Annotated in this window: 48 protein-coding genes (1 of these 48 cut by a window edge); 32 read left to right on the top strand and 16 right to left on the bottom strand. The window is 70.7% G+C overall.

What is annotated here, in order from left to right; translation table 11 throughout:
• The 7 genes from ACWD3H_RS25700 to ACWD3H_RS25670 form a co-directional block, all read left to right on the top strand.
• Nucleotides 1-771, top strand: partial view of an ABC transporter permease gene (locus ACWD3H_RS25700; RefSeq protein WP_355556506.1) — the 3' portion only. Its footprint begins 408 nt before the window's first position; the window shows 771 of its 1,179 coding nt (coding positions 409-1,179); its start codon lies beyond the left edge, outside the window; it ends in the stop codon at nucleotides 769-771.
• Complete coding sequence (locus tag ACWD3H_RS25695) at nucleotides 768-1,919, top strand: ABC transporter permease (RefSeq protein ID WP_451956795.1); 1,152 nt, start codon at nucleotides 768-770, stop codon at nucleotides 1,917-1,919. Before ACWD3H_RS25700 ends, ACWD3H_RS25695 begins: the two co-directional genes overlap by 4 nt.
• Before the next feature lie 32 nt (nucleotides 1,920-1,951).
• Nucleotides 1,952-2,119: a hypothetical protein gene (locus tag ACWD3H_RS25690; protein WP_451956794.1), complete on the top strand. Its 168-nt coding sequence runs from the start codon at nucleotides 1,952-1,954 to the stop codon at nucleotides 2,117-2,119.
• Nucleotides 2,116-2,991, top strand: a complete 876-nt coding sequence (rfbA, locus tag ACWD3H_RS25685; RefSeq protein WP_355556497.1) for a glucose-1-phosphate thymidylyltransferase RfbA — start codon at nucleotides 2,116-2,118, stop codon at nucleotides 2,989-2,991. The genes ACWD3H_RS25690 and rfbA overlap by 4 nt, the downstream gene beginning before the upstream one ends.
• 248 nt (nucleotides 2,992-3,239) lie before the next feature.
• Entirely contained in the window at nucleotides 3,240-3,572 is a 333-nt protein-coding gene (locus tag ACWD3H_RS25680) for an ArsR/SmtB family transcription factor (RefSeq protein WP_451956793.1), read from the top strand.
• Nucleotides 3,573-3,642: 70 nt separating this feature from the next.
• Entirely contained in the window at nucleotides 3,643-4,755 is a 1,113-nt protein-coding gene (locus tag ACWD3H_RS25675) for a CapA family protein (RefSeq protein WP_451956792.1), read from the top strand.
• A gap of 12 nt (nucleotides 4,756-4,767) precedes the next feature.
• Nucleotides 4,768-5,409 carry a protein-L-isoaspartate O-methyltransferase family protein gene (locus tag ACWD3H_RS25670; protein WP_451956791.1) on the top strand — a complete coding sequence of 214 codons (642 nt, stop codon included), beginning with the start codon at nucleotides 4,768-4,770 and terminating at the stop codon, nucleotides 5,407-5,409.
• Nucleotides 5,410-5,499: 90 nt separating this feature from the next.
• Here ACWD3H_RS25670 and ACWD3H_RS25665 read toward each other — a convergent pair whose 3' ends face one another.
• Nucleotides 5,500-5,835: a hypothetical protein gene (locus tag ACWD3H_RS25665; protein ID WP_451956790.1), complete on the bottom strand. Its 336-nt coding sequence runs from the start codon at nucleotides 5,833-5,835 to the stop codon at nucleotides 5,500-5,502.
• Nucleotides 5,836-6,400: 565 nt separating this feature from the next.
• On the opposite strand from ACWD3H_RS25665, the gene ACWD3H_RS25660 reads away from it, so the two are divergent.
• Nucleotides 6,401-8,212: an APC family permease gene (locus ACWD3H_RS25660; protein ID WP_451956789.1), complete on the top strand. Its 1,812-nt coding sequence runs from the start codon at nucleotides 6,401-6,403 to the stop codon at nucleotides 8,210-8,212.
• Nucleotides 8,213-8,318: 106 nt separating this feature from the next.
• On the opposite strand, the gene ACWD3H_RS25655 is transcribed toward ACWD3H_RS25660, so the two are convergent.
• The 3 genes from ACWD3H_RS25655 to ACWD3H_RS25645 are packed head-to-tail and all read right to left on the bottom strand — an operon-like array spanning nucleotide 8,319 to nucleotide 10,482.
• Entirely contained in the window at nucleotides 8,319-9,158 is an 840-nt protein-coding gene (locus ACWD3H_RS25655; RefSeq protein WP_451956788.1) for an ABC transporter ATP-binding protein, read from the bottom strand.
• Complete coding sequence (locus ACWD3H_RS25650) at nucleotides 9,155-9,958, bottom strand: zf-HC2 domain-containing protein (RefSeq protein ID WP_451956787.1); 804 nt, start codon at nucleotides 9,956-9,958, stop codon at nucleotides 9,155-9,157. The genes ACWD3H_RS25655 and ACWD3H_RS25650 overlap by 4 nt, the downstream gene beginning before the upstream one ends.
• Nucleotides 9,955-10,482 (bottom strand): RNA polymerase sigma factor, encoded by a 528-nt coding sequence (locus tag ACWD3H_RS25645; RefSeq protein WP_451956786.1) that lies wholly within the window; start codon nucleotides 10,480-10,482, stop codon nucleotides 9,955-9,957. The genes ACWD3H_RS25650 and ACWD3H_RS25645 overlap by 4 nt, the downstream gene beginning before the upstream one ends.
• Nucleotides 10,483-10,620: 138 nt before the next feature.
• Between ACWD3H_RS25645 and ACWD3H_RS25640 the strand changes: the two genes are divergently transcribed.
• The gene (locus ACWD3H_RS25640; protein ID WP_451956785.1) at nucleotides 10,621-11,574 is read left to right on the top strand and encodes a nucleoside hydrolase; all 954 of its coding nucleotides are present in this window, start codon (nucleotides 10,621-10,623) and stop codon (nucleotides 11,572-11,574) included.
• 75 nt (nucleotides 11,575-11,649) lie between these two features.
• Nucleotides 11,650-14,802: a BTAD domain-containing putative transcriptional regulator gene (locus ACWD3H_RS25635; RefSeq protein WP_451956784.1), complete on the top strand. Its 3,153-nt coding sequence runs from the start codon at nucleotides 11,650-11,652 to the stop codon at nucleotides 14,800-14,802.
• On the opposite strand, the gene ACWD3H_RS25630 is transcribed toward ACWD3H_RS25635, so the two are convergent.
• Entirely contained in the window at nucleotides 14,784-15,593 is an 810-nt protein-coding gene (locus ACWD3H_RS25630) for an ABC transporter permease (protein WP_451956783.1), read from the bottom strand. The two genes, ACWD3H_RS25635 and ACWD3H_RS25630, sit on opposite strands and share 19 nt — an antisense overlap.
• Entirely contained in the window at nucleotides 15,590-16,540 is a 951-nt protein-coding gene (locus ACWD3H_RS25625) for an ATP-binding cassette domain-containing protein (protein WP_451956782.1), read from the bottom strand. Before ACWD3H_RS25625 ends, ACWD3H_RS25630 begins: the two co-directional genes overlap by 4 nt.
• 221 nt (nucleotides 16,541-16,761) lie before the next feature.
• Here ACWD3H_RS25625 and ACWD3H_RS25620 point away from each other — a divergent pair, with 221 nt between their 5' ends.
• Nucleotides 16,762-17,979, top strand: coding sequence for an acyltransferase family protein (locus ACWD3H_RS25620; RefSeq protein WP_451956781.1), 1,218 nt, complete (start codon nucleotides 16,762-16,764; stop codon nucleotides 17,977-17,979).
• A gap of 249 nt (nucleotides 17,980-18,228) precedes the next feature.
• Nucleotides 18,229-19,086: a sterol desaturase family protein gene (locus ACWD3H_RS25615; RefSeq protein WP_451956780.1), complete on the top strand. Its 858-nt coding sequence runs from the start codon at nucleotides 18,229-18,231 to the stop codon at nucleotides 19,084-19,086.
• Between the two features lie 80 nt (nucleotides 19,087-19,166).
• On the opposite strand, the gene ACWD3H_RS25610 is transcribed toward ACWD3H_RS25615, so the two are convergent.
• A complete protein-coding gene (locus tag ACWD3H_RS25610; protein WP_451956779.1) occupies nucleotides 19,167-19,766 on the bottom strand; it encodes a DUF1349 domain-containing protein in 600 nt (199 codons plus the stop codon).
• A 271-nt stretch (nucleotides 19,767-20,037) separates the two neighbouring features.
• Here ACWD3H_RS25610 and ACWD3H_RS25605 point away from each other — a divergent pair, with 271 nt between their 5' ends.
• The 4 genes from ACWD3H_RS25605 (at nucleotide 20,038) to ACWD3H_RS25590 (ending at nucleotide 24,836) form a co-directional block, all read left to right on the top strand.
• A complete protein-coding gene (locus tag ACWD3H_RS25605) occupies nucleotides 20,038-20,553 on the top strand; it encodes a cupin domain-containing protein (protein WP_451956778.1) in 516 nt (171 codons plus the stop codon).
• 5 nt (nucleotides 20,554-20,558) lie between these two features.
• Nucleotides 20,559-21,233 carry an ArsR/SmtB family transcription factor gene (locus ACWD3H_RS25600; RefSeq protein ID WP_451956777.1) on the top strand — a complete coding sequence of 225 codons (675 nt, stop codon included), beginning with the start codon at nucleotides 20,559-20,561 and terminating at the stop codon, nucleotides 21,231-21,233.
• Nucleotides 21,234-21,380: 147 nt separating this feature from the next.
• The gene (locus ACWD3H_RS25595) at nucleotides 21,381-23,954 is read left to right on the top strand and encodes a DUF7824 domain-containing protein (protein WP_451956776.1); all 2,574 of its coding nucleotides are present in this window, start codon (nucleotides 21,381-21,383) and stop codon (nucleotides 23,952-23,954) included.
• A gap of 3 nt (nucleotides 23,955-23,957) precedes the next feature.
• Complete coding sequence (locus ACWD3H_RS25590; protein WP_451956775.1) at nucleotides 23,958-24,836, top strand: hypothetical protein; 879 nt, start codon at nucleotides 23,958-23,960, stop codon at nucleotides 24,834-24,836.
• Here ACWD3H_RS25590 and ACWD3H_RS25585 read toward each other — a convergent pair.
• From ACWD3H_RS25585 to ACWD3H_RS25575, 3 genes are all read right to left on the bottom strand, one after another.
• Nucleotides 24,823-25,014 carry a hypothetical protein gene (locus ACWD3H_RS25585; protein WP_451956774.1) on the bottom strand — a complete coding sequence of 64 codons (192 nt, stop codon included), beginning with the start codon at nucleotides 25,012-25,014 and terminating at the stop codon, nucleotides 24,823-24,825. The genes ACWD3H_RS25590 and ACWD3H_RS25585 overlap by 14 nt on opposite strands.
• 91 nt (nucleotides 25,015-25,105) lie before the next feature.
• Nucleotides 25,106-27,292 carry an SDR family NAD(P)-dependent oxidoreductase gene (locus ACWD3H_RS25580; protein ID WP_451956773.1) on the bottom strand — a complete coding sequence of 729 codons (2,187 nt, stop codon included), beginning with the start codon at nucleotides 27,290-27,292 and terminating at the stop codon, nucleotides 25,106-25,108.
• Between the two features lie 35 nt (nucleotides 27,293-27,327).
• A complete protein-coding gene (locus ACWD3H_RS25575; RefSeq protein WP_451956772.1) occupies nucleotides 27,328-28,041 on the bottom strand; it encodes a TetR/AcrR family transcriptional regulator in 714 nt (237 codons plus the stop codon).
• Between the two features lie 170 nt (nucleotides 28,042-28,211).
• Here ACWD3H_RS25575 and ACWD3H_RS25570 point away from each other — a divergent pair, with 170 nt between their 5' ends.
• On the top strand, nucleotides 28,212-29,753 hold the full coding sequence (locus tag ACWD3H_RS25570) for a protein kinase domain-containing protein (RefSeq protein WP_451956771.1): 1,542 nt from the start codon (nucleotides 28,212-28,214) through the stop codon (nucleotides 29,751-29,753).
• Nucleotides 29,754-29,795: 42 nt separating this feature from the next.
• Nucleotides 29,796-30,524 carry a maleylpyruvate isomerase family mycothiol-dependent enzyme gene (locus tag ACWD3H_RS25565; protein WP_451956770.1) on the top strand — a complete coding sequence of 243 codons (729 nt, stop codon included), beginning with the start codon at nucleotides 29,796-29,798 and terminating at the stop codon, nucleotides 30,522-30,524.
• A 49-nt stretch (nucleotides 30,525-30,573) separates the two neighbouring features.
• Here ACWD3H_RS25565 and ACWD3H_RS25560 read toward each other — a convergent pair whose 3' ends face one another.
• The 4 genes from ACWD3H_RS25560 to chvE all read right to left on the bottom strand — a co-directional run bounded on the left by ACWD3H_RS25560 (nucleotide 30,574) and on the right by chvE (nucleotide 35,728).
• The gene (locus ACWD3H_RS25560; RefSeq protein WP_451956769.1) at nucleotides 30,574-31,611 is read right to left on the bottom strand and encodes a TerC/Alx family metal homeostasis membrane protein; all 1,038 of its coding nucleotides are present in this window, start codon (nucleotides 31,609-31,611) and stop codon (nucleotides 30,574-30,576) included.
• A 121-nt stretch (nucleotides 31,612-31,732) separates the two neighbouring features.
• The gene (gene mmsB / locus ACWD3H_RS25555; protein ID WP_350956768.1) at nucleotides 31,733-32,980 is read right to left on the bottom strand and encodes a multiple monosaccharide ABC transporter permease; all 1,248 of its coding nucleotides are present in this window, start codon (nucleotides 32,978-32,980) and stop codon (nucleotides 31,733-31,735) included.
• 7 nt (nucleotides 32,981-32,987) lie between these two features.
• Nucleotides 32,988-34,517 (bottom strand): multiple monosaccharide ABC transporter ATP-binding protein, encoded by a 1,530-nt coding sequence (gene mmsA, locus ACWD3H_RS25550; RefSeq protein WP_451956768.1) that lies wholly within the window; start codon nucleotides 34,515-34,517, stop codon nucleotides 32,988-32,990.
• Nucleotides 34,518-34,591: 74 nt separating this feature from the next.
• Entirely contained in the window at nucleotides 34,592-35,728 is a 1,137-nt protein-coding gene (gene chvE / locus ACWD3H_RS25545; RefSeq protein ID WP_350915129.1) for a multiple monosaccharide ABC transporter substrate-binding protein, read from the bottom strand.
• A 538-nt stretch (nucleotides 35,729-36,266) separates the two neighbouring features.
• On the opposite strand from chvE, the gene ACWD3H_RS25540 reads away from it, so the two are divergent.
• The 8 genes from ACWD3H_RS25540 to ACWD3H_RS25505 all read left to right on the top strand — a co-directional run bounded on the left by ACWD3H_RS25540 (nucleotide 36,267) and on the right by ACWD3H_RS25505 (nucleotide 46,268).
• The gene (locus tag ACWD3H_RS25540) at nucleotides 36,267-37,256 is read left to right on the top strand and encodes a LacI family DNA-binding transcriptional regulator (RefSeq protein ID WP_451956865.1); all 990 of its coding nucleotides are present in this window, start codon (nucleotides 36,267-36,269) and stop codon (nucleotides 37,254-37,256) included.
• 242 nt (nucleotides 37,257-37,498) lie between these two features.
• Nucleotides 37,499-39,016: a sugar ABC transporter ATP-binding protein gene (locus tag ACWD3H_RS25535; RefSeq protein ID WP_451956767.1), complete on the top strand. Its 1,518-nt coding sequence runs from the start codon at nucleotides 37,499-37,501 to the stop codon at nucleotides 39,014-39,016.
• Entirely contained in the window at nucleotides 39,013-40,062 is a 1,050-nt protein-coding gene (locus tag ACWD3H_RS25530; protein WP_451956766.1) for an ABC transporter permease, read from the top strand. Before ACWD3H_RS25535 ends, ACWD3H_RS25530 begins: the two co-directional genes overlap by 4 nt.
• Nucleotides 40,059-41,045, top strand: coding sequence for a galactofuranose ABC transporter, permease protein YjfF (yjfF, locus tag ACWD3H_RS25525; protein WP_355553143.1), 987 nt, complete (start codon nucleotides 40,059-40,061; stop codon nucleotides 41,043-41,045). The genes ACWD3H_RS25530 and yjfF overlap by 4 nt, the downstream gene beginning before the upstream one ends.
• Nucleotides 41,046-41,097: 52 nt before the next feature.
• Complete coding sequence (araB, locus tag ACWD3H_RS25520) at nucleotides 41,098-42,774, top strand: ribulokinase (RefSeq protein WP_451956765.1); 1,677 nt, start codon at nucleotides 41,098-41,100, stop codon at nucleotides 42,772-42,774.
• Nucleotides 42,775-42,808: 34 nt separating this feature from the next.
• Complete coding sequence (locus ACWD3H_RS25515; protein ID WP_451956764.1) at nucleotides 42,809-43,477, top strand: L-ribulose-5-phosphate 4-epimerase; 669 nt, start codon at nucleotides 42,809-42,811, stop codon at nucleotides 43,475-43,477.
• Nucleotides 43,474-44,970, top strand: coding sequence for an L-arabinose isomerase (araA, locus tag ACWD3H_RS25510; RefSeq protein ID WP_355553152.1), 1,497 nt, complete (start codon nucleotides 43,474-43,476; stop codon nucleotides 44,968-44,970). Before ACWD3H_RS25515 ends, araA begins: the two co-directional genes overlap by 4 nt.
• Before the next feature lie 602 nt (nucleotides 44,971-45,572).
• Nucleotides 45,573-46,268: a hypothetical protein gene (locus tag ACWD3H_RS25505; protein ID WP_451956763.1), complete on the top strand. Its 696-nt coding sequence runs from the start codon at nucleotides 45,573-45,575 to the stop codon at nucleotides 46,266-46,268.
• Here the strand turns inward: ACWD3H_RS25505 and ACWD3H_RS25500 are convergent.
• Nucleotides 46,265-47,386, bottom strand: a complete 1,122-nt coding sequence (locus ACWD3H_RS25500) for a transposase domain-containing protein (protein ID WP_451956762.1) — start codon at nucleotides 47,384-47,386, stop codon at nucleotides 46,265-46,267. The two genes, ACWD3H_RS25505 and ACWD3H_RS25500, sit on opposite strands and share 4 nt — an antisense overlap.
• Before the next feature lie 200 nt (nucleotides 47,387-47,586).
• Nucleotides 47,587-47,820, bottom strand: coding sequence for a type II toxin-antitoxin system CcdA family antitoxin (locus ACWD3H_RS25495; protein ID WP_451956761.1), 234 nt, complete (start codon nucleotides 47,818-47,820; stop codon nucleotides 47,587-47,589).
• A gap of 350 nt (nucleotides 47,821-48,170) precedes the next feature.
• Between ACWD3H_RS25495 and ACWD3H_RS25490 the strand changes: the two genes are divergently transcribed.
• The 6 genes from ACWD3H_RS25490 to ACWD3H_RS25465 all read left to right on the top strand — a co-directional run.
• Entirely contained in the window at nucleotides 48,171-49,847 is a 1,677-nt protein-coding gene (locus tag ACWD3H_RS25490) for an ABC transporter substrate-binding protein (RefSeq protein ID WP_451956760.1), read from the top strand.
• 3 nt (nucleotides 49,848-49,850) lie between these two features.
• A complete protein-coding gene (locus tag ACWD3H_RS25485; protein WP_355622785.1) occupies nucleotides 49,851-50,861 on the top strand; it encodes an ABC transporter permease in 1,011 nt (336 codons plus the stop codon).
• Nucleotides 50,861-51,712, top strand: coding sequence for an ABC transporter permease (locus tag ACWD3H_RS25480; RefSeq protein ID WP_350956746.1), 852 nt, complete (start codon nucleotides 50,861-50,863; stop codon nucleotides 51,710-51,712). Before ACWD3H_RS25485 ends, ACWD3H_RS25480 begins: the two co-directional genes overlap by 1 nt.
• Nucleotides 51,713-51,718: 6 nt before the next feature.
• A complete protein-coding gene (locus tag ACWD3H_RS25475) occupies nucleotides 51,719-53,731 on the top strand; it encodes a dipeptide ABC transporter ATP-binding protein (protein WP_355553174.1) in 2,013 nt (670 codons plus the stop codon).
• A gap of 8 nt (nucleotides 53,732-53,739) precedes the next feature.
• Nucleotides 53,740-55,797 carry a hydantoinase/oxoprolinase family protein gene (locus tag ACWD3H_RS25470; protein WP_355622792.1) on the top strand — a complete coding sequence of 686 codons (2,058 nt, stop codon included), beginning with the start codon at nucleotides 53,740-53,742 and terminating at the stop codon, nucleotides 55,795-55,797.
• A partial coding sequence (locus tag ACWD3H_RS25465; RefSeq protein WP_451956759.1) for a hydantoinase B/oxoprolinase family protein occupies nucleotides 55,794-56,116 on the top strand: 323 nt, incomplete at its 3' end. The genes ACWD3H_RS25470 and ACWD3H_RS25465, both read left to right, overlap by 4 nt.

The following is a 56,116-nucleotide window of genomic DNA, read 5'->3' as shown; positions in this document are numbered from 1 at the left end:
GCGAGCAGCATCGTCGACCGGATCTCCGCCCTGGTGGACGCCCGCACCCTCGCGGTCAAGGCGTCCCTGGACGCCGGCGTCTCCGCGGACAAGGTCAAGGAGTTCGTCGAGCGCAACGGCGCGAGCGGCCCGGCGCTGACCCTGGAGAGCGACCCCATGGCGGGCGGAAAGGTCGACCTGTCGGTCTACTACGGCTCCGGCATGGCCGCGCTCTTCGCCTTCTTCGTGGTGGGCACCTCGGTCAGGAGCCTGCTCACCGAGCGCAACCTCGGCACGCTCAACCGGATGCGTGCCGCGCCCATCCGGCCGTGGATCCCGATCGTGGGCAAGGGGGTGGTCGGCTTCCTGCTGGCACTGGTCAGCGTCTGCGCCGTCTGGGCCTCCTCGGTGCTGCTGTTCGGGTCCACCTGGGGTGATCCGCTCGCGGTGTTCGCGCTCTGGACCGCGCACGTGCTGGCCGCCGCCGCGATCACCATGCTGGTGGCCAGCAGGGCGAAGACCGACTCCCAGGCCGACGGGCTGATCATGGGCGTCTCCTTCGTCTTCGCGTTCCTGGGCGGCAGCCTGGTGCCGATGTACAACCTGCCGGACTTCCTGCAGAAGGTGGCGTTGTTCACCCCGAACGGCTGGACGTCGACGGGACTGACCGAGCTCGCCGGTGGCGGCGGGGGCCTGGCGACGGTCGCCGGCCCGATCGCCGCACTCTGCGGGATGGCACTCGTGGCCGGCGGCGTCGCCGCCTTCGGCTTCCGGAGAGGACTACTCGGATGAGCCCGAGCCCGGTCAGAGCCCTGGTGGCGGCCAACCTGCGCCGGCACTCCCGCGACAAGGTGGGGCTGTTCTTCATGGTGGTCATGCCGTTCGTGACCATCCTCTTCGTCGGGATGGCCCTGGGCGGAAGCGCGTCCGGACAGGATCGGATACCGGTCGGGGTGGTCGCGCAGGACTCCGACCCGGTCGCGACGGCCGTACTGCGCCGGCTGGAGACCAACCCCGACCTCGCGATCGAGCGGATGGACGCCGAGGAGCAGGTGCGGTCCGGCGTGCGGACCGGCGCCCTCGCCGCCGGCCTGCTGATCCCGCCCGGGTCCACCGACCTGGAACTGGTCATGACCCAGACCAACGGCAGCGGCATGGCGGCACGAGGCATGATCGACGTCGCGGTCGGCAAGGTGGCCGCGGTGCTCGAAGCCGTGCGGGCGGCCGAGGCGGCGGGCGCGTCCCCGGCCGAGGCCGAGGCTCTGGTACGCAAGGCCCAGACCGAGTCGGCCCAGGTGGCGGTGAGCACCAGTGGCGCCGCGGAGAGCTCCACGCCCCGCGGATTCGCCTACACCGCACCCGCCAACGTGCTGCTGTTCACCTTCGTCAACTCCATGGCGGTCGCCGCGGCCCTGGCCGAGAGCCGCAGGCTGGGCATGATCCGCCGTTCCCTCGCCGGGCCGGTGCGGGAGCGCTCGGTGCTGCTCGGAGAGGTGCTGAGCAGGCTCATCATCGCCATCGTGCAGGCCTGCCTGATCATGGTGGTGAGCACGCTGATGTTCGACGTGTCGTGGGGAGACCCGCTGGGCGTCGCCGCGGTCGTCGGCTCGTTCTGCCTGGTGTCCACCGGCGCCGCGGTGCTGGTCGGCAGCCTGGTGCGGTCGCCCTCCCAGGCCCCCGCGATCGGGCCTCCGCTGGGCATCGTGCTCGGCATGCTGGGCGGCTGCCTGTGGCCGCGCGAGGTCGCGGGCGAGACCCTGAACATGATCGGCTACCTGGTCCCGCACGGCTGGGGGATGGACGCGCTGATCACGCTGACCAAACCGGGCAAGGGGCTGGGCTCGGTCCTGGTCGAGGTGGCCGTACTGCTCGGGATGGCGGTGCTCCTGCTGGGCATCTCGCTCGTGGTGTTCCGCAAGCGCATGCGCACATCCAACTGACCGAACGCGGCACTGGGGAAAAGGGGCGGCGAATGCGCATCCTGGTGACCGGCGGGGCCGGTCTCACCGGCTCCCGTCAGGTGTGCGCGCTCGCGCGCGGTGCCTCGGTGGCCGCGCCGGAGACCATGCCGGAGACCGTTACCGCGCGCCGGTGCCGGGGCGGCCGAGCCCGCGCCACGGACCCGGTGGTCCGCACATGAAGGGCATCGTGCTGGCCGGGGGCTCGGGCACCCGGCTCCGGCCGCTGACCACGATCACCTCCAAGCACCTGCTGCCGGTCTACAACAAGCCGATGGTCTACTACCCGCTCTCGGTGCTGATGCTGGCCGGAATCCGGGAGATCCTGCTGATCAGCACCCCCGAGCACCTGCCGGGCTTTCGGACGCTGCTCGGCGACGGCTCCCGGCTGGGCCTGCGCCTGAGCTATGCCGTCCAGACCGCGCCCCGCGGGCTGGCCGACGCCCTGGTGGTCGGCGGGGAGTTCGTGGGCGACGACCGGCTGGCCCTCATCCTCGGCGACAACATCTTCTACGGCCACGAGCTCCCCTCGGTGCTCCGCGACGAGGTCGGCAAGCTCGACGGCTGCACGGTCTTCGGCTACCCGGTCGCCGATCCCGAACGGTACGGGGTGGCGGTCATCGGCGAGGAGGGCCGGCTGATCGACATCGAGGAGAAACCGGCCCGGCCCCGGAGCAACCTCGCCGTCACCGGTCTCTACCTCTACGACAACGTCGCGCTGCGCTATGCCGCGGAGCTGACCCCTTCGGCGAGGGGCGAGTTGGAGATCACCGACCTCAACCGGCGCTTCCTCGCCGAAGGCCGCGCCAGGCTGGTCAACCTGGGCCGGGGTACGGCCTGGCTGGACACCGGCACGCCGGACAGCCTGCTGGAGGCCGGGGTCTTCGTGCAGGTGCTGGAGAAACGGCAGGGCGTGCAGATCGCCTGCCTGGAGGAGGTGGCCTACCGGATGGGTTACATCGACGACCACGGGCTCCGCGAGCTGATCGGCCGCGCCGGATCCGTGACGGAGGAGGGGCGCTACCTGGTCCGGGTGCTGGAGGCCTCCATCTGAGCGGCGGTGTCGCGCCACCCGCTTCGTTCCGGCCGGAGGGCAGGGGACACCACCGGATCGACGAGGCCCGCGTGAGCCGCTTCCCGGCCGGCTGAAGGAGAACCACGATGGCGGACGGCGGGCGCTACTCCAAGGCTCTGCCGCCCCTGCTCGTGGACCCGTGTGACGAGCACTAATAGATATACATCAATATAGACCAAAGTTGACATAGGCAACTGTCTATGTCGGGAGGGGGAGCGATGGAGCCGATGGAGCTTCTGGAGTGCGGCCCGCCGCTGGCCCGAGAGTCGCTGAACGCCGAGCAGGCCGCGGGGGTGGCGCGGGTCTTCAAGGCACTCGGCGATCCGGTGAGGCTGCGCGTCCTGTCGATCGTGGCCAGCCGCGCCGGTGGCGAGGCCTGCGTCTGCGACATCACCGCGGCCTTCGAGGTCTCCCAGCCGACGATCAGCCACCACCTCAAGGTTCTCAAGGAGGTCGGCCTGCTCACCTCCGAACGCCGCGCCTCCTGGGTCTACTACCGCGTCGTCCCCGAGCCCCTGACGGACCTGTCGGCCCTGCTGAACATCCCGGCCGAGGCCTGACCGGCGTCGCCGCCCGCATCTCGTCAGCGGGCCCCGTGCCGGGCGACCGGGGCACGCCTAGCATGGAGGTATGCGCACCGATCCGGTGACGTTGTTCCTCTGCGGGGACGTCATGCTCGGCCGCGGCGTCGATCAGATCCTTCCGTACCCCGGTGACCCGACGCTGCAGGAGAGCCATGTCCGTGACGCTCGGACATATGTCGATCTCGCGGAGGCGGTGAACGGCCGAATTCCCCGGCCGGTCGGCTTCTCCTGGCCGTGGGGGGATGCCCTGGGGGTGCTGGCGGAGGTCGCGCCCGATGTCCGGGTGGTGAACCTGGAGACGAGCGTCACCCGGAGCGATGATTTCGAGGCGGGGAAGGCCGTGAACTACCGGATGAGTCCAGCCAACCTTCCCTGTCTGCTGGTCGCCCGGCCCGACGTCTGCGTGCTGGCGAACAACCACGTCATGGACTTCGGCCGACGAGGTCTGGAGGAAACGCTCGACGCCCTGGCCGACGCGGGACTGCGAGCGGTGGGGGCGGGCCGGGAGGCGGACGAGGCGCGGCGACCCGCGATCGTCACCGTCGAGGGTGGCGGGCGGGTCCTGATCCTCTCCTGCGGGACGGAGTCCAGCGGCATTCCGCCGGAATGGGCGGCGGCCCCGGATCGCGGGGGTGTCGATTTCGTCCCGGAGCTGTCGGAGACCGCCGCGGCCGAGGTGGCCGGCCGGGTGCGGCGGGTGAAGCGCCCCGGTGACGTCGCGGTCGTCTCCATCCATTGGGGCTCCAACTGGGGTTACCACGTTTCCCGAGATCAGCGGCGCTTCGCGCACCGCCTGGTCGATGGCGGTGTCGACGTGGTGCACGGGCACTCCTCGCACCATCCCCGGCCCGTCGAGGTCTACCGAGGCAAGCTCATTCTGTACGGCTGCGGTGACCTCGTCGACGACTACGAGGGCATCACCGGCTATGAGGAGTACCGGGACGATCTTCGGCTGCTGTACTTCGTGTCGGTGGAGCCGGAGTCGGGCAGGACGGCCGGTTTGCGGATGGTGCCCATGCGGGCCTGTCAGATGCGCCTCCAGCACGCCTCAGTCGAGGACTCCGAATGGCTGCGGGCGGTTCTCGACCGGGTCGGCCGTGACCTCGGATCACGAGTCGACCTGGAGCCGGACGGCGCCCTCGCGCTCCGGCGGACGTAGGCGGGGCCGGACATGACCGCAGGCGCCTCTCCCGAAGATCTCATCCGGGCCGTCCGGGCGATGGGCGTCCGCGACGAGCGTCTGCTGGAGGCCGTACGCGCGACGCCGCGAGCGGGATTCGTTCCCGCGGACCGTATCGCGATCGCCTACTACGACGAGCCCATCCTGATCGGGCACGGGCTGGTGACCACGCAGCCCTCGCTGTCGGCAAGGATGATCGAAGGTCTCGGTCTCGGCGGGACGGAACACGTGCTTGAGATCGGCACCGGCCTCGGTTTCCAGACCGCGCTGCTCGCTCGCCTGGCCGCCGATGTCGTGACCGTCGACCTGTGGGCGGACCTGGTCCGGCAGGCGCGCCGGAACCTCGCCCGGCAGGGGATCGGCAATGTCGAGCTGCTCGTCGGAGACGGCGGCGGCGGCGTGCCGGACCGCGCTCCGTACGACGGCATCGTCGTGTCGGCCGCGTTCCCGGAGGTGCCCCCGCCGCTGGTCGAACAGCTCCGGCTCGGCGGCCGTCTGGTACAGCCCATCGGACCGGGCGGGCGGGAGGAGGTCGTCCTGTTCCAGCGCACCGTGACCGGACTTGAGCGTCGGCAGGTCCTCACGCTGGCCAGCTTTGTCCGCCTTCACGGAAAGTACGGCTTCCCGTCCTGAGGGTGTGACCACTCTGGGCTCGATCCTGCTCGCACTTCCGTCGGCAGAGCGTATTTCCGCAGGGCGTAGCAGGCGGCGGGCCACGACTTCTCAGGCACCGGATCGCCGTAGTCGCGCGCGTCCGGTCACGGCGGCGGCCACCAGCAGCGCGCCGCACAGTCCCATGCCCAGCATCGTCACCGCGGCCAGCACCGAGCCTTCCTCGATCGACAGTGACGCCAGCCCGGCCAGTCCTGCCGCGACCCCTGCCGCCGCGATCCACGGCTCGATCTCGTCGTGCGTGATCTCCCATGATCGCGCGTCCCCCAGGCCGATCCTGGCCGCCAGCCCGCCCCAGCCGCGCACCGGCCCGAGCCTGACGCGCCGCGCGAGTACGAACAGGGCGAGGCCGACGCCCAGCAAACACAATCCCGCGACCTCGTTCACGACACCCTCCAACAGGCGGTGGACCCTGGCCCGGCGACGCCGTATGACGCCGCTCTTTCCGATCCCATGGTGAGCCGGTACCCGGGCCCGGCACCATGGCTTTGACGCGATCCATACGCCTTTGCGGGATTTTCTGACGCCGTCACCGCGCCGCATTTCCGGATGTCGGCACTCCCTACGTCTTCGGGCGCCGGCAGAGGTGGCGGAGTCGGGGTTCACCGTCCTGTTTCCCACGGGATCTCCTCGTGGTGAGTTGTTGCCGGGCACGGCGGCTCCCCGGCCGGGAGCCGCCGAGGGGGACCGTGGAGAGGCACGTCAAGGAGCTCCGCGACCTGCGCCGCAAGCGGAGAAGAGCCCCGTGCGTCCGGTCTCTCTGGTCACGGCGTGGAATGGCCACCGGTTCGAGTACTGATCCCTTCCGGTCGCGCGGTCGCCGTTGTCGTCGCGTCGCCGTGGGATGCGCATAGTTATTCACCGTAAAGGCGTCAAAAACGTATATGGGCGGACAATTGTTCTCTGGGCTGGGGGTGACGATGAGGTGTAGCCCTCGTACAGGAGTGACGTGATGTCCGCGCTGTTGACCCCCGCTCGCCCCCAGGAGCCAAATACCGATGATCGGCACCGGCTGACGGTCACCGGCGGCTTGGCGGCCCTCTCGCTGGACGCGATGGCCTCGGTGGCCTACGGTCCCGAGGCCATCGTCTTGGTACTGGCCCTGGCCGGCGGTGCGGGGCTCGGTTTCACCCTTCCGGTCACGCTGGCCATCGCGGCCCTGCTGGGCGTGCTGACCTTGTCCTACCGGCAGGTCGTCGCAGCCTTCCCCGAGGGCGGAGGCGCCTACGGTGTGGCCAAGACGTACCTGGGCCGCCAGGCCGGCCTGGTCGCGGGCGCCTCGCTCATCGTGGACTACGTCCTGAACGTGGCGGTCTCGGTCGCCGCCGGGGTCGCCGCGCTGACCTCGGCCTTTCCCGAGCTCCTGCCGTACACCGTGTGGCTGTGCCTGGCCGTGCTCGCCTTGATCACCATGATCAACCTCCGGGGCATCACGCACAGCGCCCACGCCTTCATCGCACCGGCCGCCCTCTACGTCGGCGCCATCACGCTGGTGATCGTGGTCGGCCTGATCCGCAACGAGCCCGCCGTCTACGCCGAGCACACGCCCCACGTCCTGCAGACGGTCGGGGTGCTGCTGCTGCTCAAGGCGTTCGCCAACGGCTGCGCCTCGCTCACCGGCGTCGAGGCGATCGCCAACGCGGTGCCCTCCTTCAAAAGGCCGCGGGTCAAGCGGGCCCAGCGCGCGGAGATGGCGCTCGGCGTCCTGCTGGCCGTGATGCTGATCGGCATCGCCGTCCTGATCGAGAAGTTCAAGATCGCCCCTGCTGAGGGGGTGACCGTGCTCTCGCAGGTCACCCAGGCGTCGCTGGGTGACGGCCCGCTGTTCTACCTGGTGCAGTTCTCCACGGTCGCGCTGCTCGCGCTGGCCGCCAACACCTCCTTCGGTGGCCTGCCGGTCCTGACCCAGCTGCTGGCCCGGGACAACAACCTGCCGCACCTGTTCGCGCTGCGCGCCGATCGACATGTGCACCGCTACGGCATCGCCTTCTTGACCATCACCTCGGCCCTGCTGCTGATCCTGGCCCGGGGTGAGATGAACCTGCTGGTGCCGCTGTTCGCGATCGGCGTGTTCGTCGGCTTCACCATCTCCCAAGCCGGTATGGTCAGGCACTGGCTTGGGGACCGACCCGCGGGCTGGCGGTGGCGGGCGGCCCTCAACGGCTTCGGCGCGCTGCTGACCTTCGTTGCCGCCATCGTGGTCACGATCTCCAAGTTCACCGAGGGCGGCTGGCTGATCGTGGTCACGATGCCGCTGGTGGTAGCGGCCATGCAATGGGTCAACCGCTCCTACGCCCGCATCGGTGAGCGCCTGGAACTGGGCAGGACGCCCGTCCCGCCGCGGCCGCGCCGCTCGCTCGTGGTGGTGCCGGTGCATACGATCACCCGCCTGACCTGCGAGGCGCTCGCCGCCGCGCTCTCCTTGGGAGACCGGGTGGTCGCGGTCAACATCACCCACCCAGAAGACGAGTCAGAGGCGCGAAGGTTCGTCGAGGACTGGGAGCGCTGGCACCCCGGCGTCGAACTGGTGCAGCTCTTCGACGCCCACCGGCGGCTGGACACCCCCTTGATCGAGTACATCAAGAGTGTGCCCGAGAGGCAGGTGTTCGCCCTCATCGCCGAGATCGAGCCCGAACACGCCTGGCAGCGCGTTCTGCAGAACCAGCGCGGCGCGGTCCTCGCCCGAGCGCTGCGTCGGCGCAGCGACGCCGTCGTCTGCCGGATGCGTTTCCGGGTAACGGCCACCGCTCACCATCACGGCTGAGGTGGTGACGGTGTACCGGCGTCGTCGCCGGCCGGGCCACTGTTGCCGTCGTCCTGGACGCGGACCGTGCGGAAGGAGTCCCCGCGCCGGGCCGAGTCGCGCAGCGTCATGCCGCCGCCTCCGCGGCCGTGTCGCCGAGCAGCAGCAGGTAACCGTCCTCCACGGTCGGCTCGGCCAGGCGGGCACCCTCCGGAGCGGGCCCGATGTTGCGGAACAGCCCGTCGCCGGTGCGCCAGGAGAGCACTCCCGACCTCTCCGAGGAGAACCAGACCCGGCCCTCGGCCAGCGCCCGGATCTCCTCGGGCGTGCCCTCGAACTCGCACCGTCCCGCCTTGAGCACGACCACCCGGTTGCAGAGGGCGGCGACGTCCTCGGTCTGGTGGGTGGAGAGCACGACGGCCCGGTCCTGCCCGATGTGCGAGATCAGCTCGCGGAACCGGAGCCGCTGCTCGGGGTCCAGGCCGGCGGTCGGCTCGTCCAGCAGGATCAGCTCGGGGTCGCCGAGCAGCGTCTGCGCGATGCCCAGCCGCCGCCGCATGCCGCCGGACAGCGTCCGGATCCGCTTCCCGCTCACGGAGGTCAGCCCGACCTCCTCGATCACCCGGCGCACCTCGTCGTGCCGGGCCCGCCGCTCCACCATCTCCTTCAGGATCGCCACGTAGTCGACGAACTCGAAGACCGTGAATCCCCGCTGGTAGCCCGGCTCCTGCGGCAGGTATCCCAGCCGCCGCCGGATCTCCAGCCGATCCCCGGCCGGATCCCGGCCGAGCAGTCTCAGCTCGCCCTCGTCCGGGGCGAGCACGGTCGCCAGCATCCTGATCAGCGTGGTCTTACCCGCGCCGTTCGGCCCCAGCAGACCGGTCACCCCCTTCCCCGCAGTGAAGGTGAGCCCGTCCAGGGCCCGGCTGCGGCCGTAGGCCTTCACCAGACCCGCTGCCTCGATCATGAGAACTCCCTGCGGTGCACGATGAGAAGGACGACGGATATGAAGGTGATGGCCAGGTAGCCCACCTGGCCGGCGCCGCCGAACATCGCCAGGCTCGGCTCGCGGAGGTTCGTGGCGACGACCACGACCAGCCAGGTCACCGCCACGGCGGCCCCGCAGTGGCGCGGGTCGAACCGGCTGGAAAGGACGAGGGTCAGCGAGGTCAGCGCGAGCGAGGGCAGCAGCCACGCGGCCACGGTCCAGTCGTCGCCCAGCAGGGCGAGGCCCATCACCAGCGCCAGCGCAGACGAGGACGTCAGCACCGCGGCGGCGCGCATCAGCATCAGCCGGAACATCGAGTACGGCGCGGCCAGGCCGATCTCGTGGGTCGGATCTCCGTCCCGGCCGAAGGCCACGGCGACTCCGGCGACCGGCAGGATCGGGGCCAGCGTGAGATAGACGAGCAGCCCCCACCGGGTCGTCTCCCCCGAGGCCAGCGCGGCGAACAGGAGCGCCACGGTGCCGGCCGCGATCCACGGCAGGCGCAGCGAGTAGGTGGCGCCCAGCAGCCGGGCCGTGTGGTCGTGGACGCCGATCGCCCGCAGCAGCCGTTCGAACGGTCCCGGCACGGGTGTGTCCACCGCGTCGGCCACCTCCGCCCAGACCCGGTCCAGCCGGGAGCTCGGTACCCGGGGCGCGAGCAGGCCCCGGCATTGATCACAGGCCAGCAGGTGGGCCTCGACCGACGCGGCCAGTGTCGGGTTCAGCTCCCCGTCGGCGTACTTGACGGCCAGGCCGTCGTCCATGTGCCAGGTGCTCATGCCAGCTCCTCCCTCAACAGTGCCTTCGCGCGCATCATCCGGGTTTTGACGGTCCCCGCCGGGATGCCGAGCAGCCGCCCGGCCTCCCGGCTGGTCAGCCCGTCCAGCACCGTCGCCTGGACCACCGCGCGCAGTTCCGGGGAGAGCCGGCCCATCGCCTGGCCGAGCTCGCCGTACTCGATGCCGAGCAGCACCTGTTCCTCGGCCGAGACCATGACCTGCTCGTAGGCGGGCAGTGGCACCACCGGGCGGCGGCGGAGCCGGTCCAGCAGGCGGCGGACGCCGATGCCCCAGATCCAGGCCGCGACCTCTCCCTTGCCCTTCCAGGTGCGCGCCGTACGCCAGACGGCCACGAAGGTGTCCTGGACCGCCTCGTCCACCAGCGCCGGGTCGGCGCACCGGCGGGTGAGCCGGATGACGAGCCAGGGTGCGTGCCGGGCGTAAAGGACCTCAAGGGCACGGCGGTCCTCGCCGGCGACGGCGTCGAGCAGCCGAGCGTCCGTCCAGCTCTCGTGCTCGCTCATGGGAGCCCTTTCAACGGTGTCATGCCTCTCTGTCGCATCCGGTCCCCCCGGCGGTTCACGGTTCCGTCGTGTCCGGCGGTCCCGGCGGTTCATGGCCTGGAACGAACCGAATGCGGTATCGCGCCCGACAGGTGAGGCATGAGAAGGAAAATACTGGTCTCGCTGGTGGCGCTGTCCATGGTGTGCGCCGCGGCGTCGTGCTCGCCGGGAGTGCCGCTCGACGGACCCCCGGGCACCGGGAAAGTCATCATCGACGCGGACATGGGCGAGCTGAACGACGACGCGCAGGCCATGTTCCTGCTGGCCGCCGCCGAAGGGGTGGAGGTGCTCGGGGTGACGACCGTGGGCGGCAACACCTGGCCGGAGGAGGGCACCGCGTACGCGCTGCGTCAGCTGGAGCTCATCGGCAGGGCCGGCATCCCCGTGGTGACCGGCGAGACCAACGTGCCGGCGCCGAGGGACGACTACGACGGGGCCCTGGACCGGCCGCGACCGGCGTCCCACCGCGCGCTGGCCACCGAGCCGCACGGAGGCTACGCGACGACCCGGCCCGCGGCGGGCAGCGCCTCGGACTTCATCGCCGACCAGGTGAGACGCCACCCCGGCGAGGTGACCGTCTTCGCGCTCGGCCCGGCCACCAACCTGGCACGCGCCGTACGGGAGCATCCGGAGATGGTCCCCCTGGTCAAGGAGGTCGTCTATCTGGGAGCCGACACGGAGGGCGAGGAGTTCAACCGCTGGTTCGACCCCGAGGCGTCCCGGGTCGCCTTCGCCGCTCCGTTCAGGCGCCGGCTGGTCGTCACGCTGGAGGCGGCGCAGCGGCTCACCTTGGACAGGCGGACCTACGAGCGGGTGGTCGCGGGCCCGGAGACCCCGGTCAGGAGGCTCTTCAAGGAACTCCAGGGGCCGCTCTTCGCCGGTGATCCCGGACATCGGGCGTTCGTCTGGGACGCCGTGGCCGCGGCGGCCTTCCTCCGTCCCGAGATCGTCTCGGACACGGACGGCCGCACCGTGCTGGAGGTGGACCCGGACCGGTTCTGGGACCTCTACGTCACGCGGATCGGCTCGACCGGGCCGCCGAGCGCCGGGTAGTCGAGGTCCCCCTGGCCGGTGCGGCGGGAAAAGTCTCCCGCGGCCGGACTCCCGCGGCGTGGGACAGTTGGCTTCATGCGTGTGGGCATCCTGGGCCCGCTGGAGGTGACGGCGGGCGGTGAGAGCGTCGAGATCGGGGGCGTCCGGCTCCGCGTGCTGCTGATCCGGCTGGCCGTGGGAGCGGGGAGGGTCGTCACGGCCGACGAGCTGTCGGACGCGCTCTGGCCGGAGGAGCAGCCGGCCGACCGCGCCAACGCGGTGCGGTCGCTGATCGCCAGGCTGCGCCGTGCCCTGCCGGACGCGTCGGTGCTGCGGTCGGCTCCCGGCGGCTACCGGCTCGACCTGCCGCCGGACGCGGTCGACGCGCACCGGTTCGAGCGGCTGGCACGAGCGGGGAGGCGCGCGCTGAACGGCGGGGATCCGGCCGCCGCCGCCCCCCTGCTCGGTGAGGCGCTCGCGCTCTGGCGAGGTCCCGCCTTGGCGGACGCCGCCGGAGCCTCCTTCGCCACGGCGTACGCGGCCGGGCTGTACGAGGCGCGCCTGGCCGCGCTCGAGGATCGCGCCGAGGCGGAACTGGCGTCCGGGCGCCATGCCCACCTGGTGGCCGAGCTCTCCGAGCCCGCGGCCCGTCACCCGCTGAGGGAGCGGCTGCAGGGACTGCTGCTGCGGGCGTTGCACGCCCAGGGGCGTCAGGCCGAGGCGCTGGTCGGCTACGAGAGGATCCGGCTCCATCTGGCGGACGAGCTGGGGGCCGACCCGGGACCTGAGCTGCGGGAGATTCACCTGGCGCTGCTTCAGGAGAGCCCGGCGGAGCCCGTTCGCCCGCCGAAGGGCAACCTGCGGACCGCGCTGACCAGCTTCGTCGGCCGGGCGGCCGAGGTGCGGCGGGTCGGCGCGTTGCTGGAGGAAGGACGGCTGGTCACGCTGGTCGGTCCCGGCGGGGCGGGTAAGACCCGGCTCGCGACCACCGTCGCCGGAAGGATCGCCGAGCGGCGGCCGGGTGGTGTCTGGTTGGTGGAGCTCGCGGCGGTGACCGATGCGGCCGACCTGCCCCAGGCGGTGTTCGGCGTGCTGGGTGTCAGGGAGACGGGCTCCTTCGACGCCCAGAGCACGCCCAGGGACACGATGAGCCGCCTGGTCGAGGCGCTCTCGCGCGCCGAGACGGTGATCGTGCTGGACAACTGCGAGCACCTGGTCGAGGCCGCGGCCCACCTGGTCGAGGACCTCCTGGGGAGGTGCCCGAGGCTGCGGGTGCTCGCCACCAGCAGGGAGCCCCTCGGGATACTCGGCGAGGTCCTGTCTCCGGTCGCCCCGCTCGGACTGCCCGAGCCGGACGCCTCCGTCCAGGAGGCCGGGACCAGCCCGGCGGTGCGGCTGCTCGCCGACCGGGCCGCCGCGGTACGGCCCGGCTTCGCGGTCACCGGGGAGAACGTCGCGGCGGTGGTGGAGATCTGCCGTCGGCTGGACGGGCTGCCGCTGGCGATCGAGCTGGCCGCCGCGCGGATGCGTTCGCTGACCGCGCCGCAGGTGGCCGAGCGCCTCGGGGACCGGTTCCGGCTGCTGACCGGCGGCAGCCGTACCGCGTTGCCCCGCCATCGGACGTTGCGCGCGGTCGTCGCCTGGAGCTGGGACCTGCTCGACGACGACGAGTGCCGGTTCGCGGAGCGGCTCGCGGTGTTTCCCGGCGGGATCTCGGTGGAGGCCGCCGAGCGGGTGTGCGGGGAGCCGGGCACGGCCCTGGACCTGCTCGGCGCGCTGGTGGACAGGTCGCTGCTGCAGGTGGTCGAGGCGCCGCAGCCGCGCTACCACATGCTGGAGACGATCCGCGAGTACGGGCTGGAGCGGCTGGCGGAGAGCGGGGAGGTCGCCCAGGTCAGGGCCGCGCACGCGGCGTACTTCCTGGACCTCGCCGAGACGGCCGAACCCTGTCTGCGCGAGGAACGGCAGCTGGTCTGGCTGGCCGTGCTGGATGCCGAGCGCGACAACCTGCTCGCCGCCCTGCACTTCGCCGTCGACGCGGGTGACGCCGACACGGCGGTACGGCTGGCCGTCGCGCTGAGCGTCTTCTGGATGATCCGCGACAACTACGCCGAGGCCGCGGGCTGGCTCCGTCTCGCCCTCGACGTTCCCGGCGAGGTGTCCTCGGAGCATCGGTCGGTCGCCACCGCCCTCCACATGATCAACAAGATGCTCTCCGGTGAGCATGAGGACCTGCGGGACACCGTCGAGCGGCTCCGGTCGCTGGCCACCACCGTCGGTCCCGACACCGAGAACCCGTTCCTCGCCCTGATCGAACCAGTCCTCGCGATCTTCACCGACGACGCCGTCCTGGGCGTGTCCGCCGTCGGGCGGCGGCTGTCGCACCCCAACCCGTGGACCCGGGCGATGCTCTTCAGGATCAGGGCGGCCCTCCTGGAGAACGAGGGCGACCAGGTGGGAGCGCGCCGCGACCTGCTCGCCGCCGCCGCCGGGTTCCGTGACCTGGGGGACCGCTGGGGGCTCGCCCAGGTGCTGAGCTCGCTGGCGGAGGCCCACCTGGTCTTCGGCGACTTCGACGAGGCCGTCGAGGCGCTGGGGGAGTCCATCCGGCTGCTGGGCGAGCTCAACCCCGACGACGACGCCGCGCATCAGCGGATCACGCTCGCCGGCGCGCGGGCGCAGCAGGGCGACGTGGACAGGGCACGCGCCGAGCTCCTGGCGATGACGGAACCCACCGAGAGGCTGTGGTCACAGCGGAACATCGCGTTCGCCTGGCTCGCACTGGGGGACCTCGACCGTCGCGCGGGCGACCTGGACGGGGCGGAGCGGCACTACGAGGCGGCGGCGACCGGCATAGCGGGCATCGTGCTCGTCGCCCCGCAGTTCCACGCGCTGATCCTGCAGGCGATGGTCCATCTGGCGGTGGACCGTCGTGACCTGGTGACCGCGGAACGGCGGCTCGCGGAGGCGATCGACCGGGCGGTCGAGGGGAGGGACATGCCGATCCTGGCCCGCGTCGGCGTCGCCGCGGCGGCCCTGCGCGCCCACCGGGGCGACCCGGCAGGGGCGGCGGAGACCCTCGGCGCCGCCGAGCGGCTCCGCGGCGCCCCCGACCGGTTCAACCTCGAGATCGCCGGGCTGACCCGGCGGCTCAGAGACGAGCTGGGCGACGCCGCCTACGACGCCGCCCACGCACGGGGCATGGCCCTCGACCGCGCCGCCGCGCTCGATCAGGTACGGCGGCGGTAGGCGCGGACCGCCAGCGGCGCGAACACCGCCAGGAAGAGCGCCGAGGACAGCAGCGTCCACATCACCGGACCCGTCGCCGGCCCGCCCAGCATCAGGGCGCGCGAGGCGTCCATCGCATGCGCGACCGGGTTGATCTCCACCCAGGTCTGCAGCCAGCCGGGGAGGGTCTCCTTCGGTGTGATCATGCTGGTGCCGAAGGTCAGCGGGAACAGCACGATGAAGGCCGTCCCCTGCACCCCGCCCGGGTTGCGCATGAGCATCCCGATCAGAACGAACGCCCAGCTCAGGCTGAACGCGAAGAAGATGGTGAGCAGGCACGCGGCCAGCACCGACAGCGGGTCGGTCTGGATCCGGAACCCCAGCAGGAAGCCGCAGCCGAACAGGGAGACGACGGCCACCAGATAGCGGATCAGGTCGCCGAGCACCGAGCCGATCAGCGGTGCGGAGCGGCCGATCGGCAGGCTGCGGAACCGGTCGAAGACCCCCTTGCCGATGTCGGTGTTGAGGTTCACCCCGGTGGCCATCCCGCCGAACATCAGCGTCTGCACCATGATGGCGGGAAGCAGGAACTGCAGGTACTCGTGGGTGGAACCGGCCACCGCCCCGCCGAGTAGATAGACGTACACCAGTACGAAGACGATCGGCTGCAGCGTCACGTCGAGCAGTTGCTCGGGGGTGCGCAGGGTCTTGGTCAGGCTTCTTCTGCCGAGCGCGAGGCTGTGCCGTACCAGCCCGAAGGGCCGGGTCTGGACGGGGGCCGGTGCCTGCGCGCGTTCCACGGTGAGGGTCATGCCGCGTCCTTCTCTTCGGCGTGGCGTCCGGTGAGCGTGAAGAAGACCTCGTCCAGGCTGGGCAGCCGGAGGCTGAGCTCGGTGACCGAGATCCGCTCCTGGTCGAGCCGCCGTACGATCTCGGTGAACGCGGTGTCGCTCTCGACGGGAACGGTGATCACGCCCTGGCCGGGTGATTCGGGGGCGCGGCCGACCACCGCGCCGACGAGCGCGGCGGCGTCCGCCAGCCGGGCCGGGTCCGCGGGCCGGACGAGGATCGTCTGCCCGCCCACGACGTGCTTGAGCTCGGCCGGGGTGCCGTGCGCGATGACCCGTCCATGGTCGATGACCGAGATGTCGTCGGCCAGGGCGTCGGCCTCCTCCAGGTACTGCGTGGTCAGCAGCACGGTGACCCCGTCGCCGACCAGCGAGCGGATGATGCTCCACACGTCGTCCCGTTTGGCCGGGTCCAGACCGGTCGTCGGCTCGTCGAGATAGATGACGGCGGGACGGCCGACGAGACCGGCGGCCAGGTCGAGGCGGCGCCGCATGCCGCCCGAATACGTCTTGGCCGCCCGCCCGCCGGCCTCGGCGAGCCCGAAACTCGCCAGCAGCTCCGTCGCCCTGGCCTTCGCCTCGCTTCGGCGCAGGTCGAGCAACTCCCCGATCAGCACGAGGTTCTCCATACCGGTGAGGTCGTCGTCGACCGACGCGTACTGCCCGGTCAGGCCGATCAGGCGGCGCACCCGGGCGGCGTGCCGTACGACGTCGAGCCCGCCGACCGTGGCGTGTCCTTCGTCGGGTCGCAGCAGCGTGGCCAGGATACGCACGGCCGTGGTTTTGCCCGCGCCGTTCGGCCCGAGCACCCCGAGAACCGTGCCCTGCCGGGCGGCCAGGTCGATCCCGGCGAGCGCGGTCGTCTTCCGGTAGCGCTTGACCAGTCCCTCCGCCTCGAAGGCAAGGGGCATGATGTCCTCCACAGTGGTGGTCCTGAGTGGTGGTCTTGACACCACGCACCCTGACCGGCACGCATGTCAGCCGTGGCACAGATCCATGTCAGCGGGCCGCCCGGCCTGACACGCCCTGGGAGGGCCGAGTGGATTTATCCGCTCTCCGGCCCGCATCCCGGTAGCGCGGGAAGGAGTGCAGGCACGAGACTGATCCGGGTACGCGGAGCGGCGGAGGTGGGATGGCGACGACACACATCGAACCATTCGAGGCCGCGCGACCGGGGCGGCGGCCGGAGCTGGACGCGATCCGCACCCTGGTGGTGGTCGGGCTGGTGTTCTTCCACTCGGCGCTGGTGTTCGACACCCGCGACGACTACTACGTGAAGAACGCCGAGACCACCGGCGTGACCACGATCGCCGCCGGTCTCGGCGTGGTGTGGGCGATGCCGATGCTCTTCCTCATCGCCGGTCTCGGCTCGTGGCACTCGCTGCGCCGGCGCGATCCCGCCGGATTCGCGGTGGAGCGGCTGCTGCGGCTCGGCGTGCCGCTGGTGTTCGCGACGCTCACCATCATCCCGGTGCCGCAGTGGCTGCGGCTGCGGGCCGACCCTGACTATCACGAGTCGTACCTGCGGTTCCTGCCGCGCTTCTTCGACGTGCGCCTGGATCTGGCGGAGTTCCCCTTCGTCATACAGGGCGAGCACTTCGAGGTCGGGCACCTGTGGTTCGTGCTGATGCTGCTCGCGTTCTCGCTGCTGCTGGCGCCGCTGGTCCGCTGGTTCCCCCACGACCTCGGCCGGCGGATCCGTGACCGGCTGGCCACGGCGGTGCGGCGGCGCGGAGCGGTGCTGCTGCCGGGTGTCCCGGTCGCGGTGGTCAGCGCGCTGGCCGGCCTGGAGGAGGGGTTCGCCGCGTGGAGCCGCTGGGCGTACCTGCTGTTCTTCCTGTACGGGTTCGTGCTCGCCGCCGACGAGCGGTTCCGGGCGGCGATGCGCCGGGACGCGGTGCCGGCCGGAGTGCTCGGCCTGACCCTGTTCCTGATCGGCATGCCGGGTTTCCTGATCGCGGGCAACACTCCCGGAGGCGACCCCTTCACGGACCTGACCGCCCTCTCGATCGGTGTCCGCACCCTGTACGGCATGGCGGGGTGGTGCTGGCTGGTCGCGATCCTGGGACTTCTCGACCGTCGTCGCGGGGCACCGGCCGCCGCGCGGGACACGCCGGACGGCCGGGGCCGGCGGCTGTACGGCTATCTGGCCGTCGCCGCGTTGCCGCTGTACGTCCTGCACCAGCCGATCGTCGTCGCGGTCGCGTACGGCGTGGTCGGCTGGCACGCGCCGATCGTGGTCAAGTACCTCGTGATCGTCGCGGCCTCGCTCGCCCTGACCGTGGCCGCCTACGACCTGCTGGTGCGCCGTACCCGGGTGACCCGGTTCCTGTTCGGGATGCGTGGGTAGCGGACCGCCCTCGGCGCCGACGCCACCGCGGTCACGTTCCTCCGCTATTCCGGAGCACTCGCCGCCGCGCAGGTCGGAGAGGCGTTTCGCCGAGTGGCGGATGTCCTCGAAACGGACGGTGCAGCCCTGGCCGTTCGGCTCCTGTGACGCTCCTCCCCAGCTGTTTCATCTGCAACTGCCCTATCATTGAGCATCGATTTACTCATTTCTTCATCGCCCACCGAGCCGGGGATGATTTCAGGAGTGTTCATGGATCCGTCGTTGATCGCGATTCCCGCCTACCTGCTGCTGATCGGCTTGGAGATCTTCGCCTTCCACCGGGAGGAAGATGCCGAGCAGAGGGGATACGGGCTGAAAGACACCCTCACCAGCATGGTGATGGGTGCGGGGTATGCCGTGATCGGCCTGATCTGGGTAGCCGTTTCCGTGATCGTTTGGGAAGCCGCCCACGCGCTGACCCCGCTGAGGATCGAGGTCACCTGGTGGTCCTGGCCGGTCATCATGCTGCTGGTGGATCTCTGCTATTACTGGGAGCACCGGGTCGCCCATGAGGTGCGGATCTTCTGGGCGAGCCATGTGGTCCACCACTCCAGCCAGTACTTCAACTTCTCGACGCCGATCCGCCAGACGTGGACCGGAGTCCACCGCATAGCCTTCCTGGCGCCCGTGGCTCTGGCGGGATTTCCCGTGTACGTGATCCCGCTGGCATTCGGGCTGAATCTCGTCTACCAGTTCTGCCTGCACACCAAGCGCATCGGCCGTCTGCACCCGATGATCGAATTCGTTTTCAACACGCCGTCCCATCACCGAGTGCACCACGCCGTGAACGACAAGTACCTCGACCGCAACTACGGCGGCATCCTCATCGTCTGGGACCGGATGTTCGGCACCTTTCAAAGTGAGGACGAAGAGGCCGTCTACGGTCTGACCAAGAACATCAACACCTACAATCCATTGAAAGTCGCCTTTCACGAGTACATCGACATCGTCCGCGACGTCAACATGGCGCGCTCGTGGAAGGAGCGCTTGGGATATGTGTTCGGCAGGCCGGGCTGGCAGCCCAGGCAGGGCTCGGAACTCGAGCTCGTCCCGGCCATGCAGTCCTGACGTCGTTCCGCGCTCCTCGGTGTCACGGGAAAGCGCGTCTTTCCACTTATGACGAAGCCGGGACCGGCGTCGGATCGGGTTCACTCACCGTTCCGCAGGTCGGAGAGACGTTTCGCTGAATGCCGGATGTCCTCGAAGCGGACCGTGCAGCCCTGGCCGGTGGGCGACTGCGCCAGGAAGCCGATCTCTGGGTCTCCGTCGAGCGCGAAGTACCTGGTGAGCTGCCAGAAGTCGGTACCGGTGGAGACGTGGAAGGCGAAGGCGGAGCCGATCCGGGAGATTCGCAGCCGCAGGTCGTCGCCCTCGACGGTGAAGGAGTTGCAGTCGTCGGACACCCCGCGGGTCACCACGGAGACGATCGTGGCTCTGCCCTGCGGGGACATCTCCAGGCAGAACTTCGCCCAGGTGCGCTCGTCGGCGTGCAGCACCAGGACCCCGGCGTCGTAGGTGGTCAGCAGGTCGACCCTGACCCGGGCGCTCAGCGTGAAGTCGCCGTCCAGCCGCCCGACCAGGGCGGGGGCGTTGGCGAAGCGGTCGGGGCCGCCGGGGTCGGTGAACAGGTCGGTGTTCGGGCCCGCCTCGATGGCCAGCGCGTCGTCCCCGTCGACGCTCCACCCGACCGGCGGGTTCAACCAGCGCAGCGGAGCGGGGAAGGCGGGCAGAACGACCGGCCGGCTCATGGGATTCTCCTTCTCGTACGGGGCGGACTCGTCACCGGAGGCTCACCGGACGTCGAGTGCGATCCGCGTCCAGCAGCTGACACCGGTCAGGCTGACTTCCGAGCAGCTTGTGGATCATCCTTGGCGTGCCTGATGGTACCGCTCCCACAAAGGCGGATAAAAGCACCTTGTCCACTTGTGGAATCCAGTCGAAGAGCAGAAGTCATGGATGTCGTGGCGGGGTGCTCCTGAACCTTCCCTTATTCTATAGTTCTTTGGAATATGGGCTGCAATGGATCAACTGGAGGACGCGATGTCGTACCCGGAGCCTCGTTACCTGGGCGAGGCGGGCGAGAGCAGTGGGTTCTTCCGGCCGGCGAGCGCGGGGCCGGACCTGGTGATAGGCGAAGGCGGGACGGAGGTGCACTATCTGGGCACCGGCGCCTCGACGAACGGGCAGTTCGGTCTGTACCGCTGGGACATGGGAGCGAAGCCGTCCGGCCCGGACCCGCACTTCCACCGGACGATCTCCGAGTCCTTCTTCGTGCTCTCCGGGACCGTGCGGCTGTTCAACGGGAAGACCTGGACCGACGCGACGGCGGGAGACTTCCTGTACGTCCCGGAGGGCGGGGTGCACAGTTTCCGCAACGAGTCCGGCGAACCGGCCTCGATGCTGCTGCTCTTCGCGCCGGGGGCACCCCGCGAGGGCTACTTCGAGGAGCTCGCCGAGATCGCGGCCAGCGGGCGCCGGCTCAGCGACGCGGAGTGGACGGACGTGTACCTCCGCCACGACCAGTACATGGTCTGACGGTCATGGCGGAGTTTCCCGAGGAACCGATCTACCGGCAGCTGGCCCGGATCGGCAGGACGCTGGCCAGTCCGGTGCGGCTGAGGCTGCTCGACGTGCTCGACCAGGGAGAGCGCACCGTCGAGCAGCTGTCCGAGGAGGCGGACATCCCGCTGAAGAACACCTCGGCCCAGCTGCAGCAACTCCGCGCGGCTCACCTGGTGACGAGCCGCAAGGCGGGTACCCGGGTCTACTACCGGCTGGCCGACGAGCGGGTCTCGCGCTTCCTGGGCGAGCTGCAGGACTTCGCCGCGGAAAGGCTCGCCGATCTGCGGGAGGCGGTGTCCGAGCATCTCGGCGAGGTCGCGGTCCTGGAGGCGGTGACCGCCGACGAGCTCGCCGGACGTCTCGACGACCCCGACATCGTGATCGTCGACGTCCGCTCGGCCGCCGACCACGCCCGCGGCCATGTGCCGGGGTCGGTGTCGATTCCCCTGGCCGAACTGCGGGACCGTCTCGACGAGCTGCCCAGGGACATGGAGATCGTGGCCTACTGCGGCGGCCCCTACTGCGTGGTCTCCCCGGAGGCCGTGCGCCTGCTCCGCGACCACGGCTTTCCGGCGCGCCCGCTGGACGGCGGGCTCACCCGCTGGCGACGCACGGGGAGACGACTGCAGACCGGTTCCGCCACGGCCCGGTAACGGGCCCGCGGCCGAATTGTCGGAGTAGATCACTACCGTTCCCGGCATGCTCAGTTCGCAACAGCAGGCTGCTCTGTCGACTGCCGGGACGAAGGTCCCCGCGCCCGGCGAACTCCCTCGGATCACCCGCCGCGAAGAGGCCGGCGCATGACCGCCTGGGAGGAGATCCGCGGACTCATCGACCGCCGGGACGCCCACGCCGTCGCGGCCCGGATCGTCGAGTTGGACGAGGCGGCGCGTAAGGAGGTCGCCGGCCTTCTTCCGGGATACCTGAAGACGCTGCGCGGCCGACGCGAATCCTGGGAAGGGCTCGACGACTACGCCGAGGTGCTCCGCGCCGCCGGGGCCGGGGTGCTCACCGGGGCGGCCGCCGTGGCGACCTGGCTGAACCGCCGGGATTTCACCTCCCGCTGGGGCTCGCCGTACGGGGACACCGAGCGGATCATGGCGATTCTCGCGACCCGGCCGGCGGAGTGGCGGGCCGACCTGGCCGGACGGCTCGTGCTGAGGCTCCGGACGGGGGAGGACCGTGGGCTGCCGCTGGCACTCGCCCTGCTGCGTGCGACCGGGATCGAGGTGCCGGCCCACGATCCGCTGGTCGTCGGATGGGTGAGCACCGTCAGGGGTCTGTCCGCTCTGCGAAAGGATCCGCTCTTTGACGCCATGCTTCCCCGCGTCTTCGAGGTTCAGGGGGTGGGGCGGGCCCTGCAGTGGGAGAACGATCCGGCCCGGTCGTTGCTGGGTGTCCTGCGCACCCTGGCCGCCAAGGACGGGGCGAGACGGCCGATGCTGCTCCAGGGGTGCGTCAGGCGGTTCCTGCTGGGGGGTTCGGCGGCAGAGCTGCGGTTCTTCGTCCGCCTGCACGAGGCCCTGGATCCGGCGCCGCACGAGATCGAGCCGCACGCCCGCGACTACCTGCGGCTGCTGCCCGCGGCGCCGGGGCCGGTCGCCGAGCTGGCGCTGCGGCATCTGCGCGGGCTGGACGGGCTCGACCCCTTCGACCTGGTGGAGGGGTGGGAGTCGGTGCTCTTCAGGCCCGAGCGCAAGCTCGTCCGCGCCGGGCTCACCTGGCTGGACCAGCGGGTACGGCTCTCGCCCGAGCTGGCGACCTCGATCGCCGGACCGCTGGCGCTGGTGTTCGCCGCGGACTCCACCGAACTGCAGGACAGGGCGGTGACGCTCGCGATCAAGCACGCGAGCCGGATGGACGACGAGGGCCGGGACGTCATCCGCGACGCGCTCGGCACGCTCCCGCCCGACCTCGGGGGGCGTGCCTTCGCGGTCTTCGGCGGCGAGGAGCCGGCCGAGCCCGACCCGCGGGACGGGTTCGCCCCGTCCCCGCTCCCGCAGCCCGACGCTCCGCGGCGGATGCCTGATCCGATCGGTTCCGTGGCGGAGATGGTGCCCCTGCTGAACGGTTCCGGTGACTGGCAGGAGTGGGAGCGGCTACTGGCCGGTTTCGTCGCCCTCGTGCACCGGGATCGCGAGGGTACGGCCGCCGAGCTCAAGCCCCACCTGGTCGGCAGGTATGAGCACCTGTACGGAGAAGGTTATCCCTGGAACCGGGTCGATCGTTGGAACCAGGTCGACCACTGGCTGATCGGCGCCATGTGCTCCCTCAGCGGCATCGCACCGATGCGGGGTGCCTGGAAGCGGAAACTCCCCGACACCCGCCCTCTCTGCCCGCCGCACCTGCTTCTGCTGCACCGGGCGGCCGAGATCCAGATGGCCGTCGAGGAGGACGTCGTCCCGCCGTTGCTGCTGTCCACCCCCACCCTCACGACCGGGCACGTGGCGGCGGCCGAGCTGGTGACGAGGCTGGAGGTCATCGAGGCCGCCGGGGTGAAGCCGCTGGCCGCGGACCTGCAACAGGCGCTCCTCCGGCTGCCCAGAGAGCGGGATCCGAACGCGGCCGAACGCGCCGGTCGGCTCTCCTCGCCGGTCGGTCGCCTGGTCGCCCGCCGGCTGTCCGGGGCCCGGCTCGCGGATCCGGTGGTGGAGGTGCGCTGGTCCCGCAGCGCGCCGGCCTACTCCACCGAGGTGAAGCTCGTCCCGTCGCTGCACGCGCCGGCCACCGGGCTGCCGCTCGTCGACCGGATGTTCGCCGCCTCTCCGCGGCACGGTGACGAAGTTCATCTGTCCTGGTGGCCGTCGATGTTCCCGTCCCACCGGGAGGTGGCCGCCGCGCACCTGTCAGGTCAGCTCCTGCGCGATCAGTGGCGCGGCCCGGCGGTAGGACCGGAACATCTCCGCCGGCTCGCCGGGCTCGACGGGCCGCCGGGGGTCGCCGTCTCGCTCGTCCTTGCCCATGTGCTGGGAAACCCGGACATGCCGGAAGCCGTTGACGTCCTGCTGACGATGGCGGGCCGCGGCGACCTGCCGGCCGCCGAACTCGGCAGGCAGGCGGCGGCGCTGGTCGGATACGACCAGGTGAAGCTCCTCCACCTGACGGCGGCCCTGGAGTCGGCGTCCCGCCAGGGTGCCCATGAGGAGGTGTGGACGGTCGTCGCCGCGGCGTTGCCGTTGCTCGTGCCCCAAGCCGGTCGCCGACCGCGCCACGGGCTCACCGAGTTCGTGGCGCTGGCCGCCACCACGGCGGCGTGGTGCCGAGCTCGCGGGGCGATTCCCGAGATCGAGGCCATGGCGGCGCGCAAGGGATCGAGCGGTCTGCTTCGTGAGGCGCGCCGCCTGCACGGGCTGTTGACGGCGAAGGAAGGATGACCCATGCGCTCGAAGTATGACGAGGAGTGCCGCCTGCGGCTGGCGATCGGCGACCTGGTCCGTGCCGCCGCGCCCCCTGGCTGGAACGGCGCCACGGTCCGCTGCGCCCAGGTCGGCGGATTCTCCCGGGTCACCGTGGAATGTGACGGGGTGGAGCTCGGCGTCCAGGGGCTGGAGGAGCCGTTCCGGCGGCTCCGCGAACTGTCCCGTCGCGACGGCGAGGGCAGCTGGTTCTGCTGCGAGCTGCGCTTCACGCCGGAGAGCAGGTCGTACCGGGGACAGGTGGACGCCGACGGTTTTCCCTTTCCCGACGGTACGGACATCCCCGATGTCGCGCTGCTGGAAGAGCTGACGCTGTTTCCCCGCGACACCGTTCCCGGCTGGCTGCTGGACGCACTCCCGACGGCGGTCCCGGTGGGGATCCGCGAGCCCGAGGAGCACCGGCGGCGTTCCCACGGATCACCGAGGCCCAGGCCGGTCATCTCCGGAGAGCTGGTCTACACGCCGGCCGGGCACCTGGCCGTCCACAGGCTCGAAGTCGACGAGAGGGCCGCGGGCCCCATCGCGGTCCTGCACGAGGAGGCCGAGGGCGGCGGCGACCACCTTCTTTTCCTCGCCACGAAGGAGGCGGGAGAGCGGTCCTACTGGGTGGCTCGCAAGGACATGCGGGGCACCGGGGGTGGCATCACCGCATGCGTGCTCGACGATCGGCGTCTCGTCCTGCACCTCACCCCCAAGGCGGCGGACGACATGGAGACCGAGACCGTCCTGACCGTCGAGCTGAACCTGGGCCCCGTCGAGACGGAGCGGCTACGGGCCGTTCTCGGCAGGGTCTTCCGTACCGGGGTGTCCGATTCGATGCCCTCGCTCACCGGGTTCTGACCCGCGGCGGGGCAGAAAGCCTCACACTTCCAGCGCGGGAAGGGAGGTGCCGCTCCTCGTAGGCGAAGTACTCCTCCAGATCGCGGGCCAGCCGCTCCAGCTTCGCCCGGAGCCGGTCCGCGTCGGCCGTACCGGTGCCGGAGGTGAGGCCGGCGAGCAGTGCCTGGAGATCCGTCAAGGCTCGCGCCACCAGGCGGTGTTCCCGGTCGAGTGCCGGTGTGAGCTCGGGAAACTCCCTTTCGAAGACGGTGAACGGCGCCGCTCTCCGGCTAGCCCCGGTGCCGGCGCACCATGCCCGCGGCGAGGGGGGCGTCTGCGAAGTCACCGGCCGCCATGCGGGCGGCGACGGTGCGCCGGACGAGACGGTCGGCCAGGGCGGGGGCGTGCCTGCCCACCATCATCTCGACACGTCCCCGGCGGGTGGTCGCCACGTCACGGGGGGCGCGGCGGGCGGTGACCGCGCGGACGATCGCGTCGACCACGCCCTCGACGGGTTCCGGCCGAGACACCGCGTCCAGGGAGAGCCCGGCCTGTTTCGTGCTGTCGTGGATCGGGCTGCGGACCATGCTGGGGTAGACGGTCGTCACGCCGACGTGCGTGCCGACCTCAAGACGGAGCGCGTCGGCGTAGGCCGCGAGCGCGCGCTTGGAGACGCCGTACGCCGCCGCCAGCGGCAGCGGCAGGACCGCCATCCGTGAGGCGATGAAGACCACCTGCCCCCTGGCGCGTACCAGGTGGGGCATGACCGTCGCCGTCACGCGCCAGGCGCCGAGCAGGTTCAGCCGCAGCTGCGCCTCCACCTCGTCGCCCGGGGCGAGTTCGGCCGGGGCGGGCCCGCCCCGGCCGGCGTTGTTGATCAGCAGGTCGATGCCGCCGAGCAGGGCCGCGGCCTCTGCCACCGCGGCGTCGACGGACTCCTGGGAGGTGATGTCGCACGCGATGATCGGTATGTCGGAGCCGTCGGGGCGGGCGGTGGGACGGACGACGTCCAGGCCGACCACCCGCGCGCCCTGGGCGGTGAACCGCGCGCTCATCGCCCTGCCGAAGGTGCCCGCCGCGCCGGTGACCAGGATCCGGCGCCCGGCCAGCGCGCGCGCCGGGGACGGGCGCAGCTCGCGGTTCACGACGCGGAGGTACTGGTCGACGTCGATCCGCATGTGGGGCCTGCGCTGTCCCCAGCGCTCCCGCGCGGCGTCGAGTTCGGCCGAGGCGATCCTCCGCGCGCTCTCCGGATCGGGCAACCGATGGGTTCCGGTCCGTACGGCGGCCACCAGGCGGCCCTGCGCCTCGACGACGGGCAACGCCGAGCCGGTCGACTGCATCAGCCCGACGTAGCTGATCGAGTCGTCGCCGATGGGGAAGACGTGGCGGTAGAGCAGCAGGCTCGCCGGGTCGGGCACCGTGTCCGCGTCGAGGAACGGGGTCACGGCCCGGTAGCCGGTGCACCACACGATGTGGTCCACCTCGTCCGCCTGTCCGTCGGCGAAGTGGACCCGGGAGCCGTCCAGGCGGGTGACGCCCTGCCGCGCGAGAATCCTTCCTCTCGCGATCAGCTCGGGAACGGAGTCGCTCAGGGTCGGGTGGTCCTGGAGCACACCCTGACGGGGGGCGGGGAGGCGCGGCCCGGCGGGTTTCCGGTCGGCGACCCTGAGCACCGCCTGGGAGACCACCTGGCGCACCCGCCAGGGGAGCAGGGCGGCGAGGGCGCCGTTGAGCTGGTCGGAGGGGCGGCCGAGCAGCCGTTTGGGCAGCACCCAGACACCGCGCCTGGCCGAGAGCAGCACGGTGGACGCGTGGCCGACGAGCTCGGCGGCGATGTCCATCGCGGAGTTGCCGGTGCCCACGACGAGCACCCGCTTCCCGGCGAGCTCGGCGGGGGTGACGTAGCCGTGCGCGTGCGACTCGGTGCCGGTGAACGTCCCCGGGTACGGCGGTTCGGGGTGGCGGGGCTCGTGGTTGTGGCCGTTGGCCACCACAAGATGCTCCACCGTCTCGAGGTACGGCCCGTCGGGGCCGGTCAGCGCCAGCTCCCAGCCGTCGCCGGCACGCCGGGCCGATTCGAGCGTGGTGGCGAACCGGAAACTCTCGCCGACTCCGAAGTGCTCGGCGTACGACCGCAGGTACTCCAGCATCTGGGCGCGGGTCGGGTAGTCGGGCCACTCGGCGGGCATGGGGAAGTCGGAGAACTCCGTGCGCGGCTTGCTCGTGTTGAGGCGGAGACCCTCGTAGGACGCGGTGTCGGCGTCCAGCCGCCACAGGCCGCCGAGGGAGGTGGCGCGCTCGACGCCGAGCACCGGCAGGCCGGCCTCGATGAGGGCCTTGGCCGCGGCTATGCCCGCGGCGCCGCCACCGACGACGGCGGTCACTCCCGGGCCCGGCGTACCGGCGGACACCTCCTCGGCCGGCGCTCCGGTGCTTCCGGCGGTCACTCCCCGGCCCGGTTCCGCTGAGCTCATCCGCTGCCTCCCATATTCCATCGAATGATGGAATATTAGCCGTCCGCGGCGCCCGCGCCAGGGGGTGCGTAGAGCCGGTCGACGAAACGGTGGGCGTAGGCGCGGAACTCGCGCCTCTCGCGATCCGCGGCCACCGGGTCGCCCCCCCGGGCGGTCAGGGCGGCCAGGGCGGTCACGTGGCCGTGGGCCGCCCAGACCAGGCCGCGCACGGTGATGTGCGGCGTCGGCTCGACGAGGAGGCCACGGGTGGCCGCCTCCAGCAGGGCCCGCTCGATCTCGCCGTAGATCGGCAGCGAGTACGCCTCGTCCAGCGACAGGTGGAGGCTGGGGTCCAGCCACCGGCGCAGCCACAGGAACGTGGTCTGGGGGTGGTCGTCGAGGAAGTCCACGAACGCGTCCACCAGGTCGTGCATGGCGCTCACCACGTCGGCCGCCGGTCCGGAGCGCACCGCGGCGAGGAGGGCGCGCACCGGCGGCGTGAGCGTCGCCCGCTCCAGCTCGAAGACGCGGGCGAAGCAGGCGTCGTACAGCGACGCCTTCGAGGGGAAGTGGTGGTGCACGCTGGAGACGTCGATCCCGACCCGGGCGGCGATGTCGCGCATGGAGACGCCGTCGGCCCCGTGCCGGGCGAAGAGGTCGGTCGCCGCCGCGAGGACGCGGTCGGAGGTGGACGGCGCGGACCTGTCCCTGGGCGGGCGTCCCCGGCGGCGGGCCGGGGGTGCGGAGACGTCTTCCTCGCTCTTCCTCATGCCGGACAGTCTGGCCGCGATGCCCCTGCCTCGCAATCCATCAATGAGTGGATTGGCAAGGAAAGCGGCGGGTCCGGAGGAACCGGAACGCGATCTTGTCCTGCGATCCCGGCGAGGCACCCCTACAGTGGTGTGCCAATTGCCGGGTTCGGAGTTGATGGCGGGAGATCATGGGGGTTTGGGAGGGGGCGGCCGTGGTGCTCGCCGGGCGGTACCGGCTGGACGAGCTGATCGGCCGCGGCGGCACGGGCGAGGTCTGGCGCGGTTACGACCTGCGCCCCGGCTGGCCGGTGGCGGTCAAGATCCTGGCACCGCAGGTGGCCGACGCCGCGGTGCGCGAGAGGTTCGCCAGGGAGGCCAGGACCGCCGCGCGCATCGTCCACCCCAACGTGGTGACCGTGCTCGACATGGGCGAGCACGAGGGCCGCCCGTACCTGGTGATGGAGTTGCTGACCGGCCGGGATCTCGCCGCCGAGCTGGCCGAGCGCGGACCGCTGAGCGTGGCCGAGACGTGCCGCCTGGCGGGGCAGATCGCGCTCGGGCTGGACGCCGCGCACCAGGCCGGGGTCGTGCACCGCGACGTCAAACCGGCGAACCTGCACCTGGGCGCGGGCGGGGCGCTCAAGGTCGTCGACTTCGGTACGGCCAGGGTCGCGACCGAGGCCGCGATGCGACTGACCTCGGTGGGCACCGTCATCGGCACGGCCTCCTACCTGTCGCCCGAGCAGATCCGCGGCGAGCCTGGAGCCGCGGCCGCCGATCTGTACGCGCTCGGCTGCGTCTGCTACGAGCTGCTCTGCGGGCGGCCCCCGTTCGTCGGCACGGCGACGGAGGTGATCTCCCAGCACGTCGGCGCCCGGCCGGACCCGCCCGGCCGCTACCGGCCCGGCATCCCGGCGGAGCTGGAGAGGCTCGTCCTGGCCCTGCTGGAGAAGGATCCCGCCGCGCGGCCCACCGGGGGAGAGGTCGTCCGCGGGCTCCTGGCCGCGGCGCCCCGCAGGACGCCGCACGCGTCCGGGCCCCCGGCGCCGACCTCCGTCCTGCCCTCGGTGCCTCCCGTCCCCGAAGGGAAGGACGGCTCGCCGGTGGAGGCGTGGGTGGGGCGTGCCACGAGGTTCCTGCGGGAGAGCCCACCCGGCATGTTCGTCGCGATCCTGCTGGGCGTGGTGGCCCTGCCGGTGCTGGTGGCCCTGTGGGCGTCGGCCTCGCCGGATCCGGTGGGACAGGGCACCGCGGCGGTGCCACCCGCGATCACGTCGGCGGCGCCCCTGGGAACACCGTCCCCGGAGCGGTCCGCGCCCGCGTCGCCCACACCGGCCGTCTCGCGGAGCGCGTCCGCGGCGCCGTCCCCCGCGCCCAGCCGGACCGCGCCGGCGGCGGGCGGATGGCAGGCGCGCCTGGCGGCCCTGGGACAGGCGGTCACCGCGCAGGAGCTTCAGGGGGGAATCGACCCCAAGACGGCCCGCAAGGTCCGCGAGAGGATCGTCAAACTCGCCGGGAAAATCCAGGAGGGCGACAACGGGAAGGCCCGTGACGAACTGCGCAAGCTCGGCCGTGAGCTGAGCGAGGCGCGGCGAAAGGGCAGGATCGCCTCGGAGGGGCCGCTCGTCGACTTCCTTCGAACCTCGGGGCTCACCTTCCAGGTGGACGGCCAGGTGGACGGTGACCAGTCCGGGCCGCTTCATCACAGCAGCGACGACGACGATGACTAGCGTGGGGCGGGGACGCCCGTCGTTTCCGGGTAGTGCTGAGGCATGACCGTAGAATCGAAGGATCCGCTGGCGGATCTCAACCCGTTCGACATATTCGACACCGAGGCCCTCCGCCTCGACCGCTTCTTCTCCGGGCTCGACGCGGAGGGCTGGCGGCGCCCTTCGCGGGCGGGGGGCTGGTCGGTCCGCGACGTGCTCGGGCACCTGGCGGGGGAGGAGCTGTACAACCACGCCTGTCTGGACGACGACATCGACGGGTTCGTCACGATGCTCAGGAGCGAGGGCGTGGAGGGCGGTTTCAACGCCTTCAACGCCTGGTGCGTGGAGCGCCGCCGTGACGTTCCGGTCGAGGAGGTGCTCCAGGAGTGGCGGCGCGAGAACGGGGAGACGCGCGAGCGGATGCGCGAGCTCGGCCGCGACGCCTTGCTGCCGACCCTCGCGGGACCGTACCCGGTGGGGTTGCAGACCTTCCACTACGACTCGGAGTACGCCACCCACGCCGACGACGTCGGCGCGCCCGTCGCGGAGGACGAGGAGGACGAGCGGGTCTGGTGGCGGGCGAGGGTGGGCGCGTTCGCGCTTGCGGAGCAGGGGTCGAAGGTCCAGGTCGAGCTGACCGCCGACGGGATCTGGGTGCACGCCTACGACATGAGCGAGCAGCTGGGGCCCCCGGCGTTCGTGGCGGCGACCGTCGGCCGCCTGCCGGACGACCACCCCGTCGACCATCCCCTCGACCGCAGGCTCAGGACCGCCCTGCGCTGTCTGGCCTGAGCTTTCGGCGCTCCCCCCGGCACGTTCGTCCGGGTGTTCCCGCCGGGCCTCAGCGGTCGTCCTGCCCCTGTCGCCCCTCGCCCTGGCCACCGTTCCTGTCCTTGCGGCGCATCCGGTGCAGGGTGCCCGCCCGCGCGCGCTCCTCGGGGTGGGCGCGCACCCTGCGCAGGCTGAAGACGACGGTGACCAGCAGCACCAGGAAGATCACTACCAACGAGAGCGGGGTCGGGATCTCGGGGAAGGACGTGGAGACGTCCTCGTGCAGGAAGGCCAGGATGAGCTTCAGGCCGATGAAGCCGAGGATGACCGCCAGGCCGATCGACAGGTAGACCAGACGCTCCAGCAGGCCCTCGATCAGGAAGTACAGGGCGCGCAGCCCCAGCAGCGCGAAGGCGTTGGCGGCGAAGACGATGAGCGGGTGCGTGGTGACGCCGAAGACCGCCGGAATGGAGTCGAGGGCGAACAGCAGGTCGGTGCTTCCGATGGCGAGGAAGACCACGAACAGCGGGGTGACCATCCGCCTTCCGTCCTCGCGGACGACGAGCTTGCCGTCATGCAGGTTCTCGGTGACCGGGAGCGCCTTCGAGACGAAGCGGATCAGGGGGTTGCTCTCGATGTCGGGCTCCTCGTTCCGGTGCCGGACCAGCTGGATCGCCGTCCAGATCAGCAGCAGGCCGAAGAGCAGGAATGTGAAGGAGAAGAGGCTGATGGCCGCCGCGCCGACCGCGATGAGGACGGCGCGCAGCACGAGGGCGGTGGCGATCCCGAAGAGCAGCACCTTCTGCTGGTTCTCCGGGGGCACGGAGAAGCGCGCCATGATGATGACGAAGACGAAGAGGTTGTCGACGGAGAGGCTCTTCTCCACCAGCCACCCGGCGAAGTACTCGGCCGCGAGCGCCGACCCGGCCAGCCACCACAGGACCAGGCCGAAGGCGATGGCCACGCCGATGTAGAAGACGCTCCAGGCGGTGGCCTCGCGCATGCCCACGGCGTGCGGCCGGCGCGCCGCCACCACGAAGTCGAGGACGAACAGCGCCATCACCAGAACGACGACCGCGATCCACACGCCTATCGAATCGATCGCCATCCGTGTCCCCTCCAGCCGGTGAGAATCCTCGCTTACCCTCAGGTAAGGGGGTCCACACCCGGGAGCCACCGGGCAACTCGCCGTCCCGCGCGACGGACGCGGGCGCGTGAGGGGAGCGGGGTCAGCGGGCCGAGCCGGCCCGGCGCTTGGTCCAGACGTCCAGGGCCACGGCGGCGAGCAGGACCAGGCCCTTGAAGAGCATGACCCGCTCGCTGGGCGCGCCGATCAGGGACATGCCGTTGTTGATCACGGCCATGATGAGGCCGCCGGTGAGGGCGCCGACCACCTTGCCCACCCCGCCCTGGACCGCGGCACCGCCGATGAAGGCGGCCGCGATGGCGTCCAGCTCGAAGCCGTTGCCCGCCGTCGGGCCGGCCTGGTTCAGCCGCCCGGCGAAGATGATCCCGGCGAGCGCGGCGAGCACCCCCATGTTGACGAAGATCCAGAACGTGACGGACTTCACCTTGATGCCGGACAGGCTCGCGGCGTTCAGGTTGCCGCCGATGGCGTAGATGTGGCGGCCGAAGACCGCGCGGTTGGTCAGCAGCGTGTAGCCCAGCACCAGGATCGCCAGCAGCACCAGCACCCAGGGCAGGTTCTTGAACCTGGCGAGCTGCACGATGACCACCATCACCACCGCGGCGGCGGCGCCGATCTTCAGCAGGAACAGGGGCAGCGCGTCGACCTTCTGCCGGTAGCCGAGCCGTGCCTGGCGGGCCCGCCACTGGGTGCCGGCGATCCCGGCCACCGCGGCCAGGCCGACGAGCAGCGTCAGCAGGTCGGCGCCGCCGAGCGGGCCGAGGCCGATGTTGCCGAAGAAGCCGGGCACGAAACCGTTGGCGAGGGTCCGCACCTCGTCGGGGAAGGGGCCGATGCCCTGGTTGCCGAGCACGGTCAGGGTCAGCGCCCTGAAGACCAGCATTCCGGCCAGGGTCACGATGAACGCCGGTATGCCGAAGTAGGCGATCCAGTAGCCCTGCCAGGCCCCGATCAGCGCACCCGCGACCAGCGTGATCAGGATCGCCAGCGGCCAGGCCACGTCCATGTCGACCATCAGCACCGCCGCGATCGCGCCGGTGAGTCCCACCACCGAGCCCACGGAGAGGTCGATGTGACCGGCGATGATGATCAGGATCATGCCGATGGCCAGGATCAGAACGTAGGAGTTCTGCACCATGATGTTGGAGATGTTCTGCGGGCTGAGCAGCTCTCCGTCGGTCAGGATGGAGAACAGCACGATGATCAGCGCGAAGGCGATGTAGATGCCGCTCTGCCGCAGGTTGACGGAGAGGCGGCCGGCGGGCGTCTTCGCGGGGACCACCGGAAGGCCGCCGCTCGGTGGCGCTGTCTCACGGGTCGGGACCTCCATCGTGCCCTTACTCCTTTTCCTTGGTCATGAGCTGCATGAGCCGTTCCGGGGTGGCCTCGGCCCGGGGGACCTCACCGGTGATGCGGCCGGCGGACATGGCGTAGATGCGGTCGCAGACGCCGAGCAGTTCGGGGAGCTCCGAGGAGATGACCAGGATGGCCTTGCCCTGGTCGGCGAGCTGGTTGATGATCGAGTAGATCTCGTACTTGGCGCCCACGTCGATGCCGCGGGTGGGCTCGTCGAGGATCAGCACGTCGGCGTCGGTGAAGATCCACTTCGACAGCACCACCTTCTGCTGGTTGCCGCCGCTGAGCTTCCCGGTGACCGACAGCACGCTGGGGGCCTTGATGTTCATGCTCTCCCGGAAGCCGTCGGCGACCTGGTACTCCTTGTTGTCGTCGACCCAGCCGCGCCTGGCCAGCTTCCCCAGCGCGGCGGCCGACACGTTCCGCTTGATGTCGTCGATCAGGTTGAGGCCGTACCGCTTGCGGTCCTCGGTGGCGTACGCGAGCCCGTGGCCGATCGCCTCGCCGACGGTGCGGAGCTGGATCTCCCCGCCGTTCTTGTAGACGCGGCCGGAGATGCCGACCCCGTAACTCCGGCCGAACACGCTCATCGCCAACTCGGTGCGGCCGGCGCCCATCAGGCCGGCCAGGCCGACGATCTCGCCGCGGCGCAGCGTCAGGTTGGCGCCGGAGACGACGACGCGGTCGTGCTGGCTGGGGCTGTGCACCGTCCAGTCCTCGATCCGCAGCGCCTCCTCACCGATCCTCGGCTCGTGCGGCGGGAAGCGGTGTTCGAGGTCGCGGCCCACCATGCCGGCGATGATGCGCTCCTCGGTGACCTGGTCGCCCCGCATGTCCAGGGTCTCGATCGTCCGGCCGTCACGCAGGATCGTGGTGGAGTCGGCGACGGCCTGGATCTCGTTCAGCTTGTGCGAGATGATCACCGAGGTGATGCCCTCCTCGCGCAGCCCGCGCAGCAGGTCGAGCAGGTGCGCCGAGTCCTCGTCGTTGAGCGAGGCGGTCGGCTCGTCGAGGATGAGCAGTCTGACCTGCTTGGACAGCGCTTTGGCGATCTCCACCAGCTGCTGCTTGCCGACCCCGATGTCCATCGAGCGCGTCACCGGGTTCTCACGCAGCCCGACCCGCTCCAGCAGCTCGGCGGCCTCGGCGTTGGTCCGGTTCCAGTCGATCAGGCCGCGGCTGGTCCGCTCGTTGCCGAGGAAGATGTTCTCGGCGATCGACAGGTACGGGCTGAGCGCCAGCTCCTGGTGAATGATCACGATGCCGTGCTTCTCGCTGTCCCTGATGTCGGAGAAGCGGCACGGCTCGCCGTCGAAGAAGATCTCGCCGTCGTACGAACCGTGCGGGTACACGCCGGACAGGACCTTCATCAGCGTCGACTTCCCGGCGCCGTTCTCCCCGCAGATCGCGTGTATCTCGCCCCTGCGTACCGCCAGGTTGACGTCCTGCAGGGCTTTGACGCCCGGGAACGTCTTGGTGATCCCGCGCATCCGGAGTATGTCGTCGGTCATGCCGCCCGCCTCCTCGGCGTCCTCGGGGAGCCCCGCCACCCCCGCGGACGCCCGCGGGGGTGGCGCCGGTGCTCCTACTTGAGCTGGTCTTCGGTGTAGTAGCCGGAGTCGACGAGGACCTTCTTGTAGTTGTCCTTGTAGACGATCACGGGCTCCAGCAGGTTGGACGGGACGACCTTGTTGCCGTTGTCGTAGTCCTCGGTGTTGTTCACCTCGGGCTTGCCGCCCTTGAGCACCGCGTCGGCCATCTCGACGGTGACGGCGGCCAGCTCGCGGGTGTCCTTGTAGATCGTCGCGTACTGCTCACCCGCGATGATCGACTTGACCGAGGCGACCTCGCCGTCCTGGCCGGTCACGATCGGGTACGGCTGGCCGGCGGTGCCGTAGCCGCTGCTCTTCAGCGCCGACAGGATGCCGATGGACAGACCGTCGTACGGGGAGAGCACGCCGTCGACCAAGGTGTCGCCGGAGTAGGACTTGGTGATCAGGTCCTCCATCCGCTTCTGCGCGGTGGCCGGGTCCCAGCGCAGGATCGCGACGGTCTTGAAGTCGGTCTGGCCGCTCTTGACGACCAGGGTGCCGGAGTCGATGTACGGCTTCAGGGTCTCCATCGCGCCGTTGTAGAAGAAGGTGGCGTTGTTGTCGTCCGGCGAGCCGGCGAAGATCTCGATGTTGAACGGGCCCTTGGCGTCGCCGTCGGAGCCGTCCTCCTTCTTCAGCTTCAGGCCGACCAGGAGCGAGGTCGCCTGCTGCACGCCCACCTTGAAGTTGTCGAAGGTGGCGTAGTAGTCGACGTTCGGCGAGTTGCGGATGAGCCGGTCGTAGGCGATCACCGGGATCTTCTTGTCGGCCGCCTGCTGGAGCTGCGTGGTGATGGCGGTGCCGTCGATCGAGGCGATGATCAGCAGCTTGGCGCCCTTGGTGATCTGGTTCTCGATCTGGTTGACCTGCGTGGGGATGTCGTTCTCCGCGTACTGCAGGTCGACCTGGTAGCCCAGCTTCTCCAGGGCGCTCTTGACGTTGTCACCGTCGTGGATCCAGCGCTCGGAGGACTTGGTCGGCATCGTGACGCCGACCAGGGTGTCGGCGGGCGCCGCGGAGGCGGCCTCCGACGCGCCCTGGTCGACGGTCTTGACGCTTGAGCCACAGGCCGTCACTCCCATGGCGAGAGCCAGGCTCACCGAGAAGGTGACCAGCTTCGCGAACTTCATCGAATACCTCCAGTGTGGGGGTCCGGGTCCTGGCCGGGGGGAGGGCCGCGGGAGAGGTGGGAGGCGGCGCGTCCCGGGAGCGGGCGGCGCGTGCCGCCGCCGGGGCGCGTTCCTTCGGGGCCGTGCCCGCGGCGATGCGGGAGCGAGCCGTGACCCGGCTCGCTCCACCGTCCGTGAGCAGGTCCGTGAGCATTTTGTGAGCGTTCACAACGACGGCGCGGGACTCCGCGGAGATCCGGCCGGCTGTGTGACGAGACATCAAATGCCTGAGTCGGTCGGCTGTCAACCCCCGGGCGGTCAGGAGTCCTCGCGTCATGAAGACCTTCCCGGAGGAGATGTGAGCGTTAACAACGGGGGTATGGGACAGTTAAGGGCGTGATGACGGTGCCGTCAAGTAGGCGTTAACGAATGGTTCCCGTGTAACCAGACTGCAATGTGGCGGGTGCTTGACGCGAGGTGTTGTTAGCGCTCACAGTCTGTGCCAAGCCACCAGAAGGAGCCGACCGTGAGCCCGAGCCACGAGCGCCGCCCGCCGGTGATGGCGGATGTCGCCACGAAGGCCGGCGTGTCGCACCAGACGGTCTCGCGCGTGCTCAACGATCACCCCAACGTCCGTGCCGAGACCCGCGCCCGGGTGCTGGCGGCGATCCACGAGCTCGGCTACCGGCGCAACATGGTGGCCCGCGCCCTGGTCACGAGGCATACCCGCACCCTCGGCGTGGTCAGTTTCGACACGACCCTGTACGGGCCGGCGAGCACCGTGTACGGCATCGAGCAGGCCGCCAGGTCGGCGGGTTACTTCGTCAGCATGGTCAGCCTCAAGACCATCGACACCGCGGGGGTGCGCGACGCGCTCGGCTACCTGGCCGAGCAGGGCGTCGACGGCATCGTGGTGGTCGCGCCGCAGCGCTCGGCCGCCCCCGCGCTGGCCGACGTGCCCACCGACATCCCCGTGGTGGCCGTCGAGGGCGGCCACTCCGGCGACGTGTCGGTGGTCAGCGTCGACCAGGTCCACGGTGCCCGGCTGGCCACCAGGCACCTGCTCGACCTCGGCCACGAGACCGTCTGGCACATCGGCGGCCCGCCGGACTGGCTGGAGGTCGAGGGACGGATCGAGGGCTGGCGTGACGTGCTGGTCTCCGCGGGCCGTCCGATCCCCGAACCGCTGCCCGGTGACTGGAGCCCGCGCTCCGGCTACCAGGCGGGTCTGCGCCTGGCGGCGGTGCCGGGTGTCACCGCGGTGTTCGTCGCCAACGACCAGATGGCGCTCGGTGCGCTGCGGGCCTTCGCCGAGCTGGGAGTGCGGGTGCCCGAGCAGATCAGCATCGTGGGGTTCGACGACATCCCGGAGTCGGAGTTCTTCACCCCGCCGCTCACCACGGTCAGGCAGGACTTCGGGGCGGTCGGGAGATGGAGCATCGAACTGCTGCTCAGGCAGATGGAGGCGGGCGCGGAATGGTCCCACGAGCGGCACGTCGTTCCGCCGGGGTTCGTGGCCAGGGCCAGCACCGCACCGGTCCACGCGTGACGCGAACAAGACCGCCCGTTGATGTTAGCGTTAACGGCCAGACGAGTCCCAGCGAACCCCACCGACACCGGACGCCCGGCCGGCGGACCCGGTCGAGCAGGTCGCGGCGGCCCGGCGGATGCCGGCCCGTACGAAGACGATCCTCACGCGGGAGCGGGCCGGAACGGCGCCGCCCACCCGCCGCAACTGACCCGGCGGGCCGCCTCGCGGGCGGCCCGTCTCCTGGGAGGAAAGGGAGTCGCATGGCCGCACCCGACCCGATCCTGCGGATGATCGGGATCAGCAAGGAGTTCCCCGGCGTCAAGGCGCTGACCGGCGTGGACTTCAGACTCCTGCCGGGGGAGGTGCACGCGCTGATGGGAGAGAACGGCGCGGGGAAGTCGACGCTCATCAAGGTGCTCACCGGCGTGTACGACGTCGACGCGGGCGAGATCGAGCTGGCCGGCGCGCCGGTCGCCTTCGCCGGGCCCCTGGCGGCGCAGCGGGCCGGGATCAGCACGGTCTACCAGGAGCTCAACCTCTGCGCGAACCTCTCGGTGGCCGAGAACATCTTCATCGGGCGCGAGCCGCGCCGCTTCGGCCGCATCCGGTGGGGGGAGACGCGGCGGCGCGCGGCCGAGCTGCTCGCCAGGCTCGACCTCGACCTGGACGTCTCGGCGCCGCTGTCCTCGTACTCGCCGGCCGTGCAGCAGATGGTGGCGATCGCGCGGGCCGTCGACATCTCCGCGAACGTGCTCATCCTCGACGAGCCGACCTCCAGCCTGGACGCGGGGGAGGTCGCGCAGCTGTTCGAGGTGATGCGGCGGCTCAAGGACGAGGGGATCGCCATCATGTTCGTCTCGCACTTCCTCGACCAGGTCTACGAGATCGCCGACCGGATGACGATCCTGCGCAACGGCCGGCTGGTCGGCGAGTACCTCACCGCCGAGCTGAGCCAGGTCGAGCTGGTCGGCAAGATGATCGGCAATGAGCTCGCCGACCTGGCACGGCTCGACGAGAAGCCCAAGGACCTGGCGCGGACCGGCGACGTGGTCATCGAGGCGAGGGAGCTCGGCAGGGCGGGGGCCGTGCAGCCGTTCACGCTCTCCATCCGCCAGGGCGAGGTGGTGGGCCTGGCCGGGCTGCTCGGCTCCGGCCGCACCGAGATCGCCCGCCTGCTCTTCGGCGCGGACCACGCGGGAACCGGGGAGGTGGCGATCGACGGTACGCCGGTCTCGCTGCGCACCCCGCGCGCCGCGACCGCCAGGGGAGTCGCCTTCTGCCCGGAGAACCGGCGGACCGAGGGCCTGATCGCCGACCTCACCGTACGGGAGAACATCGTGCTGGCCCTGGCGGCGGCGCGCGGCTGGGCCAGGCCCATACCGCGCCGCCGCCAGGACGAGCTGGTGGAGAAGTACATCGGCGCGCTGCGGATCAACCCTCCCAATCCCGAACAGCTCGTGCGCAACCTCAGCGGCGGCAACCAGCAGAAGGTGCTGCTGGCCCGCTGGCTCATCGTCGAGCCACGGCTGCTCATCCTGGACGAGCCGACCCGCGGTATCGACGTCGGGGCCAAGGCCGAGATCCAGCGCCTGGTCGTCTCCCTGTCCGACGGGGGCATGGCCGTGCTGTTCATCTCCGCCGAGCTGGAGGAGGTGCTCCGTCTCAGCCACCGGGTCGGCGTGCTGCGCGACCGGCACCTGGTGGCGCAGCTGCCCAACGACGACGACCTCACGGTCGACGTCCTCATGGAGACGATCGCCAGCGGAGCCCGCCCATGAACCGTCTCGCCAGGCACCGCCTGCTGTGGCCGGTGCTCGTTCTCGTCCTGCTGCTGGCGACCAACGTCGCGTTCACCGACGGCTTCCTGTCGGTGCAGATGAAGGACGGCCACCTCTACGGCAGCCTCATCGACATCATCCGCTTCGGCGCGCCGCTGATCCTGGTGGCGGTCGGCATGACACTCGTCATCGCCACCGGCGGCATCGACCTGTCCGTGGGATCGATGGTGGCCATCTCCGGGGCGCTCGCCTGCCTGCGGATCAGCGAGCTGGACAACCAGAACGCGGTGGGCGGCGTCCTCGCGGCGATCGGCCTGGCGCTGGTGCTCTCCCTGGTGCTGGGGGTGTGGAACGGGTTCCTGGTCGCCGGGATCGGCATCCAGCCGATCATCGCGACGCTGATCCTGATGGTCGCCGGGCGGGGGCTGGCCCAGCTGGTCACCGACGGCCAGATCATCACTGTCAACAGCGTGCCGTACAAGCTGGTGGGCGGCGGCTACTGGCTCACCGTGCCCTTCTGCATCCTGCTCGTGCTGGTCGTGCTCGCGGTGACCGCCTTCCTCACCCGGCGCCTCGCCCTCGGCCTGCTCATCGAGTCGGTCGGCGGGAACGCCGAGGCCAGCCGCCTGGCGGGCATCCGCTCCCGGGGCCTGATCATCGTGGTCTACGCGTTCTGCGGCCTGTGCGCCGGCATCGCGGGGCTGATGATCAGCTCCAACGTGTCCAGCGCCGACGGCAACAACGCCGGGCTCTGGATCGAGCTCGACGCGATCCTTGCGGTCGTGATCGGCGGCACCTCGCTCGCGGGCGGCCGGTTCTCGCTCGGCGGCACCGTGCTCGGCGCGCTCATCATCCAGACGCTGACCACCACGATCTACTCGATCGGCGTGCCGCCGGAGACGACACTGCTCTTCAAGGCGCTCGTCGTCACCCTGGTCTGCCTGCTGCAGTCACCGACCTTCAGGGAGAAGGTGTTCCACCGCTCACGACGCGGCGCTCCACCCGCCTCCTCGGGCGCCGACACGAAGGTGAGGGTCGCCATATGACCAGCCTGGGCGTGCTTTCGCCGAACCGGTCGATCCCCCGCAAGTACCTGCCGGTCCTGGTGACCGGCGGGCTGTTCCTCGCGATGTTCGTGGCCGGCGGTATCCGCTACGAGGGCTTCGCGTCCGGGCAGGTGGTGCTCAACGTCTTCATAGACAACGCGTTCCTGCTGGTCGTGGCGGTCGGCATGACGTTCGTGATCCTCACCGGCGGCATCGACCTGTCGGTGGGGGCGGTGGTCGCGCTCGCCACGATGATCTCGGCGAGCCTGGTGACGGACGGGGGCTGGCCGCCCGCGCTGGTGATCCCGCTGGTGCTGGCGGTCGGCGCGGTGCTCGGCCTCGCCATGGGCTGCGTGATCCACTACTTCGACATCCAGCCCTTCATCGTGACGCTGGCCGGCATGTTCCTGGCCAGGGGGCTCTGCTACACCATCGGCACCGACTCGATCTCGATCACCGACCCGACGTACACCGGCCTCGCCCAGGCCAGGATCGACCTGCCGGGCGGCGCGTTCGTCTCGCCGAGCGTGCTCGTCGCCGTCGTGGTGATCCTCGCCGGGGCGTACGTGCTGCACTACACCCGGCTGGGCCGCAACGTCTACGCGACCGGCGGCAGCGAGCAGTCGGCGCTGCTCATGGGCCTGCCGGTGGCCAGGACGAAGATCGCGGTCTACACGATCAGCGGATTCTGCTCCGCGCTGGGCGGCGTGCTGCTCTCCTTCTACATGCTGTCGGGCTACGGGCTGCACGCGGTCGGCATGGAGCTGGACGCGATCGCCGCGGTCGTGATCGGCGGCACGCTGCTGACCGGAGGGTACGGCTACCTGCTCGGCACCGTGCTCGGCGTGCTCGTCCTCGGGCTGATCCAGACGATCATCAGCTTCGAGGGGACCCTCAGCTCCTGGTGGACCAAGATCTTCATCGGCCTGCTGCTCTTCGCCTTCATCCTGCTGCAACGCCTCGGTGCGGCGCGGCGCACCTGAACCCCCCGGCTCCCGCGCGGGAGCCCTACCCCGTCGAGGTCCTGGAGATTGTGTGAACGCTAACAATGACCGCTACGTGGTCGGTGTCGACTTCGGCACGCTGTCCGGCCGCGCCGTGGTGGTGCGGGTGAGCGACGGTGCCGAGGTCGGCACGGCCGTGCACGAGTACGCACACCGGGTGATCGAGGAACGGCTGCCCGGCAGTGCCGTGCGGCTGGGCCCCGACTGGGCGTTGCAGTCGCCCGAGGACTGGCGGCAGGTGCTGCGCGTGGCGGTGCCCGGGGCGGTGGCGGCGGCCGGGATCTCCCCGTCACGGGTCATCGGCCTGGGCACCGACTTCACCGCCTGCACCGTACTGCCCGCCACCGCGGACGGCACCCCGCTCTGCGAGGTCGACGGGCTCGCGGAGCGCCCGCACGCGTGGCCGAAGCTGTGGAAGCACCACGCCGCGCAGCCGCACGCCGACCGGATCAACGCCGTCGCCGCCCGCAGGAAGGAGTCGTGGCTGCCCCGCTACGGCGGGAAGATCTCCGCGGAGTGGGCGTTCGCCAAGGGCCTGCAGGTCCTGGAGGAGGACCCGGAGGTCTACGGCCGCGCCGAGCGCTGGATCGAGGCCGCCGACTGGATCGTCTGGCAGCTCACCGGCGTGGAGACCCGCAACGTGTGCACCGCCGGGTACAAGGCCATCCACACCGGCGACGGCTACCCCTCGGCGGAGTTCCTGGCCGAGCTCAACCCGGCCTTCGCCGGTTTCACCGCCAAGCTCGGTCAGGAGCTGTCGCCCCTCGGCGGTCTCGCGGGCCGGCTGGACGCCCGCGCCGCGGCCTGGACCGGACTGCCCGAGGGGGTGGCGATCTCGGTCGGCAACGTGGACGCCCACGTCACGGCCGCCGCCGCCGACGCCGTACGGCCCGGTCAGATGGTCGCCATCATGGGCACCTCCACCTGCCACATCATGCCGTCCGACACGCTGGCGGAGGTGCCCGGCATGTGCGGTGTGGTGCGCGACGGGATCGTGCCGGGACTGTGGGGATACGAGGCGGGCCAGTCGGGTGTCGGCGACATCTTCGGCTGGTTCGTGGAGACCTCGGTGCCCGGCTCCTACGAGCGGGAGGCCGAACGGCGCGGGCTCACCGCGCACGAGTACCTCACCGAACTCGCCGCCGCGCAGAGCGTCGGGCAGCACGGCCTGGTGGCACTCGACTGGCACAACGGCAACCGCTCAGTGCTGGTCGACCACGACCTCTCGGCCGTACTCGTCGGCCAGACCCTCGCGACGAGACCCGAGGACACCTACCGGGCGCTGATCGAGGCCACCGCGTTCGGCGCCCGCGTGATCGTGGAGACCTTCGAGGACTCCGGGGTGCCGGTGACCGAGTTCGTCGCCGCGGGCGGCCTGATCAAGAACCGGTTCCTGATGCAGGTCTACGCCGACGTGCTGCGCCGCCCGATCTCGGTGATCGGCTCGGAGCAGGGATGCGCCCTGGGGTCGGCCATCCACGCCGCGGTCGCAGCCGGGGCCTACCCGGACATCACCGCGGCCTCGGCCGCGATGGGCAGGCGCGCCGAGGCTGTCCACCTGCCCGACGCGGGGCGCGCCGACGCCTACGACCGGCTGTACGCCGACTACCGCCGCCTGCACGACCACTTCGCCGACGGGGAGATGCTGCACGGCCTGCGGGCCCTGCGTAACGAGGCGAGCACATCAGAGAAGAAGGAGGACGCGTGACCCAGCGAGAGGACCATACGACCGGGGGAGCCGGATGAGCGCCGTCGTCAGGAAGCTGCGCGAGACGGTCTGCCGGCTCCACGACGAACTGGTCCGCTACAACCTCGTCGCCTGGACCGCGGGCAACATCTCGGGGCGGGTGCCGGGCGAGGACCTGTTCGTCATCAAGCCGTCCGGGGTCTCGTACGACGACCTGGCCCCGGAGTCGATGGTGGTCTGCGACCTGGACGGCGAGCCGGTCGAGGGCGAGCTGTCGCCGTCCAGCGACACCGCCGCGCACGCGTACGTCTACCGGGCGATGCCGCGGGTCGGCGGGGTGGTGCACACCCACTCCACGTACGCCTCCGCCTGGGCGGCGCGGGGCGAGGCGATCCCGTGCGTGCTGACGGCCATGGCGGACGAGTTCGGCGGGGAGATCCCGGTGGGGCCGTTCGCGCTGATCGGCGGGGACGACATCGGCAAGGGAATCGTCGCCACCCTGGAGGGACACCGCTCCCCGGCGATCCTGATGCGCAACCACGGCGTCTTCACCATCGGCGCGGACGCCCGCGCCGCGGTCAAGGCCGCGGTGATGTGCGAGGACGTCGCGCGCACCGTGCACGTGGCCCGCCAGCTGGGCGACCCGCTGCCGATCCCGAGGCCCGCCGTCGACAGTTTGTACGACCGCTACCAGAACGTCTACGGGCAAAGGAGTCCGCGTTGATCCTCCACGAGCGTGAGATCTGGTTCCTCACCGGAAGCCAGGGCCTGTACGGAGAGGAGACGCTGGCCCAGGTGGCCGGGCAGTCCCGGCGGATCGCCGAGCGACTCGGCGAGTCGCTGGCGTTCCGGCTGGTGTGGAAGCCGGTGCTCACCGACGCCGCGTCGATCCGCAGGGTCTGCCTGGAGGCGAACGCCTCGGACGCCTGCATCGGGGTGATCGCCTGGATGCACACCTTCTCCCCGGCCAAGATGTGGATCGCCGGGCTGGACGCGCTGCGCACGCCGCTGTTGCACCTGCACACCCAGGCCAACGTGGCGCTGCCGTGGAGCTCCATCGACATGGACTTCATGAACCTCAACCAGGCGGCCCACGGCGACCGCGAGTTCGGCTACATCCAGTCCCGGCTGGGCGTGGCGCGCAAGACCGTCGCCGGGCACGTGAGCGACCCGGCGGTGGCCGCGCGCATCGGCGCGTGGGCGCGGGCCGCGGCCGGGCGCGCGGAGGTCGGCTCGCTGCGGCTGGCCCGCTTCGGCGACAACATGCGCGACGTGGCGGTCACCGAGGGCGACAAGGTGGAGGCGCAGCTGCGCTTCGGCGTCTCGGTCAACACCTACGGCGTCAACGACCTGGTCGCCGTGGTCGACGCGGCGGCGGACTCCGAGGTGGACACCCTGGTCGCCGAGTACGAGGACACCTACAAGGTCGCCCCCGAGCTGCGGGCCGGGGGCGAGCGCCACGAGTCCCTGCGGTATGCCGCCCGCATCGAGCTGGGACTGCGCCACTTCCTCACCGAGGGGGGCTTCGGCGCGTTCACCACCAACTTCGAGGACCTCGGGGGCCTGCGGCAGTTGCCGGGGCTGGCGGTGCAGCGGCTGATGGGCGACGGCTACGGCTTCGGCGGGGAGGGCGACTGGAAGACCTCGGTGCTGTTGCGCACCCTGAAGACGATGGCGACCGGCCTTGCCGGCGGCACCTCCTTCATGGAGGACTACACCTACCATCTGGCCCCGGGCCAGGAGGTCATCCTGGGCGCGCACATGCTGGAGGTCTGCCCGACGATCGCCGCCGGGGTGCCCTCGTGCGAGATCCACCCGCTGGGCATCGGCGGGCGCGAGGACCCCGTCCGGCTGGTCTTCGACGCCGAACCCGGACCGGCGGTGGTGATCGGTCTGTCGGACATGGGGGAGCGGTTCCGGCTGGTCGCCAACGAGATCGACGTGGTCACCCCGGCCGAGCCGCTGCCCAACCTGCCCGTCGCCCGCGCGGTGTGGCGGCCCCGCCCGAACCTGAGCACCTCCGCCGAGGCGTGGCTCACCGCCGGAGGACCGCACCACACGGTCCTGTCGTCCGCGCTGACCGGCGAGGAGCTCACCGACCTCGCCGACATGCTCGGCGTCGAGCTGCTGGTCATCGACGCCGACACCACCCCCCGCCAGTTCGCCAAGGAGATCCGCTGGAACCAGGCCTACTACCGCCTGGCCCAGGGCTTCTGACCCGACGGGTCCCGCTGACAGACGGGCCCCGCCGATCGGCGGGGCCCTCGTGCCGCCGTGCGGGGACACACCCCGGGACTCGCGGACTCCACTTGTCATCCGAACACACAAAACGCTCGACAGAACTGTGGGCGACTGCGTATTTCCAGACGCGGGGCCGTCGCGTTTGTTTTCGGATGGCGACAGCGGCGGGGAGCGGGCAAAGGGGCGTCCGATTCAAGCGCGGCCGACGGGGTGGACCGTTTTCCCCTGTATTTCGTCTCCGGCCGTCGCGGCACGCTCGATCGGGAGAACGGTTGAGAGAAGCGCTTGGGCGCCCGAATTACCGCCGACTCCGCTGTCCAGGGGCTCACACGCTGCTCAGATGGGGGGCAGGTGTTGGTGCGGGAGTCCGGCGGCCGATCGGACTGCTTTCCTCCGCGGGAATCCCGGCCGACTCACCGGTCGATTCATTCAATGGCGAAGCGCTTATGTCAACAATGCTTCAATTGACTTAGGAGGTGATATCGAAGTCCGATCGCGGTGTTTGGGTGATTGATATTGACGGTGAATATGCGGCTATCTACCCTCACGATGTCCAGCACATTACAAGGGAGTGGCCGATGAAACGTATCCGAAACCTCGCCGCCGCCGCCGTCGCCATGACGGCACTCGTTCTCGCCCCGCTTCCCGCCTCGGCGGCCGGCACCACGATCCACCGGGACACCGACACGGGCCTCCCCTATTCGGGCAAGATCCGGGCCACGCTCATCGATCCGGTGTCGGTCTCGACCACGCTCGCCACCGCCACCTGCAACACGGGCAACATCGACGGGACGGTCCAGTCGGACGGCACCGCGCTGAACGTCTCGGTCTTCAACTTCAGCAACACTCCCGGCCCGGCGTGCCCGAACAGTGCCGGAGGCTCCTCCACCGTGTCCCCGGTAGGGCTCTCCTGGAACGGCGGCACCGTCGTCTACAACAAGGTGACCCCCGGGCGCGACGGCATCGTGACCCTGCTGGGCGTCAAGGTCTCCTCGGTGTCCACCGGCTGGTTCGGCACCATCAGCTGTGTCTACCGGGGCTCCGGCGCCGGTAACAGCATCGCCCTGGACGCCTTCAACCCCGACAACGCCAGCCGTCCGAAAACAGCGATCGCCCAGGCCCAGGCCAAGGCCACCAACTACGCCCTCACCAAGGACAGCGGCAGCATCCTGTGCCCCGGCACGGCCAGCTACACCGCCACCTTCCAGCTCATGGGGGAGACCGTCGCCAACTCCGGTGTCTTCGACCAGAAGCTGTACCTCACCACCCCCTAGGCGATCCCGAGCGATCCCGCTCCCGACACATCCTCGGTCCGCCTTCCGGTACGCACCCGGGAGGCGGGCCACCCCCGCGCGCGATCGGTTCCCCGGCAGGTCAGGGCCCGTACCGCCTGGTAGACGCAGAGCAGCGCCCAGATCTCCTGGGCCACCGTCTCGGGGGTCCGGGAGCGCAGCGTGAGCACCGCGCCGCTCCGGTCGGATCGCAGCCAGGCCAGCGCGCGGTCCATGACCCAGCGCTCCGCGTACCGCGCCACCAGCTCCGGCGCCGGAGCCCTTCCCGGGTCGAGCAGCGTGGTGATCAGCCGTTCCGCACCGGGCAGCGGGATGACCCGCAGCAAGGCGTCCGCCCAGCCGGGCGGCCTGGACAGGAACGACCCGTCGCCGAGGCGGCGCGCCACGGGGAACCCGCCCGCTCCGCCGGTCCGCCACAGCAGGTGCGTGCCGGTCCCCGCCGCCTGCCGCCACAGCTCGGCCCCTCTCGCCCCCGGGCCGGCGAGCAGCAGCACGCCGGGCTCCAGACGGCGCAGCAGCCTCGGTGCGAGCGCCTGCCGATCCGCCCCCGAACCGCCGATGGTCGCGTCGATCAGCGCGTGCGTCCCGCCGTCGACCACGGCCACCACCCGTACGCACGGCAGGCGGGCACTCTCGTCCGGGTAGCCGAACGCCGCGTTGTCGCGGGTCTCGGGGATGGTCAGCGCGGTGCCGTCCAGCGACACCGGCCGCAGTCCGGCCAGCCACGACCCGGCGGCCCCGGGCTCCGGCAGCGGCCCGGCCACCCGGCGGAACAGCACCCGCAGCGGTTCCGCGCCGAGCCGCGTGCGGGCCCGGCTGATCGCCGACACGCTGGGCGGCTCCCAGCTCTTGGCCCAGTGCGAACGCCACGACAGGCCGTTCAGCAGCAGGCGCATGATCTCGTCGTAGTTCCGGTCCGGGAACATGCACAGGGCCAGCACGTAGTAGATCGTCAGGCGGGCGGGCAGTGCCCGCCGCCGCTGGTCGGCGCAGCCGCTGGCCAGCACGACCTCGTCGAGGAGCGGTACGGGGAAGGCGGAGGTGAGGATCCCGATCGACAGATGATCGGCCAGCCGCCCATGGACCGGCTCAGTCTTCACCCACGTAGTCATTCCCGTGGGGATTAACTGTCAAGCCATAGGCGGTCAAATGCTTTATTTCCATACAAATGCGCTTAAATCCGCCCAAAAAATGCGCACCGGGTGAGTGTCGGGAGGGTGGCCGAGGCCGCCGGGTGGTGGTGTCGCGGGAGAGTGCAGGGCTGTCCGTCAGGAGGCTCGTGTCCGGAAGGTGGGGCCGGTCACCGGTCGCGCTCGCCCTGGCTCTCGACATGGGCCATCATGCGGGCCACGCGATCGGGGTCGGCGTCAGCGGCCTTCGTGTTCCAGAGTGCGCGGCGCCGGCGCTCTCGCCGGACTTCCAGGGTGAGGGCCTCGTTGACGTAGGCGGACGGTGAGCCGGTGCCGCCCCGCTGCCTGGCGTGATCGAGCAGATCGTGATCGACGGTCACGCCGATGGTTTCCTTCGCGGCCATGGTGACACGGTAGTACCGCACTAAGATCTTTTCCGCTGGTCGAGGTGTCAGGCGGAAAGTGGTCCTGTCGTCGCTTCGGGGTGGGTCGGTCCGCCGGGCGGAGGCGATTCTGCCGATACGGTACGGGGTGCCGGTCACATATGGGCGACAGTCTTGTGAAATTCAGTGAACATGACTGTTGGGCATGATCTTTATGCTGTCCTGGTGCTTCTCTGGGCATTGGCCTCGTTCGTGAACAGACATTGGTCACTTGTTCACCAAACTCAGGTCTGATAGAACAAATGCCACATGTAGGTCGGGTGGACCGTCTCCCTCGCGGCCTATCCCCTGTGGCCCCCTGGAGGACTGCCGTGCCCGGCTTCTCTCGTCCCAACGGTCCGGGATCCCCGGCGCTGTCCCGCCGCTCGGTCCTGCAGCTCGGCAGCGGGGTCGCCCTCCTCCTGGCGACCGGATGCGCCGCCGGCACCACGGGGGGCGGCGGATCCACCGCGCCCGCGGCGAGCACCGCCCCCGGCGGGGCCCCGGGCGCCTCGAAGCTGCGGATCGCGGTGAGCAGCTACCTGAGCAGCTGGGACCAGGACTTCGTCGGGTTCGACCTGACCGCCCTGATGCTCTACAAGAACGTCTTCCCCTACATGGTCGACTACGGGGTCACCTCGGTCGGCGACGGCCAGATCCTCGACACCGAGGCCATCGCCCCCACCTTCGCCGAGTCCTTCGAGCCCGACGCCGACAACAAGGTCTGGACCCTCAAGCTGCGCAAGGGCGTCAAGTTCGCCAGCGGCAACGAGATGACCGCCAAGGACGTCAAGTGGTCCAAGGACCGCGCGTTCGCCGCGAAGGCCAACGTGGCCGGCGTCTACCGGCTGATCGGGCTCACCAAGGCCGACCAGGTCGAGGTGGTCGACGACTACACGGTGACGTTCACCCAGGCCTTCCCCAGCGCGCTGACCCGGCAGATCCAGGCCATCTCGCTGTACGTCTTCGACTCCGAGGAGGCGAAGAAGCACGCCACCGACGCCGACCCCTGGGCCAAGGAGTGGTTCGCCAAGAACCCCCCGACCGGCGGCTACTTCAACGTGGAGAAGGCGGTCCAGGGCCAGGAGATCGTGCTCACCGCCAACGCCGGCTACCCGGGCACCGACGGCGCCAAGAGCTCCGAGATCAGGCTGAGCGTGGTGCCCGCGGCCGCCAACCAGCGCCTGCAACTGCAGAACGGCGACATCGACGTCGCCTTCGGCATCGGCCAGCGCGACATCAAGGACCTCAAGTCCACGAAGGGCATCAAGGTCATCTCCGCGCCGAGCAACAACCAGCTCGCCATCCAGATGTCGGTGACCACCGCCCCCTTCGACGACCCCGCGGTGCGCAGGGCGCTCGCCCACGCGGTGCCGTACGAGCAGATCATCGCCAACGTCTACGGTGGCGACGCACGGGCGGCCAAGAGCGTCGTCCCGCTGGACATGCCCGGCTACTCCGAGACCGGCTACCCCTACGCCTACGACGTCGCCAAGGCCAAGGAGGCGCTGGCCGCGGCGGGCAAGACCTCGATCACCTCCGAGCTGGTCTTCCAGACCGACAGCGAGGAGCAGCAGCAGATCGCCGTGCTCGTACAGAGCGAGGCCAGGAAGGCCGGCATCGAGCTGAAGCTCACCCCGCTCGACCCCGCCACGCTCGGCGAGCGCAGGGCGAAGAAGAACATCCCCCTGCAGATCACCCTGGGCCAGCTCTGGGTCAACGACGTGGAGTACATGCTCGGCACCAGCTTCACCAAGGGCGCCAGCCTCAACTACTCCAACTACGTCAACCCCGAGATCGAGAAGATCTTCGAGGAGTCCCACACCGTCGTCGACGCGGCCGAGCGTGCCGCGCTCTGGCAGCGCGTGCAGGAGATCCTGGCCGAGGACGTGCCATGGGTCGTCATCTGCCAGCCCAACTTCAACCTCCCCGTCCGGGAAGAGGTGGCGGGATGGGTCCAGCCGATGGACGGCCTGGCCCGGCTGCGCTACCTGAGCACCTCCTCCTGATCCATGCGCATCCTCCGGTTCGTCCTCAGGCGGCTGCTCCAGCTCGTCCCGGTGCTCCTCGGGGTGGTCGTGCTGACCTTCCTGCTCGTCAGGGTCCTGCCGGGTGACCCGATCCGTACCATCCTCGGCCCCAACGCCACGGAGGCGGACGCCGCCGCGGCGCGGGCCAGGTTCGGGCTGGACCGGCCCCTGTGGCAGCAGTTCCTCGACTACGTCGGGGGACTGTTCACCGGTGACTTCGGCACCTCCATCCAGAGCGGTGCCCCGGTGGGCTCGGAGATGGCCCTGCGGGTGGGGCCGACCATGGAACTCGTGGTGATCGCGCTGGCCGTGGCGCTGGTGCTGGCGGTGGTGCTCGGCATCTGGTCGGCCAGGCACGCGGGCCGGTTCGGCGACCACACGGTCCGCGTCGCGGCGCTCATCGGCAACTCGGTACCGGAGTTCTGGCTCGGCCTGGTGCTGGTCCTGGTGGGCTACAGCGTGCTGGGCTGGTTCCCGGCACCCAGCGGCCGGGTGGATCCCGACACCGAGCTGAACCTGATCACCGGTGCCGACCTGCTCGACGCGGCGCTGACCGCCAACGGCCCCGCGTTCGTCTCCGCGCTGGAGCACCTCGCGCTGCCGGTGGCCACGCTGGTCATCGTCATCGTCGCGCCGCTGCTGCGCAGCGTCCGGGCCTCCGCGCTTGAGGTACTGGCCTCCGAGGCGTACACGGCCGCCGCCGCGCACGGCCTGAAGGACCGGCTGCTGCTCCGCGGCTACCTGGTGCGGGCCACGCTGGTGCGGCTTCCCGCGCTGGCGGCCCTGGTGTTCGGCTTCTCCATCGGCTCGACGGTCCTCGTGGAGTACGTCTTCTCCTGGCAGGGCTTCGGGCAGTGGGCGCTGCGCGGCCTGCTCTACCGGGACTACCCGGTGGTTCAGGCGTCGGTGCTCGTGATCGCGCTGTTCTACGTGGTGGTCTTCCTCATCGCCGACGTCGTCCACGCGATCCTCGACCCGAGAGTGAGGATCTGATGGCCGAAGCGCCACGAGCCCGGGAGGCGGGCGCGGACCGTCGCTTCGCGTCGTCCCTGATCACGGTGGGCTCCGCCATCCTGGCCGTGGTCGCGGTGGCCGTCCTGTTCGCGCCGCTGCTGAGCTCCTGGGGGCCCGAGGAGATCGACCCCCTCGCCTCCCTCGCTCCGCCGGGTGGCGCGCACCTGCTGGGCACCGACCTCAACGGCATGGACGTGTGGAGCCGGGTCCTGCACGCCGCCCGGCTCGACGTCGGCATCGCCGTCGCCGCGGTCGCCCTGGCCGTGGTCGCGGGCAGCCTCGTCGGCCTGGTCGCCGGATACCGGGGAGGCTGGGCCGACGACGTGCTGATGCGGGTGCTCGACGTCTTCCAGGCGTTCCCCACCTTCATCCTGGCCCTGGCGGTGGCCGCGCTGCTCGGTGGCGGCACGGCGAACCTGATCGCGGTCATCGCCCTGGTGAACGCGCCCGCCTACGCCCGGCTGGTCCGCGCCGAGGTGCGCTCCATCAGGGAGCTGCCCTTCGTGGAGGCGTCCCGCACCTCCGGCTCCTCCTTCTGGGGGGTGCTCTGGCGGCACGTACTGCCCAACAGCCTGACGCCGGTGCGTGTCATCGCCCCGCTGAACTGCGGCTGGGCCATGCTCACGCTGGCCGGGCTGTCCTTCCTGGGACTCGGCGTGCCGCTGCCCACCGCGGAGTGGGGCGCCATGATCAGCCTCGGTTCCGGTGACGTCGTCGCGGGCCGGTGGTGGACCTCGGTCCCGCCCGGCCTCTTCCTGCTGATCTGCGTCCTGGGCTTCAGCCTCCTCGGTGAGGGCCTGCAGGAACGTGCCGACTCCACAAGGAGGTGACAGACGATGACACTCCTGTCGATCGAGGACCTCTCCGTCGTGATCCGGCGGCCGGGACGCCGGGTCGCCGCGCTGAGCGGGGTGAACCTGAGCGTCGAGCCGGGCGAGGTGGTCGGCCTGGTCGGTGAGAGCGGCGGCGGCAAGAGCATGGTGGCCCGCTCGATCGTGGGCCTGCTGCCCGGCGGCTCCCAGACGACCGGACGGGTCATGTTCGACGGCGCCGACGTGCTGACGATGGACGCCGCCGAGCTGGAGGCCTTCCGCGGGCACGGCGCCGCGATCTGCTTCCAGAACCCGCGCGGCGCGCTCAGCCCCACCCGTACCGTCGGCCGCCAGCTCGTCGACCGGCTGGTCACCCACCGGTCGCTGGCCCCGGCTCCGGCCAGGGAGGTCGCCGCCGAGCTGTTCGAGTCGGTCGGCATCCGCAGCCCGAGGCGCCGCCTGGACGCCTACCCGCACGAGCTCTCCGGCGGCATGGCGCAGCGCGTCATGATCTCGCTGGCCACCGGGTGCGCGCCCGGCCTGCTGATCGCCGACGAGCCCACCACCGGGCTGGACGTCACGCTCACCCGGGAGATCCTCAACCGGTTCCGGCTCGCCGCGAACGCGGAGCGGCGCGGTGTGCTGCTGATCTCCCACGACCTGGCGTCGATCGCGGAGGTCTGCGACCGCGTCGTGGTGCTCTACGCGGGGACGGTGGTGGAGAGCGGTCCCGGCCCGCAGGTGCTCCACGAGCCCGCCCACCCCTACACGCGGGCGCTGCTGCGCTCGGTGCCCGACATCGACGGGCGCCCGGTGACCGCGACCCCCGGCGCGATGCCGCTGCTGACCGAGGCGCCGTCATCCTGCCCGTTCGCGCCGCGCTGCGCGCACGCGACGCAGCTGTGCACGGCGGACCTGCCCGTCGCCGGGCCCCTGGCCCTGGACTGGAGCGCCGCCTGCTTCCACCCCCGCTCGGGCCCACTCGACGACCCCGCCGAGCCGCCGGTCCCCGCGGAGATCCCGCCCGCGGGAACGGTCCCGTCCGCCGGTACGGCCACCTCGCCCGGTGCGAAGGAGAGCGTGCTGCGCATCGAGGACGCGCACGTCGTCTACCGCAGCCGCTTCGGCGGCGGGGGGCACCACGCGCTGCGCGGGGTCAGCCTCAGCGTCGCCGCGGGCGAGCGGCTGGGTGTCGTCGGGGAGAGCGGCTGCGGTAAGAGCACCCTGGCCAGGCTGATGCTCGGCCTGGTGCAGCCCTCGCAAGGCAGGGTCGAGGTGGCCGGTCACGCCCTGTCCGAGCTGCGCGGCGCCCGGCTGCGCCGGCTGCGTACCCGCGCCCAGCTGGTCTTCCAGGACCCGATCGGGTCGCTCAGTCCCCGGCGGACCGTGCAGGACGCGATCGGTGAGCCGCTGCGCGCCGCCGGGGTGCCCGCCGCGGAGCGCGCCTCGCGCGTCGCCCGCGCCCTGGAGCGGATGGAACTGGACCCGTCGATCCTGGAGCGGCGCCCGCACGAGCTGTCCGGCGGGCAGGCGCAGCGCGTCGGCATCGCCCGCGCGCTCGTCGGTGAACCCGACCTGATCGTCTTCGATGAGCCGACCTCGGCGCTTGACGTCACGGTACAGGCGCAGATCCTGAAGGTGATCGCCGAGGTGAGCGGCGACAGCTCGCGTGGCTCGGTCTTCATCTCCCACGACCTGGCCACCGTGCGGGGGTTCTGCGACCGCGTCGTGGTGCTCTACCTGGGACGGATCGTCGAGGAGGGGCCGGTGGAAGAGGTCTTCGGCAATCCCGGGCACCCCTACACCAGGGCGCTGCTGTCCAGTGCCCCCAGCCTCGGCGTCGGTTACGGCGGCCCGCAGGTCGAGTTGACCAAGGATCTGGAGGAGGCGGACGCCGCCGGGGGCTGCGCCCTCGCGCCGCGCTGCCCCTTCGCGACAGACGAATGCGGAGAGCAGGAGCAGGAACTCCGCCCGTACGACGCGAGCCTGGTCGCCTGCCACCGCGCCGCCGAGATCCCCGCGCTGATCGAAAGGTGACACCCTCAATGCCCGACCCGAAGCACATCCGTCTGGCCGTCGACATCGGCGGCACCTTCGTCGACGCGATGGAGCTGAACACCCGCACTCATGAGGTGCGTTTCAGGAAGGCCTCGACCACCCCGGCCCGCCCCTGGGAGGGCGTGCTCGACGCGGTCACCGCGCTCGGTACCGACCTGTCGGAGGTGGAGCTGTTCATCCACGGCACCACCCTGGGCCTCAACGCGGTCCTGGAACGGCGCGGTGAGCCGACGGGGATCATCACCAACGACGGCTTCCGCGACATCTTCCTGATCGGCCGGGGCAACGTGCCCGCCGACCACATGTACGACTTCCAGTACGAGCGCCCCGAGAGCCTCGTGCGGCGCCGTCACACCGCGGGGGTGCGTGGACGGCTCGACCACCGGGGCCGCGTGGTCGAGGAGCTCGACGCCGAGGGCGTCAGGGAGGCGGCCCGGGTCCTGGTCGAGGAGGAGGGCGTGGTGTCGATCGCCGTCTGCTTCCTGCACTCCTTCCTCGACCCCTCCCACGAGCGCCAGGCCGCCCGGATCATCCGCGAGGCGTACCCGGACGTGACGGTCTCGCTCTCCACCGACATCGTCAGGGAGTACCGCGAGTACGAGCGGACCAGCACGACGGTCCTCGACGCCTACATCCGGCCGATCTTCGAGAGGTACGTCGACCGGCTGGAGCACGGGCTGGCCGAGCGCGGGTTCGGCGGGCAGTTCCTGATCATGAGGTCCGGCGGCGGTTCCATGACGTCCTCCGTGGCCAAGACCTCCCCGACGCACACGGTGCTGTCGGGCCCGGCGGGCGGCATCGTCGGCGCGGCGCACCTCGCCGCCGCCCTCGGCCGCCGGGACCTGCTCACCTTCGACATCGGCGGCACCTCGCTGGACGCGTGCGTGATCGAGCACGGGTCCCCGGTGGCCGCCTACGAGGCGCAGCTGGAGCACTTCCCGCTGCTGATCCCCACTTACGACATCCGCACGATAGGGGCCGGAGGGGGCTCGATCGCGTGGTTGGAGAGGGGATTGCTCAAGGTGGGTCCGCACAGTGCGGGTGCCGACCCCGGCCCGGTGTGTTACGGCCGGGGCGGCACCCGCCCCACTGTCACCGACGCGGCGGTGGTCCTCGGCTACGTGGACCCGGGCCGTTTCCTGGCCGGGACCATGGACCTGCACGCCGACGCCGCTCGCGCGGCGCTCGACGAGCAGGTGGCCCGGCCCCTGGGGCTGAGCACGGAGGCCGCCGCGGCGGGCGTCTTCGACGTGCTGCTGGCCAAGACCGTCGGCGCGGTCCGGCAGATCACCGTCGAGCGGGGGCACGACCCCCGGGGCTTCTCGCTGCTCGCGTTCGGCGGTGCCGGACCGCTGCTCGCCCCGCTGCTCGCGGCGGAGATGGGCATCGGCGAGGTCATCGTGCCGTTCGCGCCGTCCGGGTTCTCCGCCTGGGGCATGCTCAGCGCCGACATCGTCGACGACTTCTCCCGTACGGTGATGGCCACTCTGGACGACGCCGATCTCGACGAGCTGGAGACGATCTTCAAGGGCATCGAGGCCGAGGCCGTCGACTCCCTGGAGGCGCAGCGGGTCGCGGCCGGGCGCATGGTCCTTGAGCGCCAGTTCGAGCTGCGCTACCTGGGGCAGGAGCACTCGCTCATCGTCACCGCGGGCCGCGACCTCGACCGGGACGCGATCAGGCGGGCGTTCGAGGAGACCCACGTGGCGCGCTACGGCCATGCCATGGACAACCGGCTGCAGATCCTCAACCTGCGGGTGCGCGGCATCGGCCGCACCGACCGGCCGGAGTTGGTGGTGCGCCCGCCGGGCGACGGCGACGCGGGCCGGGCACTGTTCGCCCGCAGGGACGCCTACGACTTCGGCACCCGGGCCACGGCGTCGTTCGCCGTCTACGACCGCGCGCTGCTGGAGCCGGGCGACGCGTTCGACGGACCCGCCCTCATCGACGAGGGCACCTCGACCACCGTGGTCCCCTCGGGGCAGCGGGTCGAGGTCGACGAGCACGGTTACCTGCTGGTCAGGCTTGTGGAGGTGGCGTCGTGACCGAGCGACTGGGCGAGACCCTTGACGGGGCGACCGCCGAGGTGGTGCGCAGCTACCTGCTCGCCGCGGCGGAGGAGATGCGGGCCACGCTGATCCGCACGTCGTTCAACCCGGTCATCTACGAGGTCCACGACTTCGGCATGTCGATGTACGACGCCGACCTGCGGCTGATCGCCGAGGCCACCGGGCTCACCTTCTTCCTCGGCGCCAACGACTTCTCCCTGCGCAAGGGGGTGGAGTACGTGGGGCGGGAGAACCTGCGTCCGGGTGATGTGGTGCTGCTGAACTATCCGTACTGGAACGCGGCGCACGCCTATGA

The sequence above is a fragment of the Streptosporangium sp. NPDC002607 genome, from assembly GCF_053592655.1.
The sequence above is the reverse complement of the archived record's forward strand: the minus strand, read 5'-3'. Positions and strand labels throughout refer to the sequence as shown.

What these genes read in the sequence shown, in the direction of transcription:
- chvE (WP_350915129.1), bottom strand. Translation starts at nt 35,728, where the DNA reads ATGAAGTTCGCGAAGCTGGTCACCTTCTCGGTGAGCCTGGCTCTCGCC.
- ACWD3H_RS25605 (WP_451956778.1), top strand. Translation starts at nt 20,038, where the DNA reads ATGGATCAACTGGAGGACGCGATGTCGTACCCGGAGCCTCGTTACCTG.
- ACWD3H_RS25635 (WP_451956784.1), top strand. Translation starts at nt 11,650, where the DNA reads ATGCGTGTGGGCATCCTGGGCCCGCTGGAGGTGACGGCGGGCGGTGAG.
- ACWD3H_RS25655 (WP_451956788.1), bottom strand. Translation starts at nt 9,158, where the DNA reads ATGATCGAGGCAGCGGGTCTGGTGAAGGCCTACGGCCGCAGCCGGGCC.
- yjfF (WP_355553143.1), top strand. Translation starts at nt 40,059, where the DNA reads ATGACCAGCCTGGGCGTGCTTTCGCCGAACCGGTCGATCCCCCGCAAG.
- ACWD3H_RS25570 (WP_451956771.1), top strand. Translation starts at nt 28,212, where the DNA reads ATGGGGGTTTGGGAGGGGGCGGCCGTGGTGCTCGCCGGGCGGTACCGG.
- ACWD3H_RS25535 (WP_451956767.1), top strand. Translation starts at nt 37,499, where the DNA reads ATGGCCGCACCCGACCCGATCCTGCGGATGATCGGGATCAGCAAGGAG.
- ACWD3H_RS25470 (WP_355622792.1), top strand. Translation starts at nt 53,740, where the DNA reads ATGCCCGACCCGAAGCACATCCGTCTGGCCGTCGACATCGGCGGCACC.
- ACWD3H_RS25615 (WP_451956780.1), top strand. Translation starts at nt 18,229, where the DNA reads ATGGATCCGTCGTTGATCGCGATTCCCGCCTACCTGCTGCTGATCGGC.
- ACWD3H_RS25530 (WP_451956766.1), top strand. Translation starts at nt 39,013, where the DNA reads ATGAACCGTCTCGCCAGGCACCGCCTGCTGTGGCCGGTGCTCGTTCTC.
- ACWD3H_RS25690 (WP_451956794.1), top strand. Translation starts at nt 1,952, where the DNA reads ATGCGCATCCTGGTGACCGGCGGGGCCGGTCTCACCGGCTCCCGTCAG.
- ACWD3H_RS25515 (WP_451956764.1), top strand. Translation starts at nt 42,809, where the DNA reads ATGAGCGCCGTCGTCAGGAAGCTGCGCGAGACGGTCTGCCGGCTCCAC.
- ACWD3H_RS25625 (WP_451956782.1), bottom strand. Translation starts at nt 16,540, where the DNA reads ATGCCCCTTGCCTTCGAGGCGGAGGGACTGGTCAAGCGCTACCGGAAG.
- ACWD3H_RS25600 (WP_451956777.1), top strand. Translation starts at nt 20,559, where the DNA reads ATGGCGGAGTTTCCCGAGGAACCGATCTACCGGCAGCTGGCCCGGATC.
- ACWD3H_RS25540 (WP_451956865.1), top strand. Translation starts at nt 36,267, where the DNA reads ATGGCGGATGTCGCCACGAAGGCCGGCGTGTCGCACCAGACGGTCTCG.
- ACWD3H_RS25590 (WP_451956775.1), top strand. Translation starts at nt 23,958, where the DNA reads ATGCGCTCGAAGTATGACGAGGAGTGCCGCCTGCGGCTGGCGATCGGC.
- ACWD3H_RS25595 (WP_451956776.1), top strand. Translation starts at nt 21,381, where the DNA reads ATGACCGCCTGGGAGGAGATCCGCGGACTCATCGACCGCCGGGACGCC.
- rfbA (WP_355556497.1), top strand. Translation starts at nt 2,116, where the DNA reads ATGAAGGGCATCGTGCTGGCCGGGGGCTCGGGCACCCGGCTCCGGCCG.
- ACWD3H_RS25670 (WP_451956791.1), top strand. Translation starts at nt 4,768, where the DNA reads ATGACCGCAGGCGCCTCTCCCGAAGATCTCATCCGGGCCGTCCGGGCG.
- ACWD3H_RS25560 (WP_451956769.1), bottom strand. Translation starts at nt 31,611, where the DNA reads ATGGCGATCGATTCGATAGGCGTGTGGATCGCGGTCGTCGTTCTGGTG.
- ACWD3H_RS25675 (WP_451956792.1), top strand. Translation starts at nt 3,643, where the DNA reads ATGCGCACCGATCCGGTGACGTTGTTCCTCTGCGGGGACGTCATGCTC.
- ACWD3H_RS25660 (WP_451956789.1), top strand. Translation starts at nt 6,401, where the DNA reads ATGTCCGCGCTGTTGACCCCCGCTCGCCCCCAGGAGCCAAATACCGAT.
- mmsA (WP_451956768.1), bottom strand. Translation starts at nt 34,517, where the DNA reads ATGACCGACGACATACTCCGGATGCGCGGGATCACCAAGACGTTCCCG.
- ACWD3H_RS25640 (WP_451956785.1), top strand. Translation starts at nt 10,621, where the DNA reads ATGAGAAGGAAAATACTGGTCTCGCTGGTGGCGCTGTCCATGGTGTGC.
- ACWD3H_RS25580 (WP_451956773.1), bottom strand. Translation starts at nt 27,292, where the DNA reads ATGAGCTCAGCGGAACCGGGCCGGGGAGTGACCGCCGGAAGCACCGGA.
- ACWD3H_RS25680 (WP_451956793.1), top strand. Translation starts at nt 3,240, where the DNA reads ATGGAGCTTCTGGAGTGCGGCCCGCCGCTGGCCCGAGAGTCGCTGAAC.
- ACWD3H_RS25495 (WP_451956761.1), bottom strand. Translation starts at nt 47,820, where the DNA reads ATGGCCGCGAAGGAAACCATCGGCGTGACCGTCGATCACGATCTGCTC.
- ACWD3H_RS25610 (WP_451956779.1), bottom strand. Translation starts at nt 19,766, where the DNA reads ATGAGCCGGCCGGTCGTTCTGCCCGCCTTCCCCGCTCCGCTGCGCTGG.
- ACWD3H_RS25480 (WP_350956746.1), top strand. Translation starts at nt 50,861, where the DNA reads ATGGCCGAAGCGCCACGAGCCCGGGAGGCGGGCGCGGACCGTCGCTTC.
- ACWD3H_RS25620 (WP_451956781.1), top strand. Translation starts at nt 16,762, where the DNA reads ATGGCGACGACACACATCGAACCATTCGAGGCCGCGCGACCGGGGCGG.
- ACWD3H_RS25475 (WP_355553174.1), top strand. Translation starts at nt 51,719, where the DNA reads ATGACACTCCTGTCGATCGAGGACCTCTCCGTCGTGATCCGGCGGCCG.
- ACWD3H_RS25485 (WP_355622785.1), top strand. Translation starts at nt 49,851, where the DNA reads ATGCGCATCCTCCGGTTCGTCCTCAGGCGGCTGCTCCAGCTCGTCCCG.
- ACWD3H_RS25650 (WP_451956787.1), bottom strand. Translation starts at nt 9,958, where the DNA reads ATGAGCACCTGGCACATGGACGACGGCCTGGCCGTCAAGTACGCCGAC.
- ACWD3H_RS25575 (WP_451956772.1), bottom strand. Translation starts at nt 28,041, where the DNA reads ATGAGGAAGAGCGAGGAAGACGTCTCCGCACCCCCGGCCCGCCGCCGG.
- mmsB (WP_350956768.1), bottom strand. Translation starts at nt 32,980, where the DNA reads ATGGAGGTCCCGACCCGTGAGACAGCGCCACCGAGCGGCGGCCTTCCG.
- ACWD3H_RS25645 (WP_451956786.1), bottom strand. Translation starts at nt 10,482, where the DNA reads ATGAGCGAGCACGAGAGCTGGACGGACGCTCGGCTGCTCGACGCCGTC.
- ACWD3H_RS25695 (WP_451956795.1), top strand. Translation starts at nt 768, where the DNA reads ATGAGCCCGAGCCCGGTCAGAGCCCTGGTGGCGGCCAACCTGCGCCGG.
- ACWD3H_RS25565 (WP_451956770.1), top strand. Translation starts at nt 29,796, where the DNA reads ATGACCGTAGAATCGAAGGATCCGCTGGCGGATCTCAACCCGTTCGAC.
- ACWD3H_RS25630 (WP_451956783.1), bottom strand. Translation starts at nt 15,593, where the DNA reads ATGACCCTCACCGTGGAACGCGCGCAGGCACCGGCCCCCGTCCAGACC.
- ACWD3H_RS25505 (WP_451956763.1), top strand. Translation starts at nt 45,573, where the DNA reads ATGAAACGTATCCGAAACCTCGCCGCCGCCGCCGTCGCCATGACGGCA.